This window comes from Pseudomonas sp. JV241A, assembly GCF_900275665.1.
GTDB lineage: Bacteria > Pseudomonadota > Gammaproteobacteria > Pseudomonadales > Pseudomonadaceae > Aquipseudomonas > Aquipseudomonas wadenswilerensis.
Genome location: NZ_OPYO01000007.1, coordinates 1 through 55,376, shown reverse-complemented (window position 1 = coordinate 55,376; position 55,376 = coordinate 1). Strand labels below are relative to the sequence as shown.

Below are 55,376 nucleotides of genomic sequence, written 5' to 3'. Positions count from 1 at the left end.
GGCTTTCCCAAGGGCGAGCTCGGTGGCCTGCTGGCGCTGATGCACGAGGTCGATCACAACGGCCTGAGCGACCTGCTGGTACCCCTGCGCAAGAAGCACCCGCGCCCGCGCAACTGATCAGGCCTTGGCCGGCTGCACCGCCAGCTCCACCCCTTCGCCGCGCTTGAGCACTGCATAAACCAGCGCCGTCAGCAGGCTACCGGCGACGATTGCCAGTAAGTACAGCAAGGCATGGTTGATCGCATTGGGGATCAGCATGACGAACAGGCCGCCATGGGGCGCCATCAGCTTGCAACCAAAATACATCGACAAGGCGCCGGTCAGCGCGCCACCGACGACACTGGCCGGGATCACTCGCAGCGGGTCCTTGGCGGCAAACGGAATCGCCCCCTCGGAAATGAAGCACAGGCCCAGCACCAGCGCCGCCTTACCGGCTTCGCGCTCGCTCTGGGCGAACTTGCGCCGGGCAATGAAGCTGGCGATGCCCAGGCCAATCGGCGGCACCATGCCCGCAGCCATGGTCGCGGCCATCGGTGCATAACTCTGCGAAGCCAACAGCCCGACCGAGAACGCATAGGCCGCCTTGTTGATCGGCCCGCCCAGGTCGACGCACATCATCCCGCCCAGCAACACCCCAAGCAGAATCGCGTTGGTGGTGCCCATGCTGTCGAGAAAATGGGTCAGGCCTTCGAGCATGCCGGCCACCGGTTTGCCGACCACGTAAATCATCACCAGACCAGTGAACAGGCTGGCCAGCAGCGGGATGATCAGGATCGGCTTGAGTGCTTCAAGGCTGCTGGGCAGGCGTGCCCAGCGGCTGATGGCCTTGGCGCTGTAACCGGCGAGAAAGCCTGCGACGATCCCGCCGATAAAACCCGCGCCCAGGGTGCTGGCCAGCAAGCCGCCAATCATCCCCGGCGCCAGCCCTGGGCGGTCGGCAATCGAATAGGCGATGTAACCGGCCAGCAGCGGCACCATCAGTTTGAAGGCCGCGTCACCGCCAATCTGCATCAAGGCGGCAGGCAGTGTGCCGGGCTCCTTGTAGGCTTCGATACCGAAGACGAACGACAGCGCGATCAGCAAGCCACCGGCCACCACCATCGGCAGCATGAACGACACGCCGGTGAGCAGGTGCTTGTACACGCCAGTTTTTTCGCTGCGGGCCGGGGCTGCGCTGTCGCCTTGCACGGCAGCTTCTTCGCGGCCTTCGGCCAGGGCTTTCTTCAGCGTGGCCTGGGCCTGCTTGAGGGCCACGCCGGTGCCGCAGCGGTAGATGCGCTTACCGGCAAACCGCGCAGTGGGCACCTCGATATCGGCGGCCAGCAACACCACATCGGCTTCGGCAATGGCCGCTGCCGACAAGGGGTTACGCGCGCCTACCGAGCCCTGGGTCTCGACGCTGAGCTGGTAGCCCAGTTGCTGCGCCGCCTGCTGCAGGGCTTCGGCGGCCATGAAGGTATGGGCGACGCCAGTCGGGCAGGCGGTGACCGCGACGACTTTGGCGCTGCGCTCGACAGGGGCTGCAACCTGCTCGGCTTCGGGCTGATAGACCACAGCCTTGTCGGCCGCTTCACGCAGAAAATTCTCCACCTCCGTCAGGGCTTGCGCCGGGGTGCTCTGGTACAGGCGCTTGCCGGCGAAACGGCGCAGGTCCAGTGGGCCGGTGTTGATCACCAGCACCCAGTCGGCGGCGGCAATCGCGGCTTCGGATAATTGGCGTTCGGGTTGCTGCGGGTCGTGCACTTCGACGCTGGTGCTCCAGCCCTGGCGCTGGGCTGCCGCTGCCAGCAGGCGCGCGCTGAGCACGCTGGACACCTGGCCATTGGGGCAGGCGGTGACGATGGCAATGTTCATCTGCAACCCTCTTGTTGTTCTTCTGTCAGCTGCACCTGGCTTTCCAGCTGCGCCAGTTGCGCCCGGTCATTGATGCCGAAGCCGATCTGGGTCACCGCCTGGGCGGCAATCGCCGTGGCCCGGCGCAGGGTTTGCGCAGGGCTATCGGCGCTCAGCAAGCCATGGACCATGCCCGCCAGCAGCGAGTCACCGGCACCGACGGTACTGGCTACCTTGACTTTGGGCGGCACGGCGCCGAGGGCGCTGCCCTGGCGGAACCAGTTGACGCCCTGCTCGCCCTGGGACACCACCACATGCTCGACGCCCTGGCCGATCAGGCGGGTCGCCGCTTGTTGCTGCTGGGCAAAGTCATGCACAGCACTGCCGAGCACTTCGCCCAGCTCGTCGATGTTCGGCTTGACCAGCCACGGTGCGCAGGCAAGCCCGGCACGCAAGGCTTCGCCGCTGCTGTCCAGGGCCACTTTCAGGCCCATGGCCTTGAGCCGGGCCAGCAGCATCTGCAGCCACTGCGGGCTGATGCCACGCGGCAAGCTGCCGGCGACCACCACCGCAGCGTGGCCGGGGGCGATCTGCTCAAGGCGGGTCAGCAGTTCCAGGCGCGCTTGCTCATCGACCTGCGGGCCGGGGCCGTTGATATCGGTGACCTGGCCGTCGGCTTCGACCAGCTTGATGTTGCAACGGGTCTCGCCCGCTACCCGCACGAAGCAATCGGCAAAGCCACGGCGGGCGATCAGGGCCTCGAACGGCGCCAGGTTGTCGCGGCCGAGAAAGCCGCCCACGGTCACACTATGGCCGAGGTCGGCCAGCACCTGGGCAACGTTCAGGCCCTTGCCGGCGGCGTGGCTGTGCTGCGCCTGGCTGCGGTTGACCTGACCTGCCTGCAGGCTGTCGAGGCTGACGGTGAGGTCCAGCGCCGGGTTCAGGGTCAGGGTCAGTATCTTGGCCATCAACGGGTCTCCACCAGTGCCCGCACTGCGCCGGCACTGCCCTGCAGCAACGCGTGGCGCGCCAGCTGCCGGGCATGTTCAAAATTCAGTTCACGTACTTCGGCTTTCACCTCGGCAATGCTCCTTGCCGCAACGCTCAGCTCATCGACGCCAAGGCCGAGCAACAGCGCCACCGCCTGCGGATCGGCCGCCAGCTCGCCGCACACCCCGACCCACTTGCCATGGGCATGGGCGGCGCGCACGGTGATGTCGATCAGCTGCAGCACCGCCGGGTGCAGGCCGTCGGCTTGCGCCGAGAGGCTCGGGTGGCCGCGGTCGATGGCCAGGGTGTACTGGGTCAGGTCGTTGGTACCGATGCTGAAGAAGTCCACTTCCTGGGCGAGTACCGGCGCTAGCAAGGCGGCCGACGGCACCTCGATCATGATCCCCAGCTGCAGGTCGCTGACGGCGATTTCCTCGCGCAGGCGCTCGACCATGGCCCGGGCCTGGCGCCACTCTTCGAGCTGGCCGACCATCGGGAACATGATCCGCAGCGGCCGGTCGCCGGCGGCGCGCAGCAGGGCACGCAGCTGGCTTTCCATCACGTGCGGGCGTTGCAGGGTCAGGCGAATGCCGCGCACGCCGAGGAAAGGGTTTTCTTCCTTGGCGATCGGCCAGTAGGGCAACGGCTTGTCGCCACCGACATCGAGGGTGCGCACCACCAGCGGCCGACCGGCGAGGCCATCGAGCACGCGGCGATATTCGGCCTCTTGCACGGCTTCGTCGGGGGCTTGCTGGTGGGCCATGAAAATCAGTTCGGTGCGCAGCAGGCCGACGCCTTCGGCGCCTTGATCAACCACCGCTTCGATCCCGGCGCTTTCACCGATATTGGCGAACACCTCGATGGCATGGCCGTCGCGGGTGATCGCCGGCTCCAGACGCCGGGCCTTGGCGGCTTGCAGGCGTTGCTCGCGACGGTCACGTTCGGCCAGGGCACGTTCGAGTTCGTCAGCGGCTGGCGCCACGGTCAGGCGACCGCGTTGGCCGTCGAGCAGCAGCGGCGTGCCCGGGGCAATCAGCAGCACGGCATCGCCAGCGCCAACGACAGCAGGGATACCCAGGGCGCGGGCGACGATGGCGCTGTGGGCGGTGGCGCCGCCACGGGCGGTAAGAATCCCGGCCACCCGTTGCGGGTCGAGTCGCGCCACATCCGACGGGCCGACCTCCTCCATCACCAGCACATAAGGCTGCTCCGGCGCCGGCACGTCGGCTTCGCCACACAGTTGGGCCAATACCCGCCGACCGATATCGCGCAGGTCGGCGGCGCGCTCGGCGAGCAGCGCATCATGCAAGGCTTCCTGTTGGCGCGCGGCGGCATCGATCACCGCCATCCACGCCGCCGCCGCGCTTTCGCCCTGGCGCAGGCGCTGGTCGACTTCGTCGGTGAGGTCCGGGTCGGCGAGCATCTCCTGGTGGGTGACGAAAATCTCGCGGATGGCCTTGGCCGGGCTGCGCTGGGTCAGCGCTTCGATTTCGTGGTTCACATTGGTCAACGCTTGCTGCAGGCGTTGCCGCTCGATGGGCAGCGACTCACCGCGCAACGGGTAGTCGAACTCGCGCAATACCTGGATATGCGCCGGGCCACTGGCAATGCCCGGTGCGGCGGCAACGCCCTGGATCAGCGCACCGGCTACGGGCGCGACAAGTTCAGGCTCAGCCATCACCTCGATGACCGCCTCGACGACGGGCGCCAGCGCCTCGACCTCTTCGCCCAGGCCCGCTTCAATCGCGGCCAGCAGCGCAGGCAAGGCATCGTTGGCAATGCTGGGTTCAGCGATGATTTCCAGAATCTGCCCACGCCGTGCGCCGAGGCTGAGCAGCTTGCTCAGGCTCTTGGCCGACACTGCGGGCTGGGCGCTGTCGACCAGGCGCAGGCGAATCTCGCCTGCAAAATTTTTCGCCAGTTGCGCCAGCTCCTTGGCCGGGCGCGCATGCAGGCCGTGGGCGTTGGCCAGGCCGATACGCGCGCTCGGCCAGTCGGCGGGCAACTCGCCGCCCAGCACTTCCAGTACGGTGCGGCTGTTGGTGGCGCGGCACAGCTCCTGGCCGCGGCCTTCGATCAACAGCGTGCACAGGCGCTCAAGCAAGGCTTGATGCGCAGCGCCGAGGCTGGCCAGGCAGAACAGGCCATGCACCGGCTGGCCGTTGTGGCGCAGCGGCTGTTGCGGGGTGACGAAGGCCAGGCCCGGCTGGCGCACCGCCTGCTCGCTGTGCAGCCACCACAGGCCCTCGCCCAGCGGCAGCGGATCAACCTGCTGCAACACCCCGGCAAAGCCGCCGCCAACGCATTCTGCGCGGGTCAGCAGGCGCGCGGCGCGCCACACCAGCTCGTCAAAGTCTTCGGCGGGCACACCCAGGCCGATCATCTGCGCATCCAGGGCCAGCTCTTGCGGCGCGCCTTGCAGCAACTTGAGCAAGGCTTCGGCGGAACTGGCGCGACGCAGGGCTTCGGCCAGGTCGGTCTCGCCCAGGGCGCGGGTCAGCAGTTGCAGCAGGCGCAGGTGCTCATCGGAGCGCGCGGCGATGCCGATGGCCAGGTAGACGATCTGGCCATCGCCCCAGTCCACGCCTTCGGGAAACTGCAGCAGGCGCACGCCGGTGGCATGTACCAGCTCGCGGGTTTCGGGGGTGCCGTGGGGGATGGCAATACCTTGGCCGAGGAAGGTCGAGCCTTGCGCTTCGCGGGCTTGCAGGCCGGCCAGATAGCCGTCGGCAACCAGGCCATCGCTGACCAGGCGCTCGGCCAACAGGTGCAGCGCCGCCGACTTATCCACAGCCGATTGGCCCATGGATATCTGCTCCACGGTGAGCTCGAGCATGACCTTCTCCTTTGCAGCACCAGGTGGGTGCTGAGGTATTGTTGTGAATTGTTCAGCGTAGGGCCAGTTGCAATGGCCCTGTCCAGGCGAATGGATCGGCAGAAAATCGCCTGCTGAAACGTTTAATCTAGATTCACGAGCACGTTACTCGATAATGTGCGATCAATGAAGCCCTGCTTGTCGTATTGCTGGAGCTGCACCGCTCCCACAGGTACTGCGCTAACTCTGTGGGAGCTGGCTTTGCCGGCGATCGAGCGCGAAGCGGTCGTAACCCAAGCGCCACCTACTTTGTTGGCTGCACTGGCCTCATCGCTGGCAAGCCAGCTCCCACAGGTACTGCGCCAACTCTGTGGGAGCTGGCCTTGCCGGCGATCGAGCGCGAAGCGGTCGCAACCCAAGCGCCACCTACTTTATTGGCTGCACTGGCCTCATCGCTGGCAAGCCAGCTCCCACAGGTACTGCGCCAACTCTGTGGGAGCTGGACTTGCCGGCGATCGAGCGCGAAGCGGTCGTAACCCAAGCGCCACCTACTTTATTGGCTGCACTGGCCTCATCGCTGGCAAGCCAGCTCCCACAGGTACTGCGCCAACTCTGTGGGAGCTGGCCTTGCCGGCGATCGAGCGCGAAGCGGTCGCAACCCAAGCGCCACCTACGTTGTTGGCTGCACTGGCCTCATCGCTGGCAAGCCAGCTCCCACAGGTACTGCGCCAACTCTGTGGGAGCTGGCCTTGCCGGCGATCGAGCGCGAAGCGGTCGTAACCCAAGCGCCACCTACTTTATTGGCTGCACTGGCCTCATCGCTGGCAAACCAGTTCCCACAGGTACTGCGCCAACTCTGTCGGAGCTGGCCTTGCCGGCGATCGAGCGCGAAGCGGTCGTAACCCAGGCACCGCCTGATATGCTGGCTACCTGCCAATGACAGTTGCTCACACCGATGTGAACAACATTGCCCATATTGTCGGACAATTGCGACAATGGTCGTCTGCGCCGCCCTCACAGGATCGGCGACAATACCCGGTCAGGCTCTGCAGCCAGTCTCGGTAATAACAAGGAAAATGCGGTGAAACTCAGCGATATCGCGCGTCTGGCCGGTGTGTCCGTCACCACCGCCAGCTACGTCATCAATGGCAAGGCCGAACAGCAACGCATCAGCAACAGCACTGTCGAGCGGGTGCGGGCGGTGGTCGAAGCCCATGGCTTTACCCCCAACCCCCAGGCTGCAGGTTTGCGCAGCCGGCACACGCGTACCCTGGGGTTCATCCTCCCCGACCTGGAAAACCCCAGCTACGCACGCATCGCCAAGCAACTGGAGCAACGCGCCCGGGCCCAGGGCTACCAACTGCTGATCGCCAGCAGCGACGACCAGCCCGAGAGCGAGCGCCAGCTCCAGCAACTGTTCCGCGCCCGCCGTTGCGACGCGCTGTTCGTCGCCAGCTGCCTGCCGCCGGAAGACGACAGCTACCGCGAACTGCAAGCCAAGGGCCTGCCGATCATCGCCATCGACCGTAGCCTGGACCCGGCACACTTCTGCTCGATCGTCAGCGACGACCGCAACGCCAGCCAGCAACTGACCCGCAGCCTGCTGGCCACCAAACCCGCGCACATCGCCCTGATCGGCGCCCGCCCGGAGCTCAGCGTCAGCCAGGCCCGCGCCGGCGGCTTCGACCAGGCCCTGGAAGGCTTCAACGGCAAGATCAGCCGGCTGCAAGGCGAAGCCTTCAGCCGCGAGTGCGGCCAGCGCCTGATGAACCAACTGATCGAAGAACTCGGCCGCCTGCCCGACGCCCTGGTGACCACCTCCTACGTGCTGCTGCAAGGCGTGTTCGACGTACTGCAAGCACGCCCGGCCGACTCGCGCAGCCTGCAGTTGGGCACCTTCGGCGACAACCAGTTGCTGGACTTCTTGCCGCTGCCGGTCAACGCCATGGCCCAGCAACACGGCCTGATCGCCGAAACCGCGCTCAAACTGGCCCTCGCCGCTGTTGAACAAAAGCAATACGAACCGGGCGTGCACGCCATCGGTCGAACCTTCAAACAGCGAATCTTCACGGCCTGACCATGCGCCTGATCGACACCCACACCCATCTGGATTTTCCAGACTTCGACCCCGACCGCCCGGCCCTGCTGGCCAATGCCCGGGCCGGCGGGGTCGAGCGCATGGTGGTGCTGGGGGTGTATCAAAGCAATTGGCAGCGGGTCTGGGACCTGGTGCGCAGCGACCCGCAGCTGTACGCGGCGTTCGGCCTGCACCCGGTGTACCTCGACCAGCACCGCCCCGAACACCTGGTCGCACTGGGCGACTGGCTGACCCGCCTGCAGGGTGAGCGCCAGCTGTGCGCCGTCGGCGAGTTCGGCCTGGATTACTACCTGCCCGAACTCGACCGCGAGCGCCAGCAGGCGCTGTTCGAAGCCCAGCTGCAACTGGCCGTTGACTGCATCCTGCCCGCCCTGCTGCACGTGCGCCGCAGCCATGCCGTGGTGATCGCCACGCTCAAGCGCTACAAGCTCAAGCGCGGCGGCATCATCCACGCCTTTGCCGGCAGCGTTGAAGAGGCGCGCGAGTATCACAAGCTCGGCTTCAAGCTCGGCCTCGGTGGCGCCGCGACCTGGCCGCAGGCGCTGCGCTTGCACAAGGTGCTGCCGCAGTTGCCGCTGGACAGCGTGGTGCTGGAAACCGACGCGCCGGACATGGCGCCGGTGATGTTCCCGGGCGTGCGCAACAGCCCGGAGCATCTGCCGCAGATTGCCCAGGCGCTGGCTGGGATCATGGGGATTGAGGTTGAGCGGTTGGCTGAGGTGAGTACGGGCAATGCCTGTGAGTTGTTTGGCTGGGCATAACCCTGCCGCACGCCTCACCCTTCCTTGCTGAAATACCGACTCGGCGCCGCCCCCAAGGCTTTACGAAAAACACTGGTAAACGCACTGGGGCTGCTGTAGCCCAGGTCCATCGCCACCCGGGTAACCGACTCGCCATTGCCCAGGCGTGCCACCGCCGCCAACAGGCACGCCTGCTGGCGCCATTCGACAAAGCTGATACCGGTCTGCTGGCGAAACAGCCTAGTGAAGGTGCGCCGGCTCCTGCCCACCTGCCCGGCCATGTCATCGATGCTCACCTCAAGCGACGGTTGCTGCAACAGCCGCTGGCACGCCTGGGCCAAGCGCGGATCATCCGGCAACGGCGCATTCAGCGACAGCGGCGCCATGCTGGCGATTTCGTGCAGCAGCAACGCCATCAAATGACCGTCGCGCTCTTCTTGCGCATACAGCGCCGGCACCTGCGCCGCCTGGATCATCAACTGACGCAAAAATGCCGAAACATCGAACACCTGACACAGCCCCGGCAGCCCCAGGCGTGCCGTCGCCGCGTTGCTGATGTAGGTGTTGAGCATGGTCACCGGCCCGCTCATGACCATCTCATGGGGCACCTGCGCCGGCACCCAGATGGCCCGTTGCGGCGGCACCACCCAGTTGCCCTGGCGCGTGAACACGGTGATCACCCCGCAGGCCGCATAGGCGAACTGCCCGCGCTGGTGGGTATGCAGCGCGAAGTGATGGCCATCGGCATAGTCAACGGCGGTCACCACCGCATCGCGGGGAATGTGTTCATACGGGTCAATTTCAATCATGGCCCGAATCTAACGACCTACGACCCGATAGCGCAAGCGGGCCAGCAGCCGCATTGCGCATAGTTGCACCCTGCCCGCCTGTGGATAACAACACCATGCAACGAAAACACCTGCTGCTCGCCGTGTTGGTGACAGCCGTCTGGGGCCTGAACTTCCCCATCAGCAAACTGGCCCTGGCCGAGATCGACCCGCTGTTGCTCACCGCCCTGCGCTTTAGCCTCGCCGCCCTGCCCTGGGTGTTCCTGATCAAACGCCCGCCCGTGGCCCTGGGTTGGCTGGCCGCCTACGGCTTGATCTTCGGCGTGGCGATGTGGGCACTGATCAACCTGGGGATCAGCCTGGGCGTGCCACCCGGCACCGCTGCCCTGCTGATCCAGTTCAGTGCCTTCTTCACCTTGGGGTGGGGCGTGCTGCTGTTTCGCGAAGGCATGAGCCTTGGCCAGTGCGTTGGCGTGGTACTCGCCGCCCTGGGCTTGATCTGCATTATCGCCAACAGCCCCGGCCAGGCGACGACCGCGGGGTACAGCGTATTGCTGGTCAGCGCCTTCAGTTGGAGCCTGGGCAACGTCATCATCAAACGCTCGAAAGTGCGTGAGATGTTTGCCTTTGTGGTGTGGGCCAGCCTGTTCCCGCCGATCCCCTTGCTGCTGCTCACCTGGCTCAGCCAGGGCAGCGCGCCGTTCACCGCCCTGGCCAGCCACATCGAGGGCGTCGCAGTGTTATCGCTGTTGTTCCAGGTCTACGCGGCGACGCACTTCTGTTACTGGGGCTGGAACCTGTTGCTGCGCGAGTACCCGGTTTCAACCGTTGCGCCGCTGTCGTTGCTGATCCCGATATTCGGCATCGCCGGCTCCATCGTCATGCTCGGCCACCATATCGACCGAAACGAAGGCATCGCCATTGCCGTGATCCTTGCGGCCCTCGCAGCGGGCCTGATCAAGACCCGCCCGCTGCTGCGCCGAACGGTCTAAAACCAACCGCGATCATCTTCCAGCTCTTGGCGACAGGCCTTGAGCTGGGCACCGTAGAGCCGCGACTGCGCCTCCACCTTGCGCGCCACCTGCATCAGCCACGGCTTGCTGCGATAGGTCCCACGACTAAAACCGCCGCGCCCTTCGTGATAGGCCAGGTACTGGTTGTAGGTATCCCACTTGGAAATCCCCAACTGCCGCTGGGTGCCGGCGGTGTACCAGCCAATGAACATGACCGCGTCATCGAAGTTGTCGCGCGAGCCGCCATTGCCGGTACCGGTCTTGTACTCACCCCAGACCGGGTCCTGGGCCTGTGCATAACCATAGGCCGAACTCACCCGCCCCCACGGAATTACCCACAGCAAGTAATCGCGGGGCGGCAGCGCATCGGAGACGAAACTGCTTTCCTGCTTCATGATCGCCATCGCCACATGTTGCGGCGTGCCGAACTGCTGCTGCATCTTCAGCGAATCTTCGTACCAGTCCGGGTACTGGCGGTAGATATTGCACAGATTGTTCTGATCCCTCGGCGGCGCCGTGGCGCAGCCCGACAAGACCGCAACCATCAACATCAGCGCCCACACTCGCCCTTGTTTCATCCATCGCCCCAGCAGAAAAAGAGGGCTCTAGTTGCCCTTCATATATAACGCAGCGCCTGGCCGGGCCAGGTTGCGGTGACCTCCTATGATGGCGTGGGTGATGGCAGGGTCACCAGTGTGGTGTTGTGGATTTGTAACGAATAGTCGCGAGAACGGTACTTTAGCGGCGGAAATCTTCAGAATTTCCTGATTCCATGTAGTCCATTTCCCAATCATACTTTTGCCGCTTTCAAAGCATTGCAGTGGTCCCGGTAGGACTCTAGTCTCGGCCGGTCGTTGGCAATTCAACGACCGGTTTTGACAGGCCGACTACACCGTGGACATGTGCAAGCCTTTATGGCGATTGTACGTGGGGCACCTTCGTGTGCGCCGAGTTCTCCGGTGTTCGGTCTGTCAACCCGCGTACAGTTGCCACCCATTTGTTTGACAGCAGATTCGTGGCGGCTCCATTCACCGGGGAGACACCATGTTAAAAATCGTCCCAGATCCTCCGCATCATCCCAATCAATCCCTTGAAGACCTTCTCGTCCAGACTTCCGGATACTTGGTCCGTGCGCTGACTATTGCTCAGCAGACAGTGCTGCTCCATCCCAGGCCGCCTGAGCAAGTACTGACCTTGGCAACCATGCATGAGATTGAACACGCCCGAAGCTTGATTGAAGTGGCTTTGAGCAAGGTTCAGTTGAAGCACTGAGGCTTTTTTCAGGCGAGCGCCAGTGTTGCTTAGGCAAGGCTGGCTGCCTGCTTTGGGAGGTAGGATGAACGATGATCATGCTTCAGTTCTGAAAACGATAGGCGTCGGCACATTCGGCGAAGGCCCGAGCGGGAAGACCACTGAACGGCTGTTTCGGGTTGAGCCAGGGCATAGTGCGGAATTTGTTCTGGAGCAAGCGGCTTTGCTATTGGGGTGTGTGAGCAAGCTGACTCATCAAGTGATGATTGAAGAGGATGAGGCGATGGCTTGTGCGGCTCATTTTCTGAGTGGGATGGCGAAGGCGTTGGTTGAGGATTTGGCTACGGCGAATGAATCGCCTGGTCTCGTAGAAACCTCTTTGCCTTAACATGGTCTGCTAACCTGCTGCGCCGTGGCTTGCGTAAATCTGAAACCCACAGAATGAAGTCCAATGAGTATGAATAAATCACCTCTTCTGTTTTCTTTGGCGCTGCTGCTGGCCGTGGGCGTGATGCCCGCACACGCCAAACAGCGAGCCGCACTGAAAACGCCAGTGTCGGGCGTGCTCTGCGACCGTTACGTGTGCGCCAATGACAAAGGCATCTCCCGCGCGCTGACGGAAAAGTATCTAGGCAAGAAGGCAGCTGCGACCGACGTCTTCACAGCGAGTGATGTCGACCTGACCGAGTTCACCTTCGTTAACGGGATATTCTGCGACGTGAAAGAGCGGCTATGTCGCGAAGACCGCTACTACGGCGCGAACGGGGAGCGATCCGGGGCCATCTCCAAAAAATACACCAAGGCGCTGTTTGGCGAATGACCAAAAAGTGGCGGGCGAGGTTGAGCGAGTCTAGTTATCCTCGCCAACACCGCCTCCCTGTTGTACTCAGCCCTCCGCTGTTCCCTTTCTCAAGCAAGCCCCGGCCTTCCCGAGTTCGAAAAATCTTCTCAAATTATCAAGAACATCGTACTCGGTTACTTTCTCGTCCTGAACCATGATGGCCTTTTGTTTAGTCAGCCATAGATGGCCTTCCTTATTTTTATTAGGCACTACAGAAATTTCGAAGCTCATCTTTGAGCTCCCCGGCACGGCGCCGGGCACCTTGGCGTGAGTGAAGCTGAACGTGAGTTCATTGTCTTTGCTTGGCGAGGCGTTTTGCACGCTAGTAATGGGCATTTCGGCTTTTGCAACTGATGGGAGCTTGGCTGAGTACGACACGCTCCCGTTGTCTACTTTCTTGGTTATTTCCAAAAAATAATTCTCGCTATCTTCCGCACTTGCCGGGATCGTGCAGTCTTCACCTTCAGTTATGAAGTATGTGCCCTCGAATTCATACGAGGGTGATTTCTCACAGGCTGCGAGGGACAGCGACACTACGCCAACTAAAGCTAATTTCCATTTCTTCACACTGACACTCCATGACTCCATGACTCCATGACTCCATGACTCCATGACTCCATGACTCCATGGTTTCCATTATCCGCAATACTCATCGAAGGTACCACCTTAACTCCCCCAATTTAGTCCTTGGACCACCAAATAGAAAACAAGACTTCAGGAGAAGCCAAAAACAATAAAGGTCTAGATAGCTAGAAATCAGCAATTTGCTGCGGAGACAGACGGACGGTTGTTGGTCGTGAGCGCCCGATTTTCGCGGGGATGGAATTTGGTTGATTTTTTGATGTACCTCATAGGGTATCTATAAACAGATCAGCTAGTTATGGCTTTTAGTGGAATCGAATCGGGAATTGCGGATGTCCAGTGAGAGAGCTACGCCCACCCACTTCAAATGCTACGTGAGGAACGGCGAAAACGACCCATTGCGGCCATTCGCAGATGTCTGCTATCGGCCAAAAGGAGACCTTCGAAGAAATCGAGAAAATTAGGGGCAATTCACAATCGCCCGAACAGAAGACAGCCATTTCATCTGTTCTTCAAAACAAGGTCGGTCTGCTTCATCAAAAAGACCGAGGCGACACCGGCAAGGTGGTTCACCGTCTGCGCCAGTTCAGGAGGATGAGCCACATAGCCATCATTCTTACCATGTGCGGTTTCATTACGTAGAGTGCCTATTCCGTGAAACATCGTGCCTACGCCCTGTAGCATTTCCGAAGAGGCCTGGCCAATGATGGATGAGGCTCGAAGAACACCTAGCAATCGCCTCAACAATTTCTCGACTGGGTAGTTATCGTAACCTTCCTCCCCCAGTATTTTTAGGCAACCTTTGAGCACGGTTTCAATGTGCGTGCAGCTGAGAGAAATCGATTGATCAGGATCTGGGAGAACCAATTTTCGAGCCTTCAACCACGAATCCAACAACATGGAATTACCACTGAATAGACCATCGAGATCTGCATCAATCTCAGCTTTCTCGACAGTAACGAATTGAGCCAGGGACTGAACTACAGAGGCGGTTTTCAAAAACTCCCTATCGAGGTTCTGGAGCAAATCAGCTACCAGCGAACTCAATACCTTGGGATCACTGACTCGTCTCTGCATATCGGTGCCAGCTTCTTCCAACGAACAAAGAGTCCAGTAGTCATATTCACTGGGGCGTGGCACCTCTTTCCATCCAATCTTCAGCTCCCGACCAGTGAATGCGAGATAGCAGGCTGTGTGCCCAATCGGCCCTTCTTCTTGGTCAAGAATCTCATCAAAAACGATGCTCTCACTATTGCCAGAACAACCAAGACCTTCGACCAAATCCAAAAGCTTTTGCTCGAAGGCTCTTAATCCATGCAGTAACTGCAGATTCTCATTTTTTACCCTTGCTGATCTAATAGCCAGCTCTGCAAATTCATCGTCACTCATATTCTGATCCATCCGTTCTCTCAGTTTTTCTAGGATGTAGATCGCGACCGCACTAGCAAGATTATTTGAGAGATGTCCCTCATCAGCATTGGCGGTTCGTCACCACCATGCACTGTACCTACTGGAACTGTATACAACCACCCCGACCTAACCCTCAGCGTCCTTGCGACTCTCGAGTGATTGAACCTAGGTCAGCATTTCGCGATACTACCTTTCAATGTCCTCAGACACTAATTCGGTCAAGACCTCAGGCGCCCCATCTATCAAAAAGACATTTATTGTACGCCAAGTTGCCAAGGAGCTCCCTATGCAGGACAGCTACACGATTATTGAGCATCGCCATCGTTTCGCAATTTGGGCAGCTGGCAGAGCCTACTCCAGGCAAGGCCCTGGACACACAATGGCCGTGGCGACAAAACTCATCAATGAGTCAGGCGTGGGGAAGATTTCAACCCTAGACGACCTGCCACCCCTTGAAGAAATGGATGCATTTCTCGATGGGTATTTTCAGAAGGTCGTCAAAATCGCCACAGGTATGACCTACACGCGCAGGTGGGAAGACAAGCAGACGAAAGCAAAAATGTCAGAAGTCCTCCCGCTTGAGTGTTCATATGGTCGAGCTCAAAAGCTCGTAAATGTATATCTGAAATCGAAACTAGTTTGCACAAGCTCAGGTGATCAAGTCAGCATCGCAGCACTACACCCTCCTCTTGATAGACAACTCATCGAAGCGATTCGGCGCTACCTCAGGAGGGTTCCATACAAGGGTTCCAAGACTCAGGAGGACTTCATCACCGCTCTGGCGCTGGGTGACAGTTGGACGACCTTCGACAAGGCAGCCTACGACGCTCACATCAAGGTAGTGAAGGCCATCCAAGGCCGACGACCACTGTGGGGTATCGAATGGCTGTGGAAGCCGACAGAGTAGATAAAGGACAGATTTAGTTTAAGCAACTCGTTCGCTTCTGGCCGTTTTTTGCCTGTCACCACCATCTTCTCTGGGTCGTTAGCTGCCGGTCGTGGATGGCTGCTATTCCCCCAAAGCCATACGAAAGACCGGTCAGATCGAATTCAAGTGACTGATCACGCGAGTGTATATACACATGTTCGATCGAGCCTAGTTAGCTCAATGTTAATGTGTTGCCGCCTCGATGAAGCCAGCGTCCATCAAGTCTGCGCGCATTTCACCCAAGCAGCTGTGGGGGACGGCAAGCCAAAAGAGGTTTTTCGCTCTTGTCAGTGCCACGTAACCGATCCGCCCGTCTTCCGTACCCGTGCCGGACAGCAATGCTGTGATGTTGGCCTTAGTCGCCACGTAGAGCACGGCGTCGATGGATTCGCCTTTTACCTGGTGAACAGTTTCAACTCTTAAGCCATTAGCTTCCTGGTCATCAGCTTTGGCACCGCTGAGCGCAACGTCCTCCAAGCGCTTCTTGGCCATCTTATTTCCGAACGTAGCGACTGTTTTCAGCCCGAATAGTTGATCCATTTGGGTAAGCAAGGCGCGCAGATTTACGACAAGCTTCGGATGCCACTCTGCTTTGGCTTGGAGCGAAGAAGGCGGGAGCCCCGTCTCTGCATTGCGTGTAAACGCCCATAGCAACCGCCTTAGTTTCATCATCCAGACTTCATGAGGCGAACCCTGCAGCGCCGAGCTGAGTCCAGGCGGTGCTTCATCGATAAGCTCCACAACCGCCTTGCATACCAGACGGAAAGCCTCCTGATAGCGGTGCTGCTGATCGCGGGCCAATGCAGCCCCTGCAAAAATGCTCACAACTCCCTGTCCTGGGGCGGCTGTTGTACCTGCAAGCTTGGCGGCGCGATCCGTGTTCCTGCTGAGAATGACTGCGCCTGCTGCCGGTATGCCAAGTTCGCCAAGACGAACTTTGAAAGAGCTGATCAGCTTAAGGTGCTCGGCGTCCTTGTACCCTACGAAAAATGCTCCACCCTGCCCGGGCTGCCGGTCTGGCTCATCGGTTCGGCCGCACAGGCGGTTCGCTATATCGATGATGGGCGGGAGGGAGCGGTAGTTGCGGGTGAGCTTGTAGTCTTTCACTCCCGGGCGGTCGGCGTAGGTTTTCAAAAACATACCATCAGCGCCGGCGAAGGCGAAGATGCCTTGGTTAACGTCACCGATCAGCGAAACCTGCACACCCGCCTTGATGAGTATTTCCAAGGTGACTTTGTGCATCGTGCCCAGATCCTGCGATTCGTCGACCAGAACATGCGGATAGCGAGTGGCCAACGCCTTAAGAATGGCAGGTTGATGAAGCAGCGTTCGAATTACCCAATAGCGCCCTAGCTCATGGGTATATGCGCCAGTACGCCCCAGCTTCTCGATGACCTCCTTGGCCTTTCCGTGATCAAGCTGTTCCACTCCCCCTGTAGTGGTCAACTAATCCCGGACACTGCGTTAAGTTTTTCTTCGGCAACAGCGGGCGCCAGACCGCTGTTGAACTGATGCGGTCGCTGCCAGTTGTAGCGCTGCATCAGAAACCGACCAATATCCTGCTGTGCCAGCGAAGCACTCATATAACCCACGGTCGGTACCCATTCCGTTTTCAGGCTGCGAAACAACCGTTCCATCGGTGCATTATCGTGGCAGTTTCCACGCCGACTCATGCTCTGCTTGAAGCGATAACGCCACAGCCGCTGACGGAAGCTTCGGCTGCTGTATTGGCTTCCTTGGTCGCTGTGAAACAGTACATTCTGAGGCCGGCCACGCTGTTCATAGGCCATGTCCAAGGCCTTGATCACCAGGTCGGCATCTGGCTTCGATGAAAACGCCCAGGAGGTGAAGTAGGCGAGCCAACTGGCTATTGCGACTTGGACGCAGCCCTTGAGCGGCGTCACGAAGAGGTTGCAGATAGACGCCGCGCAGATTTTCCATCATGTCCGAGGTGAGCGGGATGTCTTGGTGATTCCCGCACCATCGTTTCACCCGGAAGCGGCCGGTCTGATCGGCATCGGTGTACCTTACGTGGATGTGCGCTTCCATGGTGTTGTCAGCACTGGGCTGCAGAGCCGCGATGAAATCGGCTTCGTCGTCGTGACTGAGACCCTTGAAGATGAAGTGGAAGCTGATGTCACCTTCTTGTTCGCCCGCTTTAGGTCTATGGCGGTCAGCGACATCGAGACGTGGATACGGCTCCTCATGCCCGGCCAAGAGAGTCCGAAGCGCGTCTACAGCGGCGCTTTTGCCCACGTTGTTGGGACCGACGAGAACATTCAGTCCAGGCTGAAATTTCAGCTTGACGTCACGCAGCTTGCGGAAATTTTTTATGGTGAGTTCAGCCAGGTACATGAGGGTCTCCATCCTTGATCTGTGGATGGAACCCTATTCCGGTTGAGCTACGCAATAGCAACGGAAAATGGGGGTAGCGGGAGGTCAGGAGCAAGTGCAGCGTGCAAATTGGGAAATGACCCTGCACCTCCCCCAGTGATTCTCATTGATGCGGACCAGTCATATGCATTAGATATGACCAGTCGCTCGCACGGCTGGAGGGACGAAGGCACTAATTCACGACTGACCGCTAACGATCATAGCGGACGTTCAAAAAGGGCAGCTAACGGCCAAAAGCAGTCACTCAAGGGTATCTAAGAAAGCTGGGAAAAATTCCCACACGTTACCTGCCAGCCCTTCTAGTGATTCCGACACGGAAGCCTTCCCCTTGTCAAGTACCCTGCCTGAGAGCTAATGTATAATCCATCCACCATGCTGATAAAAGGTTGTCAGGTTGGTGCACAATTCCAGTATGTATGCAGATAGCGTAATCTAGAGCCATCGCGGCAGCTGGCAAGGGAATGTTACCCACCAGTTACTGTCTATTTATATTTCATTTCGAAGTGAAATCCAGAGGCTAAATTGAGACCAAAGACGAACCCCAAAAACCTCTTGGATGTCACCTCATACGCGCCAAGCACCTACGGATTTATCTATTTAGCCAATATATTGATATTCAGCCTGATCTACATATTTATATTCGCCGGCGACTTTAAAGGCGATGCAATAAATTATGTGCAAGCATTGTATTTCAGTGTAGTCACAGTCACTACATTAGGCTTTGGTGATCTGACCCCAAGGCTTGATGCGGCACCACTTCTTCTCACAGTGATCACCCAGGTTATTCTGGGAGTGATTACTATTGGTTTATTTTTGAACTCCATATCTCACAAGCTTAGCGAACGAAAAGATTCCGCCCAAAAAGAACTTGAAGAAAAAGCTGAAAGTGACGCTCTAAAAAAGCTACTAACAATTTTGAAGCCAGCGATTGTCAGCTACACTGAAGTTATTTCGGAGACTTATAAAGTCACAACAACCAGAGCGACAGGCGACTTCGTCAAATTTACTCCCGAAAACTTATTTACTCAGGAGTATTATGATCAAATCTCTCGCCAAGACTTCTTCTCTAATGAGACCAGATATGGTGAAGGCGTGATGACCTGGGGAGATTTTATTGAACAGGAAAATAATAATCTCATAGCAAGCATAGACGACTTCCTGAATAAATTCTCCACATCACTGCCCATTAACTTAATTGAATTACTTGCCAGCTTAAAAAGCCATCCCTTTCTACATCATTACAAGCAAGCAAAGCAAGTAACCCAGCTCGAGAGAACCCTAGGAGTCAAGATACCTCGCATAAATTTGTTAAGCATCGAACATAGTAGTGTTGAAGCGCCTAACAAGCCAAACTCAATTAGCGACTTTCACGATAAACTTCTAAATCTAATCACTCAACTAGACGAGAACACATCAGGGGAGAGAATTATTATAAATATTGATCTAAGGAAGGGGGTTACCGCTCCCTCCATTGGGTCGGCCATTGCCGACATTGTTAAGTTCGGCCCATTTGAGTCGCAAGACAGTTAAAAACCGCATCAATTATTAAGCTTGCAAGCTCGCGACTATTACGCGACTGTTGGCCGGCGCGTATGAGCATATACGAAATTTTCATTATCAATACTAAGAAAGTGTTCCCCCCTTAGCGCAGCTCATCCCAATATCGAAGTTAGGCATGATAGCTTACAGGCTCACCCGCGATTGAATGCGCCATGACTATTTGGCAAGGCGGTGACGTTGTCGCCTACAGGATGAGCAAACTCATGCGTAGTGACATGGCCCGACCTGTTGGCATCGATGTAGTTACTTCACCACGCCATGATCAACCGACGCTGCTCCAGAAGTTGGTCCTTGTGGATATACGCAGGCGCACGCGGTTGCGCTCCTGATGGCTCATCTGCGGTTCAATCACATCGTCCGTCCACAGCCCCGATTCGAGCAAGGCACTACAAGCCATGGTCCGGAAACCATGCCCGCACACGTCCTTGGTGGTGTCGTACCCCATATTGCGCAGCACCTGGTTAATCGTGTTCTCCGACAAGGGCTTCCAGTACCTGTGATCACCGGGCAACACGAGTTCAGAGAAGCGATTCAAGCTGCGCAGCCGTTCAAGGATCTCGATGATTTGAGGCGACAGCGGCACTATTTGAATGTCCCCACTCATCTTGGTCCTGCGAGTGGAATAGCGGACGCCTTCAATCGGCTTACGGGTGTCGGGGATCTCCCACATCGCAAGTTGCAAATCGAATTCTGGAAACAAAAAAACCGGCCAGAAGGCCGGTTTAGAGGGTTTCCAAAGCATTCAGTGGAATGCAGTGGAGCTGGATGTGGTGCCGGAGACAGGAATCGAACCTGCGACCTTCGCGTTACGAGTGCGCTGCTCTACCGACTGAGCTACACCGGCGTGGCGATAACGCTACCACTGCCGGGTCGCTTTCGCAAATCACTGTTTATTAACAGCAATTGCGTCGGTTTCAGAGGGCTTTGCAGCCTGCCGGGGCGAGGTCTTCGCTGAGGGTGCTGGTGCAGGCCCAGCCGGTCGCGGCGCGGGTCAAGGTTATGGTTTTGTCGGTGGCGATGGCCGGGGCGTCGATCAGAGTGCAGACGATGCTGCCCACGCCCGTGGCCGCGGTGCCGCTGGCGGCAATGGCGCAGTGGGCGGTGCGCTCCTGGCCACCCAGGGCGGCGACGTTGGCGATGTCCTTGCCTTCGTTCAGGCGCAGGTCAAAGGCGGTCTTCAGGGCAGAAATTTCTACCAGGGCCGCCGTGGCTTTGGTGCGTACCTGGCTGTTGGTGTAAATCGGCAAGGCGATGGTCGCCAGAATGCCGATGATCGCCACCACGATCATCAGTTCGATCAAGGTAATACCGCGTTGCCCTTTCATGGACACTCTCCCTCACAAAATCAGTTCATGCCGGCCGCAGTGGTGCGGCGCCAGCAGGCGCGCCAGTAGGCCCGAACAGACACCTTTTGTCACCCCGTGGCGGTCATTCGGTCGCTCTGGCTCGACTACTCTAGTGGGCGGCGGGCAACCCGGCCCACCACTCGGGGCCTGGAGCTGTTACCAGGCTTGTGCAAGGCAGCGCAACAAGGATGTGGCGATGACCGAAAGCAACCGGATGTACAGCTGGCAAGGCACTAACGCCCAGGGCGCCTTGATCAGCGGCCAAAGTGCAGCGCGCAGCCCAGCGTTGATCAGGGCGCAGTTGCGCCAGCGCGGGATTCGCCCGGGGCGTATCGCCAGTGTGCGCCCGCCACTGTGGCAATGGCGGCGGCCACTGGATGGCAAGGCGCTGAGCCAGTTCAGCCGCCAGCTGGCCACCCTGCTCAAGGCCGGGGTGGCGCTGCTGCAAGCGCTGGATGTGGTCGCCCAGAGCAGCGCCAACCCGGCGATGGCCAGCCTGCTGGGGGCGATCAAGGCCGATATCGCCGCCGGCAGCAGCCTGGCCACGGCGCTGCGCCGACACCCGCATTACTTCGATCGGCTGTACTGCAACCTGGTGGACGCCGGTGAGCAGTCCGGCAGCCTGGAGGTGGTGTTGGCCCAGGTGGCGGCGCTGCAGGAGCAACGCCAGGCCCTGCGCGCGCGGCTTAAAAAGGCCATGACTTATCCACTGCTGGTGCTGCTGGTGGGCTTCGGGGTGTCGGCGCTGTTGCTGCTGGAGGTGGTGCCGCGCTTTCAGTCGTTGTTCGGCGGCTTTGGTGCCGAGCTGCCGGCCTTTACCCAACAGGTGATCGGCTTGTCACAGTGGTTGGGGGCGCACTTCTGGTGGCTGTTGATAACTTTTGGCGGCGCTTGTGCCGCGGGGGTTTGGGGTTATCGACACAAGCCTGCGTTGCGTTTGTGGCTGGTGCGCGTGGCCCTGCGTTTGCCGGTGCTTGGCAGCCTGCTCCGGCATGCCGCCCTCGCCCGCTTTGCCCGCACCTTGTCGACGTCGTTCGGCGCCGGGGTGCCGTTGGTGGAGGCGCTGGGGACGGTTGCCGGGGCGTGTGGCAATCCGGTGTATGAACAGGCGCTGCACAAGGTGCGCGAGGACCTGGCCAGTGGTCTAGCCTTGAACGTGGCATTGCGCGCCAGCGGCTTGTTCCCGGCGCTGGTGGTGCAGATGTGCGCCATTGGCGAGACAGCCGGCACGCTGGACGATATGCTCGCCAGGATCGCCAGCCACTATGAACAGGCCATCGACCACCTGCTCGACACCCTCACGGCCCTGATTGAGCCGTTGATCGTGCTGATCCTGGGGTTGCTGGTGGGCAGCCTGGTGATCGCCATGTACCTGCCAATCTTCCAGCTGGGCAATGTGATCTGACCATGAACCTGTTGAACTCCCTGGCCAGCCAGCCACTGATGTACCTGAGCATCGCCCTGTTGCTCGGGCTGATCGTCGGCAGCTTTCTCAATGTGCTGGTGCATCGCCTGCCGATCATGCTCGAACGCCAATGGCAGGCCGAGGCCCGCGAGGTGCTGGAGTTGCCTAACGAGGCACAAGCGCCGCGCTTCGACCTGTTGTTGCCGCCGTCGCAGTGCCCGCATTGCGCCCATCGTATTCGCCCCTGGGAAAACATACCGGTCATTAGTTACCTGGCCTTGCGCGGGCGCTGTTCCAGTTGCCAGGCGCGCATCAGCCCGCGCTACCCGCTGGTGGAACTCGCCTGCGGGGCGCTGACCCTGTTTGTCGCCTGGCGCTTCGGCGTCACCGGCACCGCCCTGGCCCTGCTGGTGCTGAGCTGGGGCCTGCTGGCCATGAGCATGATCGACATCGAACACCATCTGCTGCCCGATGCCCTGGTGTTGCCGCTGTTGTGGCTGGGGTTGATCGTCAATGCCTTCGAAATGTTCGTGCCGCTGGAGGATGCCCTATGGGGCACGGTGGCCGGTTACCTGAGCCTGTGGTCGGTGTTCTGGGTGTTCAAGATGGTTACCGGCAAGGAAGGCATGGGCTATGGCGACTTCAAGTTGCTGGCGATGCTGGGCGCCTGGGGTGGCTGGCAGATCCTGCCACTGACGCTGCTGCTGTCGTCCTTATTGGGGGCGTTGATCGGGCTGATTATGCTGCGCCTGCAGCGCAAGCAGGCCAGCACGCCGATCCCCTTTGGTCCCTATCTGGCCATCGCGGGCTGGATCGCGCTGCTCTGGGGTGGTCAAATAACCACTTCCTATCTGAAATACTCCGGATTCTGATGACCACCGCTGCTTTCACCCCCTGGATTCTCGGCCTTACCGGCGGCATCGGCAGTGGCAAGAGCGCCGCTGCGCAGCGCTTTGTCGAGCTGGGTGTGCACCTGGTCGACGCCGACCAGGCCGCGCGCTGGGTGGTCGAGCCGGGCCGCCCGGCGCTGGCCCGTATCGTCGAGCGTTTCGGCCCGGAGGTGCTGCTCGAAGACGGCCAGCTCAACCGCGCCGCCCTGCGCGAGCTGATCTTTGCCGACCCGCAGCAGCGCCTGTGGCTCGAAGCGCTGCTGCATCCGTTGATCGGCCAGGAGATTTTCAGCTACCTGGCTAAGGCCGAGTCGCCCTATGCGGTGTTCGTTTCGCCGTTGATGGTGGAGTCCGGCCAGTACACGCGCACCGACCGCCTGCTGGTGATCGATGCACCGCAGGCGCTGCAAGTGCAGCGCACCCTGCTGCGCGACCAGACCAGCGCCGAACAGGTGCAGGCCATTCTCAAGGCCCAGGCCAGCCGCGAAGAACGCCTGCGCCACGCCCACGACGTGCTGGTCAATGACCGCGATCTGGACTGGCTGCGCTCGGAGGTCGACCGCCTGCACCACTTTTACCTGACTTTGCGAGGAGGCCAAGCATGAGCCAACCAACAACCGTAGATTGCCCGACCTGTGGCGCCCCCGTGGAATGGAACGCGGCTAGCCCGTTCCGACCGTTCTGTTCCGACCGCTGCAAGCTGATCGACCTGGGTGCCTGGGCCTCGGAAGAACACAAGATCCCGGTCGCACCGGATGCCGAAGACGAGTTGTTCTCCGGCGACCTCGACCCGCGCCACTGAGCCGTCAGCGCTCGGGGTCGTCATCCTTCCACGGGGCCTGCAGGTAGCGGGTCCGGTTGAAGGTCTCCAGCCACTCCGGGCAGAACACCACCAGGGCGCTGACCACCATGCCGTTGATGAAGGCTTCGGGGAAGATGATCAGCCACAGGTAGCCGATAAAGTCCTCGATCCACTCCGGCATGACGAAACGCCCGTCCATCCACAGTAAACCCAGCCCACCGAGCAGGCACAACAGTGCCGACAGCGCCGCGGCAAAGAACCCCGAACAGAAGATATAAACGAACAGGTTGCGCGGCTGTGCCCGCTCCACCAGCATCGCGCACACTTCGGTAACCAGCACCGGCAGGCCGATCAGCAACAGGCCATTGACCCCCATCGCCGCCAGGTCCTGGCGCCCCAGCGCCAGCAGGCCGAGCTGCGCCAGCAAGCCCCCGACAATCGCCAGCGGCCAGTCCAGCAGCAGGGTCACGGCGGTCATGCCGATGAAGTGATACGACACCCCGGTGTCGAAGTCACGCCGCACCAGCCACAGGGCAAACAAGGCGAATACCGTGCCGAACAGCAAGTGCTGGCGACGGCTGTCAGCGAACAGTTCGAGCCAGCGGGTACGCGCCACCGCCCAGATCAGCACAGGCACGTAGGCGACCCAGGCGATGGTCAGGGTCTGGCTGGAAAGCACGGCGGCACTGATCACGGCAAATAACCCTTGTTCGAGTGAGGCAATAGGCGTGGGGGCAGTCTACACCTCGGGGCGGGCTTGATCAGCCTCGGTGGTTGAGGAAAATGCAGGCGTGGCGCGGCGCAGCGCACCTGACGCAACCAGCAGCACAATGGCTGGGACTATCACCATGCTGGCGCCGAGCATGGCGCCCCGCAGGCCGATCACCTCAAGCGCCCCACCGCCGATGATCACCCCCAGGCCGATTGCGCCATTGAGCACTGCCGTATGCAGGGCCGTGGCCGGAACGGTATGGGCGCCGGCGATGCTCAACACCCAGGTCTGCAGGCCGGTGAACAGCGCCGAGATGGCAACGCCCCAGACCATCAGCAAGGTCGCCACGGCCAGCAGATTCAACTCGGGCCCGAGCAGGCCCAGGGTCAGCAGCGCCCCTGCCATGGCGATCAGGGCCAGGAGGATGAAGAGCTTGAGGTCGCGGTCGATGAAGATCGCACTCAACAGATTGCCGATAAAGCCCGCGGCACCGAAGGCAAAAAGCAGTGCTGCGATCAGCACAGGCGTGATGTCACGCACCTGACTGATAAAGGGCTCGACAAAGGTATAGGCGGCAAAATGTGCGGCCGCCGTCAGCGCGGTTATGGCGAAGGTGATCAGTAGGTCCCGGCGCCTTAGCACCGCCGCATAACCCGTGCCTGGTGCTGCGGCAACCAGGCCAAGATCAGGGACGACCAGGGCGATTGCCCCGGCACTGGCGACACAGAGCAACGCCAGGCAAGCAAAGGCGGTTCGCCAGCCGTCGTACTGGCCTACCAGGTTGACCAGTGGCACGACCATGACCGTGGCGAGGGTGATGCCGCCGAGCACGATCGAGGTGGCCAGGCCCATCTGCCGGGCGGGCGCGATCAGGGCGGCGGTGGCGGCCACGGTGGCCCAGAACACGCCATGGGCCAACGCCCCCACTGCCCTGGCCCCCAGCAGTGCAGAAAACTCCGGGGCGATTGCCGAGAGCGCATTCGATGCCGCCAGTATCAACATCAGGGCGATCATCAGCGGCTTGCGGCCAATCCAGCCGCTCAGGCTGTTGGCGAGCAAGCCGCTCAGCGCGCCGATCCAGGCATACAAGGTCACGCTGAGCCCGACCGTGGCGGGCTCCTGCGCCAGGTCGGCGGAGATCTGTGACAACAAACCGATCGGGGCAAACTCGGAGGTCACCATCGCAAAGGAGGCGATGCACAGCACCGTCACCGCGCTCCATATCCGCCAGACTGACACAGCCATACGCACGTCCGTCCCTGTAATGAGCTGCACTACACCTCGGGGGTGGCCTGATCAGCCTCGGCGGGCGCCTTAGGTGCCTCGAACAGGCGGAACACGGCGCCTTCAACCAGCCAGTCCGGCGGTTGGCAACTGGGGTTGCGCTGCTGCCCAATGACACTGATGGTGGTCGCCGACACCTGCACATCGGCCCAGGCGCCGTAGCAGCCGAACTCGTTCAGGGTCAGGCGCACGCGGTAGTCGCCGGGCATGACGCTGAGCACCTTGGGGTTGAACTCGGCGTAGCTGCGGACGATTTCATCTTCGGCGCCGCGATGGTCGATGAGCTTGACGCTGTAGGGCGCTGAATCGCCCTCCTTGAGCACTACATAGCGGCCATCCGGGGTGTCGTAAGGCACGGTAGGCGTCCAGAACAAAAAGCCCACGCCATATACCAACAGGCCGCACAGCACCGTACCGGAGCCAAATACACCGCCCATCTTTACTACGCTCATGTTTCTTCCCTGATATTCGAGCCCACAACGGGTGCGCAGTCTAGGCGCTAGCTTACCGGCGCAGCAATGGCTTGCAGACATTTCCTGCAAAGCTCAATTGAACGCTAAGCTTGTGCCCATGGACGACTCAGACTACTTGCGCCTGCTCACCATTCAGGCCGAACAAGCCAATGCGTTTCTATCCAATGCCCGTAAATGGGAACGTGAGCGTTGGGTCTGCCAGCGCCTGCTGCAAGGCCTGAATATTCCCTACCGCAGCGAAGACTTTGCTGCCGCCGGGCAAGAGCCGCCTGACGTGCTGTTTCGCGATGCCGCCTTCGAGGTGTTCTTTGTGCTGGATGAAGGCCGGCGCCTGAACGACGAATGGCGCGAAGAACTGCAGCGCCGGCGCAGTGCCTTTTCATTGAGCCAGCTGGTGCGCCGCGAAGCCCGGCCACGGCGGATCAGCGCCCAGGAATTGCTGCAGCGCCTGGCGCCGACTCTGCGTAAAAAATCGCACAACTATCAGGAGCGCGGCCTCGACCTGAGCGAACTGGACATCATTGCCTTCGCCAGCCTCAAGCGCGAAGTGCTCGACCTCAACAGCCACTTTCCGCCGCCCACCGAATACCTGCGCCAGGGCTGGCGCTCGTTGTCACTGGTGGGCCCGACCTTTGCCCGGGTGCTGTTTGCCCACCCGGATGCGCCGGATTTCCTGCGCGGCAACCTGGGGCGCAGCATCGTTTTTGATGTCGGCATAAGCCTCTGAGCTGGCCCCCTGCCAACGCCCGATGGCATAAATTCTGCGCCGGTGATACAAAGCGCAATCATTCGTTATAAAGACAGCCAAGTGACTGAAAGATGGGCGACCTTCGAGCTACTACAGTGAACACTGTAGCTTTCCCACAGTCACATGCGTCTATCTGACGAGGCCCTCATGACCAGCCGCCTGAATCCCGAAGACCAGCGTCGCGTCGATGAATACCTGCGAGCCCCCCAGCACCAAGTCGAGCGCAAGCCGTTCCGGCCCTGGCTGCTCCTTCTGCTGGTGGTGGTCGTGACCGTTGCACTCGGCTTGTTGAGCCGCCTCTTGAGTCATCTGGTGCTATGAGCTGCCTTGCGCTCGCCCACAACGCCCGCCCCGTGCGGCCTACCACTCAAGACCCGAATTCCGTAAACCTTATGAGATATCTCCATGACTCACCGTATTGTGATTGTCGGCGGCGGCGCCGGCGGCCTGGAACTGGCGACCCGCCTGGGTAAGACCCTGGGCAAAAAAGGTAGCGCCAGCATCACCCTGGTCGACGCCAACCTGACGCACATCTGGAAGCCGCTGCTGCACGAAGTGGCGGCAGGCTCGCTCAACTCTTCCGAAGACGAACTGAACTACGTGGCCCAGGCCAAGTGGAATCACTTCCAGTTCCAGCTCGGGCGCATGAGTGGCCTGGACCGCGAAACCAAGCAGATCCAGCTGGCCGCCACCCTTGATGAGGACGGCCGCGAGCTGCTGCCTGCGCGTACCTTGGGCTATGACACCCTGGTGATCGCGGTGGGTAGCAACACCAACGATTTCGGCACCTTGGGCGCGGCGCAGCATTGCCTGTTCCTCGACACCCGCAAGCAGGCCGAGCGTTTCCACCAGCAGTTGCTCAATCATTACCTGCGCGCCCACGCCGGCGATCAGGCCAATGAGCAAATCAGCGTGGCTATCGTCGGTGCCGGTGCCACCGGTGTCGAGCTTGCGGCCGAGCTGCATCACGCAGCCCATGAGCTGGCGGCTTACGGCCTGGATCGTATCCAGCCCAAAGACATGCACATCACCCTGATCGAAGCCGGCCCGCGGGTGCTGCCAGCACTGCCGGAGCGCATCAGCGTGCCGGTGCACAAGACCCTGGAAAAACTCGGGGTGACGGTGATGACCAACGCGGCGGTCAGTGAAGTGACTGCCGATGAGTTGCGTACCAGCAATGGTGACGTGATTCAGGCCAGTCTGAAGGTCTGGGCGGCGGGTATTCGTGCGCCGGGTTTCCTCAAGGATATCGACGGCCTGGAAACCAACCGGATCAACCAGCTGGTGGTGCGTCCTACCCTGCAGACCACCCTGGACGACAACATCTTCGCCTTCGGCGACTGCGCCGCCTGCCCGCAACCGGGCAGCGACCGCAACGTGCCGCCACGGGCGCAGGCTGCGCACCAGCAGGCGTCGTTGCTGGCCAAGGGCTTGAAGGCTCGCCTGGAAGGCAAGCCGTTGCCGACGTATGCGTACCGGGATTATGGCTCGCTGGTGTCGCTGTCGCGCTTTTCGGCGGTGGGTAACCTGATGGGTAACCTGACCGGTAGCGTGATGCTGGAGGGCTGGTTGGCGCGGATGTTCTATGTGTCGCTGTACCGCATGCACCAGATGGCGCTGTACGGGACCTTCCGCACGCTGATGCTGATGCTGGGTAGCCGGATCGGGCGCGGGACTGAGCCGCGGTTGAAGCTGCACTGATGCTGGATTGGCTTTGAGGGCCTCATCGCGGGGCAAGCCCGCTCCCACAGGTATGGCGGTGTTTCTGTAGGAGCGGGCTTGACCCGCGATGGCGTCGGTACAGTCGATGCAGAGACGTCGCGAGGCCCGCCGAGTGCATTCAAGCCCTGGCAAACACTCAATTAACGCTCAACAACTTGGCGGGGCGTAACAATGTCGATTCTGACATCTGAATCCGCCATTTCAGCGACTACTGAAGACAGCTCCACAATAGGCACCACCGCTTCGACCGTTTGCCCGGACACCGAAAGACTTCCCTGAATCAATTCTCCGCCATGAGAAGCTAGTTGTTGCTCGATTTCACTCTCCCAATCAAGCAATGCCGAGCGCCACTTGTCTCTGGTAAAGCCAACCGCAGATCGTCTGCACTGGGCAGTTACACGCACAGCCTCAACACCTGCGGAGGTGTGCTCCGTCAAACCCAATTGGCGTAGTTTTTCAATTTCTCTAGTCTCGACCATTGCGATACACCACTCGGTCCCGTGATCACTACTCAGGACAATAGCACCTATCCCACCTAACTTAACTTGACCCGACCAACGCCCACAACGTTCACCGGCAGCCCCATTGATACGGTCGCATCCAGTATCGCCTTGCGCAAGGCTGCCACGTTCACGCTCAAATGTTGGTTGCGGCGTTGCTGCAGCAGCAATGCTGCAACCCCCGCGACTATAGGAGTAGCCATAGAAGTACCACTGGCCCGGCCAAACAGGTCAGCACGCAGCGGGCTTGGTTCGAGGCTACCGTTTGTTTGCCGTGGTGCCGGCGTGGTAGACATAATGTTGATACCTGGGGCGCACAATTCAGGCTTTTCTGTACCGTACGCGGAAGGACCGCGGCTGGTGAACTCTGCGGGCAAAAAGGTTCTCTTCGAGATTGCGCCTACCGTGATTGCGCCTTTTGCCTGCCCCGGGCAACCCAGCTCGGTGTCCAGAAGGTGGCCATACCCCATCCGGCGCAATGCATCGGCGCGAGAGTGCTCGTTACCGGCTGCCACACACACTAGTGCCCCGAAGGTACTGGCGTTATCGACGGCAGTACACAAGGGGCAGCGCCCGTCAGGGCACGCCCAGCCATGTCCACCATCTGACCAGGACGGCAGATGATTGAAGCCAAGGCTCATTGAAATGATATCTGCTCGCAAGTCGAGGGCCGCATCTATCCCCTGCACGATTGAGGTATGTCGACCACTACCATCATGACGCAACACCTTGATGTTCAGAAGATCAACATCTGGCGCAACACCTCTGTAGATGGAGTCTCTTGAAGCGATGCTCCCGGCACAATGCGTACCGTGAAATCCAGGAATGAGAAAATCCTCACCGCAGGTCGAGACTGAATCCTTAACGTGAAGAAACGGATGCTCTACATCGATTCCGGAATCGAGCACAGCGACCCTCACTCCCGACCCCGTCAGTTGACCAAACTGGTTTCGGTAACCATCCAACCCAATATCGATGCAAGCATCATCCATCAATGTGGGGTTCACCACAGGGTCGAGCTCAACCAGCGCTATTTCGCCAAGGTGGGCCATTCCCTCGACTTGCTCTGGGCGAAAAGTACCAGCTATGGCCCCAGCCAGATAGAGATGCCTGGCCTTTCCACCGCTCAAGGCCTCATTGACCGACGAGACCTCATGGGCAAAACGTTCCTTGTATTCAATCCAGTCTTCACCACTTCGTGGACGTTTGGTATTCAACTTCACGACCAGGGGTAGCTTGTCCGGGGATTCGCCACTACCTATGTGAGCGGATAGTGACATTAGCGTCTGGCTCTGTAGCTCGGCAGATGGGTTATCAAGCCGATTCAAGACATTGCGAAGAAGAGGTCCGATCTTTGTCATGACGAGCATCCTGAAGAAATAGCATTCGGGATGCCGAGACCGCGCGGGCTCCCACAGAGAGCATCCTTATTCGAGCAAGCAAAGACTAGCGGATCGCTTTTAGCAAGCGCGCATGGCTATCCCCGGTCACAGGGCGAATGAAGCCAATGCCAAACGGGCAAACCATTTCCCGGTACGCTATTTCACTACCCGATAGGTACTCTGCACAAACCCGCTCTCAAAGGTGGTGCTGCGCATATGCTGCAGCGTCACGTCCTTCGCCAGGGCCCCGAACAGCGGGATGCCGCTGCCCAGCAACACCGGTATGCGGGTGATGGTCAGTTCATCCAGCCGGCCTTCGCGCAAGAAACTCTGAATCACCTGCCCGCCATCAAGGTACAGGCCCTTGGCGCCTGTTTCATTCAGGTGCTCGACCAGGTCGGCGACCGGCCCCGGGTGCACTTCGACGCCGTGCTGCATATCGGCCTGCTGCAAGGTGCTGCTCAGCACCACCACACGCTTGTGCGGATACGGCCACTCGCCAAAGGTCAGGACCTTCTCGAAGGTGTTGCGGCCCATGACCAGGGTGTCGATGGTGGCCATGTACGCCGCATAGCCGTGATCGTCACTGGAGCTGGTGGCGACCATCAGCCAGTCCAGTTCGCCGCTTTCACGGGCGATGAAGCCATCGAGGCTGGTGGCGATGTAGACGGAAGTTTTCAGGGGCATGGCGCGGCGTCCTTGCAGGAAATAGCCGGATAGTATCAGGCAGGCCGCAAAAACGAAAAAAGGGCACCTTTTGCAAGGTGCCCTTCTTTCTGAAGATGGTCGGGGTAAGGGGATTCGAACTCCTGACATCCTGCTCCCAAAGCAGGCGCGCTACCGGACTGCGCTATACCCCGGTAAAAAAAAGGCACCGATTAAGGCGCCTTTTTTATGGCTGGCTGCTAATGGCAAACCAACCTTTTAAGATTTGAACCCAGCGTACCGGCTTCAAAAATGGTGGGTCGTGTAGGATTCGAACCTACGACCAATTGGTTAAAAGCCAACTGCTCTACCAACTGAGCTAACGACCCAAAAATGGTCGGGGTAAGGGGATTCGAACTCCTGACATCCTGCTCCCAAAGCAGGCGCGCTACCGGACTGCGCTATACCCCGGCTTGAAATTTGGCTCCGCGACCAGGACTCGAACCTGGGACCCAATGATTAACAGTCATTTGCTCTACCGACTGAGCTATCGCGGAACTATCAATTTCAATTACAACAGTGCTGCAATTTCGAGTGCTGTATCACTACCGCTTCGAACTCTTCGACCTTGAGCATCGCTGCGTTCATGTCTCTGAGGCGCGCTATTCTACAACCTTCAAAACCCTTGTCAACCCCTAATTTGCATTCAACTTACTGATTTGCAACTTTTTTTCAGATTCCCAATTTTGCCGGGAAACTGCGGGGTGACATACAGCGGGGCGCACTTTACAAGCACTCGAGAAAAAATGCAAAGAAAAAAGGCCTCGAAATTCGAGGCCTTAGCGTAACCCGCCGAAAACTCAGGCGAAGACGATCTCTTCGCCCTCTACCTTCGCCGTAATGGCGCTGCCTGGCAGGAACTGGCCCGACAGGATCAACTGCGCCAACGGGTTCTCGATCCAGCGCTGGATCGCCCGCTTCAGCGGCCGTGCGCCATAGACCGGGTCGTAACCGACGGCGATCAGTTTATCCAGCGCCTCGGGGCTGAGCTCCAGGCTCAGGTCGCGTTCGGCCAGACGGCTGCGCAAGCGGCCGAGCTGGATCTGGGTGATGCCGGCAATCTGCTCGCGACCCAGCGGTTCGAACACCACCACTTCGTCGATCCGGTTGATGAACTCCGGACGGAAGTGCGAACCCACGGCGTCCATTACCGCCGCACGCTGTGCTTCACGATCGCCCACCAGTTCCTGGATCTGCGAGGAGCCCAGGTTGGAGGTCATGACAATCACGGTATTGCGGAAATCCACCGTCCGCCCGTGGCTGTCGGTCAGGCGACCGTCTTCAAGCACCTGCAGCAACACGTTGAACACATCCGGGTGAGCCTTCTCGACCTCGTCGAGCAGCACTACGGCATAAGGTTTGCGCCGCACGGCTTCGGTCAGGTAGCCACCCTCTTCGTATCCCACATAGCCTGGTGGTGCACCGATCAGGCGAGCCACGGAATGTTTCTCCATGAACTCGGACATATCGATACGCACCATGGCCTCTTCAGTATCGAAGAGGAATTCGGCCAACGCCTTGCACAGCTCGGTTTTACCGACACCGGTCGGGCCGAGGAACAGGAACGAGCCGCTTGGGCGGTTCGGGTCCGACAGGCCGGCACGCGAACGACGCACAGCGTTGGACACCGCGACGACCGCTTCTTCCTGGCCGATCACCCGCTCGTGCAGCAGGCTTTCCATCTTCAGCAGTTTTTCCCGCTCGCCTTCGAGCATCTTCGACACCGGGATGCCGGTCCACTTGGAGACGACTTCGGCAATCTCTTCTTCGGTGACCTTGTTACGCAGCAGCTGGTTTTCTGCCTTGCCGTGCTGGTCGACCATCTGCAGGCTGCGCTCCAGGTCCGGGATCACCCCGTACTGCAGCTCGGCCATGCGGCTGAGGTCGCCCTTGCGGCGGGCAGCTTCAAGCTCCTGACGCGACTGCTCGATCTTCTGCTGGATCTGCGCCGAGCCCTGCACTTCGGCTTTTTCCGAGGTCCAGATCTCTTCCAGGTCAGCGTACTCGCGCTCCAGCCGGACGATCTCTTCGGTGAGTTTCTCCAGACGCTTGAGCGCGGCTTCGTCGTCTTCTTTCTTCAGCGCCTGGGATTCAACCTTCAGCTGAATCAGGCGGCGCTCCAGGCGGTCGAGCACTTCCGGCTTGGAGTCGATCTCCATGCGGATGCGGCTGGCCGCTTCATCGATCAGGTCGATGGCCTTGTCCGGCAGTTGCCGATCGGTGATGTAGCGGTGGCTGAGCTTGGCCGCGGCGATGATCGCGCCGTCGGTGATCGCTACCTTGTGGTGCACCTCGTAACGTTCTTTGAGGCCACGCAGGATGGCGATGGTGTCTTCTTCGCTCGGCTCTTCTACCAGTACTTTCTGGAAACGCCGCTCAAGCGCCGCATCCTTTTCAATGTACTGGCGGTACTCGTTCAGCGTGGTGGCGCCAACGCAGTGCAGCTCGCCACGGGCCAGGGCCGGCTTGAGCATGTTGCCAGCATCCATCGAGCCTTCGCCTTTACCGGCGCCGACCATGGTGTGCAGTTCATCGATGAACAGGATGATCTGTCCTTCCTGCTTGGACAACTCGTTGAGCAGGCCTTTGAGGCGCTCTTCGAACTCGCCGCGGAACTTGGCACCGGCGATCAGTGCGCCCATGTCCAGCGACAGCAGGCGCTTGCCTTTGAGGCCATCCGGCACTTCGCCATTGATGATGCGCTGGGCCAGGCCTTCGGCGATGGCGGTTTTACCCACGCCAGGCTCACCGATCAGCACCGGGTTGTTCTTGGTACGGCGTTGCAACACCTGGATGGTGCGGCGAATTTCGTCGTCACGGCCGATCACCGGGTCAAGCTTGCCGTCTTCGGCGCGCTTGGTCAGGTCGACGGTGTATTTATCCAGGGCCTGGCGCGATTCTTCGGCGTTGGGGTCATTGACCGCCTCGCCGCCACGCAGGTTGCTGATGGCGTTTTCCAGGGCTTTTTTGGTCACGCCCTGGCCGAGCAGCAACTTGCCGAGCTTGCTGTTCTCGTCCATGGCCGCCAGCAGCACAAGCTCGCTGGAGATGAACTGGTCGCCCTTCTGCTGGGCCAGGCGGTCAGCCTGGTTGAGCAGGCGCGCCAGGTCCTGGGACATGTTGACGTCGCCGGTGGGGTTCTGGATTTTCGGCAGTTGGTCGAGCTCTTTGCTCAACGCCTTGCGCAGGCTGTTGACGTCAAAGCCGACCTGCATCAGCAGCGGCTTGATCGAACCGCCCTGCTGATCGATCAGGGCCTGCACCAGGTGCGCAGGCTCGATGGCCGGATGGTCCATGCCCACGGCCAGGGATTGGGAATCGGATAACGCTAATTGCAGCTTGCTGGTCAAACGGTCTATTCGCATGGGTTACCTTCCTTTATGGGCAGGTCGGAGCGATGGACACACCTGATGAAGAAAAACCTGCCTGAGATACCACTGTAGATGAGGGTGATTCTGGAGGTTTCAAGCTTGACGGGCTTGATCCAGGTCAGCGCGGTGCCAGCCAGACCAGGGAAGCGAAGCGGCCACCCTGCGGGGTGCGCCGATAAGAATAGAAGCGCGGGTCGCTGACGGTGCACAAGCCACCACCATAGACGGCATCGACGCCGCGCGCTGCAAGGCGCAAGCGGGCCAGTTGGTAGATATCGGCCATCAGCTTGCCGGGCTGGGCACCGGGCACGAAGGCCCGGGCCGTTTCCGGATGAACGGTCGTGAACGCGTCGCGTACTTCCAGGCCGACTTCGAAGGTTTGCGGGCCAATGGCCGGGCCGAGCCACACCAGCACCTCGTCGGGCGGCAGCCCCAGGCGGTCCAGGGTGGCTTCGAGCACACCGTTGGCCAGCCCGCGCCAGCCGGCGTGGGCGGCGGCTACCCGGGTGCCGGCGCGGTCGCAGAACAGCACCGGTAAACAGTCGGCGGTCATCACCGTGCAGGCAATGCCCGGGGTCGCGCTGTAGCTGGCATCGGCTTCGGCGATAACACTGGGGTCGGCATCGGCCACCACCACGCCATGCACCTGCTTGAGCCAGGCCGGCTGGATGCCGAACTCGGCGGTCAGGCGCCGGCGGTTCTCGGCCACCGCGGCTGGCGCATCGCCAACATGGTCACCGAGGTTGAAGCTTTCATAGGGCGGCAGGCTGACCCCGCCGCTGCGCGTGGTGACGCAGGCGCGAACCGCGGCTGGCGCAGGCCAGTCGGGGATCAACAACGCTTGCGTCAACTCGCTCATCCGACGAACGCCTCGCGGTCCTGCTTGAGCAGCGACAGCAGCCAGACGAAGTCGTCCGGCAGCGCCGATTCCCAGCCCATGCGCTCGCCGGTCACCGGGTGATCCAGCTCCAGGAAGCGTGCATGCAGGGCCTGGCGCGGGAAGGTCTTGAGCGCGTCGACCATGGTCAGGCTGGCCGCTGGCGGAATACGGAAACGCCCGCCATAGACCGGATCGCCGACCAACGGGAAGTTGACGTGAGCCATGTGCACGCGGATCTGGTGGGTACGCCCGGTCTCGAGCTTGACCCGCACGTGGGTGTGCGAGCGGAAGCGCTCCAGTACGCGGTAGTGGCTGACCGCCGGCTTGCCGCCTTCGGTCACCGCCATGCGCTGGCGCTGCCCGCCATGGCGCCCAATCGGCGCGTTGATCTTGCCGCCGGCCGTTACCACGCCAATCACGATGCATTCATAGATGCGGCTGACGCTGCGGCTTTGCAACTGGGCGACCAGCTGGGTCTGCGCCTGGATGGTCTTGGCCACCACCATCAGACCGGTGGTGTCCTTGTCCAGGCGGTGGACGATACCGGCGCGCGGCACATTGATGATGTCCGGCACATGGTGCAGCAGGGCATTGAGCAGGGTGCCATCGGCGTGGCCCGCAGCCGGGTGGACCACAAGCCCGGCAGGCTTGTTGATCACCAGGATGTGGTCGTCTTCGTAGACGATATCCAGCTCGATGTCCTGGGCCACCCACTCGCCCTGGGCTTCCTGCTCGGCATCGAGCGCCAGCAGCGCACCGCCGTGGACGATATCGCGTGGACGCAGGACAGCGCCATCGACCGTCAGGCGCCCCTCCTTGATCCAGGTGGACAGGCGCGAGCGCGAGTGCTCAGCGAACAATTGGGCGGCGACTTGGTCGAGGCGTTGCCCGCCCAATTCGGACGGCACCTCTGCGCGAAGTTGAATGATCTCGGACATGCTCGAATCAGCGGGCGGCACAGCCTTTGGTTTCGACTGCGCGCTTGTGGTTAAATACGACGTCTTTTGCCCCGAGGGTTGCATCGGGGTGCTCATCATAACAGGACGGCCACGCCCAAGACAGCGGCCGTCATAGGGACGCAAGCCGCCATGCAAGTGAAACACCTGCTGCTGATCGCCATCCTCGGACTGACCGCTGCTTGTTCTTCGAAGGAAGTCGTCGACGAAAACCTGAGCGAAGCCGAGCTGTACCAGCAGGCGCAGGCCGACCTGGACAACCACAGCTATACCAGCGCCACAAGCAAGCTGAAGGCTCTGGAATCGCGCTATCCGTTCGGCCGCTACGCCGACCAGGCCCAGCTCGAGCTGATCTACGCGAACTACAAGAACGCCGAGCCAGAGGCTGCCAAGTCTGCTGCCGAGCGTTTCATTCGCTTGCATCCGCAGCATCCGAACGTCGACTACGCCTACTACCTCAAGGGTCTGACCTCTTTCGACCAGGACCGCGGCCTGCTGGCGCGCTTCCTGCCGCTGGACATGACCAAGCGTGACCCGGGTGCTGCCCGCGACTCGTACAACGAGTTCGCCCAGCTGACCAGCCGCTTCCCCAACAGCCACTATTCGCCAGACGCCAAGCAGCGCATGATCTACCTGCGCAACCTGCTGGCCTCCTACGAAATCCACGTGGCCGACTACTACCTGACCCGTCAGGCCTATGTCGCTGCCGCCAACCGTGGCCGCTACGTGGTCGAGAACTTCCAGGAAACCCCATCGGTCGGCGACGGCCTGGCGGTGATGACCGAAGCCTACATGCGCCTGCACCTGGACGAACTGGCCGCTACCAGCCTGGAAACCCTCAAGCTCAACTACCCGGATCACCCGAGCCTGGTCGATGGCCAGTTCGTGCCGCAGCAGAACGAGGCCGACAACCGCTCGTGGCTGTCCAAGGCCACCCTGGGCCTGATCGATACCGCCACGCCGCTGCCGCCGGGCGAAACCCGCGCCAACCAGGACGTGATCAAGCAGTACCAGGACGCCAAAGATGCGATCCCGCAAGAGCTGCAGCCTAAAGATGCCAACGGTGACGTCATCGAAGAAGAGAACCACGAAGCGGAAGGCAACAACGAAGACCGCTCCTGGTTCAGCTACATGACCTTCGGTGTGTTCGACTGAGCCATCGTGTAAAAGATAAAGGGAGGCCAAGGCCTCCCTTTTTTCATGCCTGAGCCCTAGACTGAAGGCTCTTCACTGACAAAGCTGGACACCATGGTTCGCCTACTTTTCTGGATTGCCCTGATTGCTGCCGCCTTCTGGCTGTGGCGCAAGTTCAAGGCCAGCAATGCTGCTGGGCAAAGCAACAGCCTCGAAGACCCGCTGAAGATGGTCCGCTGCGCCCATTGCGGCGTGCATTTGCCCAGTGACCGGGCGCTGCATCGCGGGGCGCAGTGGTATTGCAGCCAGGCGCACCTGGAGCAGGGGCCCGGGGCGCAGCGCTGATTGCGCGGCGCGGCCATCGCTGGCAAGCCAGCTCCCACAGATACGGCAGGGGTCTGAAGATATCTGCTTTCCTGTGGGAGCCGGCCTTGCCGGCGATAGGGCCCTAGAGAGCAGCCAAGCGCCCAGCCGGCGCATACGGCGCCGGGTCAATGATCGGCTCACGACCCAGCAACAAATCCGCAAACAACTGGCAGGACGCCGGCGCCAGCACCAGGCCATTGCGGTAATGCCCGCAGTTCAGCCACAGCCCGGCATAGCCCGGCACCTCGCCGATGTACGGAACGCCCTCCGGCGAACCCGGCCGCAACCCTGCCCAATGGGCTACCGGGGTGGCATCGGCCAGCGCCGGCAGCAACTCCACCGCCGACGCCTTCAGGCTTTCCAGCGCCTCCCCGGTCGGGGTCTTGTCGTAACCGGCATGCTCCAGGGTGCTGCCCACCAGAATATGCCCGTCACGCCGCGGGATCGCATAGCGCCCCTTGGCCAGCACCATGCTCGGCAGGAAGTCTTCGGCGCACTTGTACAGAATCATCTGCCCTTTCACCGGCTCGACCGGCAGCTCCAGGCCCAATGGCCGCAGCAAGTCGCCGCTCCAGGCGCCAGCCGTCAGCACCACGCGATCGGCCTGGATCGCGCCGTTCGCAGTTTCGACACCGGTGACGCGCTCGCCCTCACGGCTAAAGCCGGTGATTTCGCAGTGCTCGCGAATGCTCACGTTCGGCAGCGCCAGCAAGGCGGCCTTGAGTGATTTGACCAGACGCGGGTTACGTACGTTGGCAACCCCGGCCATATAGATGGCGCGACGGAAACCGCCGCCAAGCACCGGCACCGCGTCATAGGCCGCAGAGATATCCACAGCGCTCAACGGCCGCCCTTCGCGCTCGGCCCAGGCCAGGGCTTCGGCTTCGTCGTCCAGGTCCAGCCAGTACAGGCCGGTGGTGTGCACTTCAGGGTCTACCCCGGTGCTGGCGAACAGGCGCTCGCCCAGCTGTGGATAAAAATCCTGCGACCAGTGCGCCAGGGCCGTTACCGCCGCGCTATAGCGCCACGGGTACAGCGGCGAGACGATGCCGCCACCGGCCCAGGAAGACTCCTGGCCGAGCGCGCCACGATCACACAGCACCACCTGCTCGACGTCGGCCGCCAGGTTGAACGCTGTCAGCAGGCCGATCACCCCGCCGCCGACAATCACTACTTGCTTGGTCATGTATTGATCCAACTTCTGAAGTAAACCTCAGCCACCCCAACAGCCACGACCGGCCTCGACGGCGCCGGGATTGCTGCGCACACCGGCCTGGTCGAGTTCGAAATCGGCGCAGCGGTCACTGGTCATCAAGCCACCCGGAATACGCCGGGCGGTAAGGATGAATGACGTCGAATGACGAACGGCTTGTAGCCGGTAGTGCTCGGTCCCGGGCGCCAATGGGGTGACCAGGGCTTCGCTGTCGGCATACTGGCCGGTGCGTGAATAGTGACGCTCCAGTATCTGCGCGCTCTCGAACAGCAACCCGGCAATTTCCGTGCGTGCGGCCTTGCGGACCTGTTCGCTGTAGCTGGGGTAGGCAATGCCCGCCAGAATGCCGACCACGGCGACGACAAGCAACAGTTCAATCAGGCTCAAACCTTTCTGCAGGGTGGACATAAATCGAACTCCTAGTGAATCTGCCGCCAGAGGATGCGCCTGGGTTGATGGGCGCCCTCTTCTACAGCCTGTGCATAAACGCTCTCCAGCACGCTGCGGCCTGCCCCGCCATGGCTGACTGCGGTGATCCGGTAAAGCGTGACGGCCAGATTGGCAGGCAGGTGTGCAGCGTGGGTGCTCTGGCCAAGGTTCTGCACCAGGTAGAAGCCGCTGGCGCCGCGTTGCCAGCTCAGGCCGGACGTTGGCCCCTCGCCGCGGTATACACCTGCAGCCCTCACCCGCCCGGCTTCAGGGGGTGGCAAACAGTACGTGCATGGCAGCACACCCGACACGCCCGATTCCCCCAGCAGCAAGGTCTGCTCCGCATGCTCGAAGCTTTGCAGGACCGCCAGCAGGTTGCCGGCCATGCGCTCCTGCAGGGTGGCACTGACCATGGCCGAGATGCCGAGCAAACCCAACAGCCCCAGCAACACCAGGCTGATCAGCAGGATCACGCCGCGCTGGTTGCCGGGCCTAGCCATTGCGCAGCGCTACCGTCAGTTGATACTGCTGCGGCCTGACCCGTGACTGCGGGTCAATCAAGGTCAGGCTCAGACGTAGCCCGGCGATGCCGTTGGTGTTTCGCCTGACGATGTCGACGCGCAGTTCGCCGAGGTTGTCGATCAGCGGTGCATAGCTGGCGCCGCTACCGAGCATCAGGCTTGCGCCATCAACGCGATAGGTCTGGCGCCGTATCGGTATCGCGTACTGGCCGGCAGGCGCAGCCTGCCCCTCGGGATAGACCCTGGCCTGGGCAATGCAGTCGGTGACCAACGTCCAGTTCGGCCGTCCACCTGCACCAGCCACTTCGGCGCTGATCAGACTCAGTTGCTGCAGTTGCCCATCCGCTGCCCGGGTTATTTCCAGCGGTTGGGCAAACGCCTGGGCCGACGACGAATGCACATGGTGGATTGCATCCGCGCGCAAGCAGCCGAACATTCCGCTCATGCGAATGTCCTGGGCCATGCGCTGCAACGTCAGGCGCGCGTCTTCCTGCAACTGGGCCGCGACGCCTTGAGCCTGCCAGTTCTGACTGGCCGCCAGGAACAAGCGGCTGGCAGCGAGTATCAGCAATAACCCGAGGCTGAGGGCCAGCAACACCTCGACCAGGCCGACGCCGCCTTGCCGGCTCATCGGCTTGGCCCTTGCAGCGCGCCGTTGATCCGCGCCTGTTCGAGCACGCCATGCTGCAGATACGCCGCCTGGGTACTCTGCAAGGCACTGTCGGTAGCCTGCAACGCCCGCACTTGCGCAGCCGCAGCAGCAAACAGACCCAGCCCCAGCACCAGCATGGCCAGCAGCACCTCGATCAGGCTCATTCCTTGTTGCCGTCCGCCATCCATGGCGCCTTCCCCCCTGCGACTTTTCCACAGCCCTTTGCCAACCCGGCCGACTGGACGTTCCTGTCCGCCGGCCTGACTCTATAGAAGCACTTCCAGGGAGGAATGCACGGTGAAGCAACAGGGCGTAACACTGATACAAATGATGTTCGCGTTAGCGCTGGTGGGGGTGCTGACGCACATCAGCGCGCCGACCTACAGCACCATGAGCAGCGGGCTACACCAGCAAGCTGCCGCCAAAGATCTGGCCCAGGCTTTGCGCACCGCGCGCAGCGAGGCCTTGCTGCGTAACCAGGTGGTCCGCCTGCAGGCGCTGGAGGATAACTGGGGCAACGGCTGGCGCATGGTCGTGGAGCAGGACGGCCCACAGCTGCTGTACCAACAGCGGCTTGAGCGGGTGAGCATCGTAGGCAATCAACCGGTGGCCCGGCAGGTACGCTTCAGCGGGCTGGGGGTGCCCTTGCACGAGGGGGGAGCGTTTCAGGCCGGGACGCTGTTCGTCTGCCAGCGCCCCGATCCCTTCAGCCACTACCGGGTGGTACTGGCACACACAGGCCGGGTCAGCCTGCGCGAGGAGCCCGGCGAGCAGCCGCTGTGCGCGGCTGCCGGGTCAGATCAATGAACGCACGCGCAGCTCTTTGGGCATCGAGAAGGTGATGTTCTCCTCGCGGCCATCGAGCTCTTCGGCGCCGGTGGCACCCCAGGCCCGCAACTGCTCGATCACGCCACGCACCAGCACTTCGGGCGCCGAAGCACCGGCAGTGATACCAATGCGTTCGACGCCATCGAACCAGCTTTTTTGCAGGTCTTCAGCGCCGTCGATCAGGTAGGCCGGGGTCGACATGCGCTCGGCCAGCTCACGCAGGCGGTTGGAGTTGGAGCTGTTCGGGCTGCCGACCACCAACACCACGTCGCATTCGTTGGCCAGTTGCTTGACCGCGTCCTGACGGTTCTGGGTGGCGTAGCAGATGTCGTCCTTGCGCGGCCCGCCGATATTGGGGAAGCGCGCGCGCAGGGCATCGATCACCCGGCTGGTGTCGTCCATCGACAGCGTGGTCTGGGTGACGAAGGCCAGTTTGTTCGGGTCGTTGACCTGCAGGCTGGCAACATCGTCCTCGTCTTCGACCAGGTAGATGGCGCCACCATTGCTGGTGTCGTACTGACCCATGGTGCCTTCGACTTCCGGGTGGCCTTCGTGGCCGATCAGGATGCACTCACGGCCGTCGCGGCTGTAGCGCGCCACCTCGATATGCACCTTGGTCACCAGCGGGCAGGTCGCGTCGAACACCTTCAGGCCGCGCCCCGCCGCTTCCTGGCGCACGGCCTGGGAAACACCGTGGGCGCTGAAGATGACGATGACGTCATCTGGTACCTGGTCCAGCTCTTCGACAAAAACGGCCCCGCGCGCACGCAGGTCCTCGACCACGAACTTGTTGTGCACCACTTCATGGCGCACGTAGATCGGCGGACCGAAGACTTCCAGCGCGCGGTTGACGATTTCGATCGCCCGGTCCACACCGGCACAAAAGCCACGGGGGTTGGCGAGTTTGATTTGCATGGATGACTCCTGGCTCAAAGGGCCTTGACCCCGAGGATTTCCACCTCGAAGTTCAAGGTTTTGCCGGCCAGCGGGTGATTGAAGTCGATGGTCACTTGCGCGTCATCGAATGCTTTCACCACGCCGGGCAACTCCGCATTGGCTGCGTCGTTGAAAATCACCAGCAGGCCTTCGGACAGTTCCATGTCGTTGAACTGCGAGCGGGGAATGATCTGCACGTTCTGCGGGTTCGGCTGGCCGAAGGCGTTCTCCGGGGTGACGGTCACGGTGCGCTTGTCACCGGCCTTGAAGCCGAAGATGGCTGCTTCGAAACCTGGCAGCAGGTTGCCGTCGCCGACCTTGAACACCGCCGGCGCCTTTTCAAAGGTACTGTCGACGGTGTCGCCGTTTTCCAGGTGCAGCGCGAAGTGCAGGGTCACTTCGGTGTTCTGGCCGATACGGGTCTCAGTCATGGACGGGCTCTCCGGACTTTTTGCTCTTGAACATGTCCAGCGCCAGCATCACCGCACCGACGGTAATGGCGCTGTCGGCCAGGTTGAAGGCCGGGAAGTACCAGCGGTTCTGCCAGTGCACGAGGATGAAGTCGACCACGTGGCCAAGCACGATGCGGTCGTACAGGTTGCCCAGCGCGCCGCCGAGCACCAGCGCCAGCGCGACGGCCAGCCAGGTCTCGCTGCGCCCCAGGCGCTTGAGCCAGACCACCAGCACGGCGCTGACCACCACGGCGATCAGGGCGAACAGCCAGCGCTGCCAGCCGGAGCTGTCAGCCAGGAAGCTGAAGGCAGCACCGGTGTTGTAGGCCAGGGTCCAGCTGAAGTAGTCAGGGATGACCACGATCTGCTGGTACAGGCTCAGCGCGCCCTCGAAGTAGAACTTGCTGGCCTGGTCGAGGACCAGGACCAGCACGCTCAGCCACAGCCAGCTGAGGCGCCCGAAGCGCCCCACACCAGGGTTAGGCATAGTGGCGCACCTCGCCTTTGCCGCCGATGTTGTCGGCGCAACGGGCGCAGATTTCCGGGTGCTCGGGGTTCGAGCCCACGTCTGCGCGGAAGTGCCAGCAACGGCCGCACTTGGCATGGCCGGACTTGACCACTTTCAGCTTGAGGCCAGGCACTTCGGTCTCGACCGCATCGGCTGGAGCCTGGGCGAACGGCGCAACGCTGGCCGCCGAGGTGATCAGCACGAAGCGCAGCTCGTCGCCCAGCTTGTTCAGGTCGGCGCTCAGGGCGTCGTCGGCGAACAGGGTGACTTCGGCTTGCAGGTTGCCACCAATGGCCTTGGCCGCACGCTGGTTTTCCAGTTCCTTGTTGACCGCAGTCTTGGCGGCCATCACGCGGTCCCAGTAGGCGCGACCCAGTTCGAAGCCTTCCGGCAACTCGCTCAGGCCTTCGTACCAGGTGTTGAGCATGACCGATTCGTTGCGCTCGCCCGGCAGGTACTGCCACAGCTCGTCGGCGGTGAACGCCAGGATCGGCGCGATCCAGCGCACCAGCGCTTCGCTGATGTGGTACAGCGCGGTCTGGCAGGAACGACGGGCAACACTGTTGGCACCCGTGGTGTACTGACGGTCCTTGATGATGTCCAGGTAGAAGCCGCCCAGCTCCTGCACGCAGAAGTTGTGGATCTTCGAGTAGACGTTCCAGAAGCGGTATTCGCCGTAGTGCTCTTCCAGCTCGCGCTGCAGCAGCAGGGTACGGTCGACCGCCCAGCGGTCCAGCGCCAGCATGTCTTCGGCCGGCAGCAGGTCGCGGGCCGGGTCGAAGCCGGACAGGTTGGAGAGCAGGAAGCGCGCGGTGTTGCGGATACGCCGGTAGGCGTCGGCGCTGCGCTGCAGGATCTGCTCGGAAACCGCCATTTCGCCGGAGTAGTCGGTGGCCGAAACCCACAGGCGCAGGATGTCGGCACCCAGGGTGTCGTTGACCTTCTGCGGCTCGATGGTGTTACCCAGCGACTTGGACATCTTGCGGCCGTTTTCGTCGACGGTGAAGCCGTGAGTCAGCAGCTCGCGGTATGGCGCGTGGTTGTCGATGGCGCAGCCGGTCAGCAGCGAGGAATGGAACCAGCCGCGGTGCTGGTCGGAACCTTCCAGGTACAGGTCGGCGCGCGGGCCGGTTTCGTGGCCGATGCTGTGCGAGCCACGCAGCACGTGCCAGTGGGTGGTGCCGGAGTCGAACCAGACGTCGAGGGTGTCGGCGATCTTGTCGTACTGGCCGGCCTCGTCACCGAGCAGCTCGGCAGCGTCGAGCTTGAACCAGGCTTCGATGCCTTCTTTCTCGACGCGCTTGGCCACTTCTTCCATCAGCTCGACGGTGCGCGGGTGCAGCTCGCCGGTTTGCTTGTCGAGGAAGAACGGGATCGGTACACCCCAGTTACGCTGACGCGAGATGCACCAGTCCGGGCGGTTGGCGATCATCGAGTGCAGGCGCGCCTGGCCCCAGGCCGGGACGAACTTGGTCTCTTCGATGGCCTTGACCGCACGCTCGCGCAGGGTCTCGCCGTTGTCGGGCTGCTTGTCCATGCCGACGAACCATTGCGCAGTGGCGCGATAGATCAACGGGGTCTTGTGGCGCCAGCAGTGCATGTAGCTGTGGCTGATGGTTTCGGTGTGCATCAGCGCACCGACTTCCGAAAGTTTTTCGACGATGGCCGGGTTGGCTTTCCAGATGAACTGGCCGCCGAAGAATTCCAGCGACGGCACGTACACACCGTTGCTCTGCACCGGGGTGAGGATGTCGTCGTTGACCATGCCGTAGCGCTTGCAGGTGACGAAGTCGTCTTCACCATAGGCTGGCGAGGAGTGAACCACACCGGTACCGGCGCCCAGCTCGACGTAGTCGGCCAAGTACACCGGCGACAGACGATCGTAGAACGGGTGACGGAAGTTGATCAGCTCCAGGGCCGAGCCTGGCGCGGTGGCGATTACCGAACCTTCCAGCGAATAACGCTTCAGGCACGATTCGACCAGTTCTTCAGCCAGCACCAGCAGCTTGTCGCCGGTATCGACCAGGGCGTAGTTGAACTCCGGGTGGACGTTCAGCGCCTGGTTGGCCGGGATGGTCCACGGCGTGGTGGTCCAGATCACGATCGAGGCAGGTTTTGCCAGCGACGCCAGGCCGAAAGCGGCGGCCAGCTTGGCGTCATCGACCACCGGGAAGGCGACGTCGATGGTCTGCGATTTCTTGTCGGCGTACTCGACCTCGGCTTCGGCCAGGGCCGAACCGCAATCGAAACACCAGTTGACCGGCTTGAGGCCCTTGAACACGAAGCCGTGCTTGACCATTTCAGCCAGCGCGCGGATTTCACCGGCTTCGTTGGCGAAGTTCATGGTCTTGTACGGGTTGTCCCAGTCGCCCAGCACGCCCAGGCGGATGAACTCGGTCTTCTGCCCTTCGATCTGCTCGGCGGCATAGGCACGGCACAGCTCGCGGGTCTGGTCGGCGCTCAGGTGCTTGCCATGGGTCACTTCAACCTTGTGCTCGATCGGCAGGCCGTGGCAGTCCCAGCCCGGGACGTACGGGGCGTCGAAACCGGACAGGGTCTTGGAGCGGACAATCATGTCCTTGAGAATCTTGTTCAGCGCATGACCGATGTGGATCTTGCCGTTGGCGTAGGGCGGGCCGTCGTGCAGCACGAACTTCGGACGATCCTTGCCAATTTCGCGCAGCTTCTGGTACAGGCCAATGCTGTCCCAACGCTGCAGGATCTGCGGTTCGCGCTGTGGCAGGCCGGCCTTCATCGGGAAGGCGGTGTCCGGAAGGTTTAGCGTGGCTTTATAGTCGGTCATTTCAGGCTCTTCGTTAGCGGTTGACCGTGCCAATGGGCACGTGCGGCGGCGATATCCGCATCGATCGCCGACTTCAGCGCCTCCAGGGAGGCGAATCGCTGCTCTTCACGCAGCTTGTGGTGGAATTCCACCGTCAGACGCCGGCCATAGAGATCGCCGGCAAAATCCAGAAGATGTACTTCCAGGTGGGCTTTGCCATCACCTGAAACGGTTGGCCGTACGCCGATGTTGGCGACACCCGGCCAGTTCTTGCCATCGACTTCGACGCTGACCAGGTAGACACCGGTGAGCGGTACGCGATGGCGCTTGAGCTGGATGTTGGCCGTCGGGGTACCCAGCTGGCGCGCCAGCTTCTGCCCGTGCAGCACGCGCCCGCGGATGCGGAACGGCCGGCCCAGCAGGCGCTCGGCCAGGGCGAAGTCGGCACTGGCCAGGGCATCGCGCACTTGCGTGCTGCTGACCCGCAGGCCGTCGAGCTCGACGGTTTGCGCTTCCTCGACGGTAAAGCCCTGGAGGATGCCGGCTTGCTCGAGGAAGTCGAAATCACCGACCCGGTCGCAGCCGAAGCGGAAATCGTCGCCCACTTCCAGGTGCTTGACGCCCAGGCCGTCGACCAGGATGGTGTCGACGAACTCGGCGGCGCTGAGCTTGCTCAGGCGCTGGTTGAACGCCAGGCACAGCACCCGGTCGACGCCTGCGGCGGCCAGCAGGGCGACCTTGTCGCGCAGGCGGGCCAGGCGCGCGGGCGCGGTGTCGGGGGCAAAGTACTCACGCGGCTGTGGCTCGAAAATCACCACGCAGCTGGGCACGCCCAACTCGTCCGCTCGCTCACGCAGGCGCGCCAGGATTGCCTGGTGGCCGCGGTGAACACCGTCGAAGTTGCCAATAGTGGCGACACAGCCCCGGTGCTGGGGGCGCAGGTTGTGGAGGCCTCGAACCAGCTGCATAACGCGCTTCTTGCTCATAAAGTGGTCGATTATAACCACACCCGGGCGTTGACGACAGGCAGCAGCGTCACCCCGTGGCGTGGAATGTGTAAAACCGACGTCTGACCGTCGTCAGGCCTTAATGCAACGCCTTGCGGGCGAAGTCACGCGGGCGAAAACCAAACAGCACCAGACAGCCGAAATAGGTCACGACCCCGGCCAGGATCAGCGCACCCAGGCGCAGGAAGCGCTCGAGCATCTGCCCTTCGGCCCAGGCCGGCATGTAGTGCATGCCCACCAGCAATACCGCCGACATCAGCAATACCGCCACCACCAGCTTGGCGAGGAACTTGGCCCAGCCCGGTTGTGGCTGGAACAACTGCTGCTGACGCAGCTTCCAGTACAAAAGGCCAGCATTCAGGCAGGCGCCCAGACTGATGGCCAGGGCCAGGCCGGCGTGCTGCAGGTGGGTAATGAAGACCAGGTTGAACAACTGGGTACAGACCAGGGTGAAGATGGCGATCTTCACCGGGGTACGGATGTTCTGTTGGGCATAGAAGCCCGGTGCCAGCACCTTGACCAGAATAATTGCCAGCAGGCCGACCGAGTAAGCGATCAGGGCACGCTGGGTCATCGCCGCATCAAAAGCGCTGAATTTACCGTACTGGAACAACGCCACGGTCAGCGGCTCGGCGAGGATGGCCATGGCCAGGGTGCACGGCAGCACCAGCAAGAAGCACAGGCGCAGGCCCCAGTCGAGGATTCGCGAATACTCGTGGCGGTCACGGTTGGCGTAAGTCTTGGCCAGGGTGGGCAGCAGGATGGTGCCCAGGGCCACGCCAAGCACACCGGACGGCAGTTCCATCAGGCGATCGGCGTAGTACATCCACGACACCGAGCCCGCCACCAGGAACGAGGCGAAAATGGTGTTGATGATCAGCGAGATCTGGCTGACCGACACCCCGAGGATCGCCGGCAGCATCTGCTTGAGCACCCGCCACACGCCGGTATCGCGCAGGTTAAGGCGCGGCAGCACAAGCATGCCGATCTTCTTCAGGTGTGGCAGCTGGTACAGCAATTGCGCCAGGCCACCGGCCAGCACGCCCCAGGCCAGGGCCATGATCGGCGGATCGAAGTACGGCGTGAGGAACAGGGTAAAGCCGATCATCGCCACGTTGAGCAGGGTTGGCACGAAGGCCGGCACCGAAAAACGGTTCCAGGTATTGAGGATGGCCCCGGCCAGCGAGGACAGCGAGATCAGCAATATATAAGGAAAGGTCACCCGCAGCAGGTCGGTGGTCAGCTGGTATTTCTCGGCGCTGTCGACAAAGCCCGGCGCCGTTACCCACACCACCCAGGGTGCGGCGAGGATGCCCAGGGCAGTCACCAGGGCCAGCACCAGGGTCAGCAGGCCGCTGACGTAGGCGATGAAGGTACGGGTCGCCTCCTCGCCTTGCTGGGTCTTGTATTCGGCCAGGATCGGCACGAACGCCTGGGAAAACGCGCCTTCGGCAAAGATGCGCCGCAGCAGGTTGGGCAGTTTGAAGGCAATGAAGAAGGCGTCGGTGGCCACGCCTGCGCCGAACACCCGTGCCAGGATGGTGTCACGGACAAAGCCCAGCACCCGCGAGATCATGGTGATGGAGCTGACCGCGGCCAGGGATTTAAGAAGATTCATCGAAAGTTTTTCACGCCTGAGGATAAAGGGCTGTGCCGCAACGCGCCCAGTTGTGCGATACTCCGCGCCGCAACGCAAGCAGAGCAAAAGCTCCCGAGTTTACAGGTCGTGCCGCAGAAGGGAATCACTCCCTTGTACAGAACGACCACTCAGCGGAACCATGCAAGTGCCCTTGACAACCGATCAACTCATCGGCATGATTCGCGGCCTATTTTGTTTGCTATTTACCAAGTCTTTCGAGGAGCTCGACGGTGGCCAACTCACCTTCCGCCAAAAAACGTGCAAAACAGGCTGAGAAGCGTCGCAGCCACAACGCCAGCCTGCGTTCCATGGTTCGTACCTACATCAAGAATGTAGTTAAAGCCATCGACGCAAAAGACGCCGAAAAAGCGCAAGCTGCTTACACTCTGGCTGTTCCAGTTATCGACCGTATGGCCGATAAAGGTATCATCCACAAGAACAAGGCTGCTCGCCATAAAGGCCGTCTGAATGGCCACATCAAGGCGCTGAAAGAAGCTGCAGCTGCCTAAGCGACATGCTTGTTGAAAAACCGACCCTAGGGTCGGTTTTTTATTGCCTGTGATTCCTGAGATTGACCTTTAACCCTGTGGGAGCTGGCTTGCCAGCGATCGACCGCAAAGCGGTCGCAGCCCAGGCAACACCAGATGGGTAGCCTGGACCGGCCTCATCGCTGGCAAGCCAGCTCCCACAATGGGCTGCAATGCAGCCCGGGGTGTTTGCTACTTACCAATCTGAATCTTCGGTGCCCACTGCAGCCATTCATCCTCGGCCTTGTCGAACAGGGCAAAGGTCTGCTGCGGACGGGCCGGGTTACCGATCTTCTCGCCGTCCGGCGTTGCGAAGGCAATACCGCCCTCGATCAGGGTCTCCAGCGACTCGGTTCGTACCGTAGCGCCCTTGAACAGGCCGATGTCGAAGCCAAAGCCGCTGCTGTTCCAGAAACGGCTTCCACTACGTACCAGCGCTGCGTACCTGGGCTCGATGAGGATGTGGATCAACACCCGATCCGCCGTCTGCCCCAACTCGAAACCGGTAACCTTGCCCACCGGAATCTCGCGGTAGGTCACTGGCACGCCCGGCTTGATCGAACCCCGCCGCGCAGCACTGAGCACCAGCGACAAGCCGGCTTCGCGCTCGGAGAAGTCCGGCGCCTGTGGCAATGCATTGAAGTTGAGCTGTGGCCCTGCGCTTCTCACGGCCGGCTGCACTTCCAGGTACTGACCGGTGACCAGGGTTTCCAGGTTGGCAGTCTTGACGATGCCCAGGGCAGGCTTGACCACCCAGAACTGTGTACCTTCGCGGGCAATGCGCTCCGGCACCTCGGTGATCCGCGCCTTGAGCAGCACCGCCTGCAAATCCTTGGTCAGGTCGACCTGCTCGACCTTGCCGACATCCAGGCCCTTGAAGCGAACCGGCGTGCCCACCTTGAGGCCGTCTGCGCGATCGACACGGATGGTCACCGTGGTTCCGCTGCGGTTGGCTGCCTCCTGGTCTTCATGCAGGAGGAAGAACGGAATACGACGCTTGAGCTTCACATTCGGGATCGGTGTGTCGAAGGCAATACCGCCGGCCATCAGGCTTTGCAGCGATTCACTCTTGATCTGGATGCCCGACAGGCCACCGCTCAGGGTAATGCCGCTGGCATTCCAGAAGCGCGTCGAACCGTTGACCAGGCCGGCGTACTCTTTCTCGATATGCACGCCGATCAGCAGGCGTTTGCTCTTCTTCGAGAACTGGTAGCTCTGCACCGTACCGACCTTGACCTGACGGTAGAGGATCGGGCTGCCGACTTCCAGCGAACCGAGGTTGTCGCTGTACAGCACCAGATGCAGCCCCGGTGCCTTGAGGTCCAGTGGCGGCGCCTTGGCCCGCGCCTCGAACTCACGCTGCGGTGTCGCGCCCTTGTCGCCCGGGCGGATGGCGATGTAGTTACCTTTGACCAGCGCCTCCAGGCCGGTAATACCGGCCAGGGAGATCGACGGTTTGACCACCCAGAACTGCGTGCCGTCGACCAGGTAGTCTTCGGCCAGCGGATCGAGGGTCAGCTCGGCCATGGCGCTAGCCAGGTCGGCATCGACCTTGAGGGTCTTCAGCGAGCCGACCTGGATACCTTTGTACATTACCGGAGTACGCCCGGCCTGCAGGCCCTCGAAGTCGCTTAGCTTGACCTTGACGCGAATACCGGCCTGGGCCGCATCAAAGTCTTCGTACAGGCGGAACGGCAGGTTCGGGTCGGTTGGCGGGCTGTCCTTGCGGTGCTCGGGCGTGGCGAAGGCGATGCCGCCGGCGACAATACTGGCCAGCGATTCACTACGGACCTTCACTCCGGAAAGGTCGGCATCGATGCTGACGCCGCTGGCGTTCCAGAACCGCGTATGTTTGCGCACAAGGGCGGCATAGGCCGGCTCGATGAACACCTTGATCTCGACCGTACCCTGGTCTTCGGCCAGGCGATAGCTCTTCACCCGGCCGACCTGGATCTGCTTGTAGAACACCGGGCTGTCGCGGTTGAGCGAGCCCAGGCGGTCAGCCTTGAGGGTCAGGTGCAGGCCCGGCTCGCTGTCGGACAACGGCGGCGCCTCATCCAGCGCCTTGAAGCGCTTGGTCGGCTCGCCCTGCCCCGGGCTCACGGCAATGTAGTTGCCTGAGACCAGGGTTTCCAGGCCGGTGATCCCGGCCAGGCTGACGCTCGGCTTGACCAGCCAGAAGCGCGTCCCGGTGTTCAGGTGCGGCTCGGCTTCCTTGTTCATCTCAATGGTGGCGATGACCCCGGTATTGCTGCCCTTGGCATCCAGTACCAGCTCTTTCACCTTACCGACCGACATACCCTTGAAGACCACTTCGGTCTTGTTGGCGACGATACCTTCACCGCTTTCAAAGCGGACCTGGATGTTCACCCCTGACTCGCGATAGGCCTGCCAGCCAAGCCAGCCACCGATCACCAGGGCGATCAGGGGCAATATCCATATGGCCGACCAGTTCGAAGCTGGGCGGGTTTTAGCCGTAGGCAAATCACTCATGGTCGTCATCCGACTCCGTGTTATCCCAAATCAGTCGGGGATCGAAGGTTACTGCAGCGAGCATCGTCAGAATCACCACACTGGCGAAGGCGACGGCGCCCAGATTGGCTTCGACACTGGCGATCCTGCCGAAATTCACCACCGCCACCAAAATGGCGATCACGAAAATATCCAGCATCGACCAGCGTCCGATGAATTCGATGAAGCGGTACATCAGAATCCGTTGCCGCGCCGACAACGGTTGGTGGCGCTGCACCGAATAAAGCAGCAGGGCAATGCCCACCAGCTTGAAGGTCGGCACCAGGATACTGGCGATGAACACCACCGCAGCGATCGGCAGCATGCCGTGCTTCATCAGGGTGATGACGCCGGACATGATGGTGTCCGGGCTGCCCTGCCCCAAGGCGCTGACGGTCATGATCGGCAGCACATTGGCCGGGATGTACAAGATTGCCGAGGTCATCAGCAACGCCCAGGTTCGCACCAGGCTGTTTGGCCGCCGTGCGTGCACCACTGCGCCACAGCGGGTGCAGGTTTGCGCGTCACTGTCCGGCCCCTGGCGATTCAGCTCGTGGCATTCACCACAAACCAGAATGCCAGCATCAATCGCACGCATGCAGGTCTTCCCCCGATAAAGCGCTCCATATCTGGTGGGGCGACATCACCACCTCCAGCCACACCTGCACCAACAACAAACTGATAAAGCAGGCCAGGCCCAGGCCCAGGCTCAGCTCCGCCAGGTCGACCAGCTTGACCATCGCCACCAGCACACCCATGAAATAGACCTCGAGCATGCCCCAATCGCGTAGATGGTGATAAATCCGATAGAGCAACAAACCGTAACTGCGGCCGATGTTCAGGCGAATGCTCAACAGCACAGCCAGCTGGCACAGCAGTTTGAGCAAGGGAATGGCCATGCTGCAAAGAAACACCACCACTGCCACGCCGCGCATACCGGTGTTGTACAACCCGACCACGCCACTCCAGACGGTGTCGTCGGAGCTTTGGCCGAGCAGGTGCAATTGCATGATCGGCAAGAAGTTGGCCGGTACATAGAGCAGCAAGGCTGCCAGCACCAGGGCCAGGCTGCGCTGGACCACATTGTGCCGATGGGCGTAGAGCTCGTAGCCACAGCGCGGGCAGTGGGCCTTTTCGTCCTGCTTGAGCACAGGCTTGCGCATCAGCAGGTCGCATTCGTGACAGGCCACCAGGTCATTGAGGGGCAAGTCGGCGAGCTGATGGGGGTCGGCAGGTTCTGACATAGTGAACTTCTGAGTCAACGCGAGGGCGCTATTCTAACCGATGTAGGAGCGGGCTTGCCCCGCGATACCCTTCTGTCAGCCACATCGCATCGCGGGGCAAGTCGAGGCGTCGCACCGCCACTCCCACAGGGACAGTGCGCACAGAGGAAAATGCCAGAAAGACAAAACCCCTACCTGCATACGCAGATAGGGGTTTCGGAATTTAATCTTGACGATGACCTACTCTCACATGGGGAAACCCCACACTACCATCGGCGATGCATCGTTTCACTGCTGAGTTCGGGATGGGATCAGGTGGTTCCAATGCTCTATGGTCGTCAAGAAATTCTGTTGCCAGAAGGTCTTGTTAGACACTCCAGCGAATCGGGTATGTGATGATTGTGAGTTACAAATTCTCGGCTTTGCAGTCTTCACAACACCGCAATCTGGTCATTCGACGCAAATTGCTTGGGTGTTATATGGTCAAGCCTCACGGGCAATTAGTATTGGTTAGCTCAACGCCTCACAGCGCTTACACACCCAACCTATCAACGTCGTAGTCTTCGACGGCCCTTCAGGGAGCTCAAGGCTCCAGTGAGATCTCATCTTGAGGCAAGTTTCCCGCTTAGATGCTTTCAGCGGTTATCTCTTCCGAACATAGCTACCCGGCAATGCCACTGGCGTGACAACCGGAACACCAGAGGTTCGTCCACTCCGGTCCTCTCGTACTAGGAGCAGCCCCTCTCAAATCTCAAACGTCCACGGCAGATAGGGACCGAACTGTCTCACGACGTTCTAAACCCAGCTCGCGTACCACTTTAAATGGCGAACAGCCATACCCTTGGGACCGGCTTCAGCCCCAGGATGTGATGAGCCGACATCGAGGTGCCAAACACCGCCGTCGATATGAACTCTTGGGCGGTATCAGCCTGTTATCCCCGGAGTACCTTTTATCCGTTGAGCGATGGCCCTTCCATACAGAACCACCGGATCACTAAGACCTACTTTCGTACCTGCTCGACGTGTCTGTCTCGCAGTCAAGCGCGCTTTTGCCTTTATACTCTACGACCGATTTCCGACCGGTCTGAGCGCACCTTCGTACTCCTCCGTTACTCTTTAGGAGGAGACCGCCCCAGTCAAACTACCCACCATACACTGTCCTCGATCCGGATAACGGACCTGAGTTAGAACCTCAAAGTTGCCAGGGTGGTATTTCAAGGATGGCTCCACGCGAACTGGCGTCCACGCTTCAAAGCCTCCCACCTATCCTACACAAGCAAATTCAAAGTCCAGTGCAAAGCTATAGTAAAGGTTCACGGGGTCTTTCCGTCTAGCCGCGGATACACTGCATCTTCACAGCGATTTCAATTTCACTGAGTCTCGGGTGGAGACAGCGCCGCCATCGTTACGCCATTCGTGCAGGTCGGAACTTACCCGACAAGGAATTTCGCTACCTTAGGACCGTTATAGTTACGGCCGCCGTTTACCGGGGCTTCGATCAAGAGCTTCGCGTTAGCTAACCCCATCAATTAACCTTCCGGCACCGGGCAGGCGTCACACCCTATACGTCCACTTTCGTGTTTGCAGAGTGCTGTGTTTTTAATAAACAGTCGCAGCGGCCTGGTATCTTCGACCGGCATGGGCTTACGGAGCAAGTCCTTCACCCTCACCGGCGCACCTTCTCCCGAAGTTACGGTGCCATTTTGCCTAGTTCCTTCACCCGAGTTCTCTCAAGCGCCTTGGTATTCTCTACCCAACCACCTGTGTCGGTTTGGGGTACGGTTCCTAGTTATCTGAAGCTTAGAAGCTTTTCTTGGAAGCATGGCATCAACCACTTCGTCGCCTAAAGGCAACTCGTCATCAGCTCTCGGCCTTAAGATCCCGGATTTACCTAAGATCTCAGCCTACCACCTTAAACTTGGACAACCAACGCCAAGCTGGCCTAGCCTTCTCCGTCCCTCCATCGCAATAACTAGAAGTACAGGAATATTAACCTGTTTTCCATCGACTACGCTTTTCAGCCTCGCCTTAGGGACCGACTAACCCTGCGTCGATTAACGTTGCGCAGGAAACCTTGGTCTTTCGGCGTGGGAGTTTTTCACTCCCATTGTCGTTACTCATGTCAGCATTCGCACTTCTGATACCTCCAGCAAGCTTCTCAACTCACCTTCACAGGCTTACAGAACGCTCCTCTACCGCGTCACCTAAGTGACACCCGTAGCTTCGGTG

53 protein-coding genes, 5 tRNA genes, 2 rRNA genes and 2 pseudogenes (1 of these 62 running past the window's edge) are annotated in these 55,376 nt (G+C 60.7%); 20 read left to right on the top strand and 42 right to left on the bottom strand.

What is annotated here, in order from left to right; all coding sequences use genetic code 11:
• Window positions 1-117 carry the 3' portion of a DUF3820 family protein gene (locus JV241A_RS03670; protein WP_115085340.1) on the top strand. It extends 114 nt beyond the left edge of the window, so the window shows 117 of its 231 coding nt (coding positions 115-231); the start codon falls outside the window, past its left edge; it ends in the stop codon at window positions 115-117.
• Here the strand turns inward: JV241A_RS03670 and JV241A_RS03665 are convergent, their stop codons facing one another.
• From JV241A_RS03665 to ptsP, 3 genes are read right to left on the bottom strand one after another with little or no spacing between them, the layout of a single operon-like run.
• The gene (locus JV241A_RS03665; RefSeq protein WP_134061383.1) at window positions 118-1,854 is read right to left on the bottom strand and encodes a PTS fructose-like transporter subunit IIB; all 1,737 of its coding nucleotides are present in this window, start codon (window positions 1,852-1,854) and stop codon (window positions 118-120) included.
• Window positions 1,851-2,801, bottom strand: coding sequence for a 1-phosphofructokinase (gene pfkB / locus JV241A_RS03660; protein WP_134061382.1), 951 nt, complete (start codon window positions 2,799-2,801; stop codon window positions 1,851-1,853). Before pfkB ends, JV241A_RS03665 begins: the two co-directional genes overlap by 4 nt.
• Entirely contained in the window at window positions 2,801-5,659 is a 2,859-nt protein-coding gene (gene ptsP / locus JV241A_RS03655) for a phosphoenolpyruvate--protein phosphotransferase (RefSeq protein WP_134061381.1), read from the bottom strand. The genes pfkB and ptsP overlap by 1 nt, the downstream gene beginning before the upstream one ends.
• A gap of 1,060 nt (window positions 5,660-6,719) precedes the next feature.
• On the opposite strand from ptsP, the gene cra reads away from it, so the two are divergent.
• Together cra and JV241A_RS03645 are read left to right on the top strand one after the other, a co-directional pair.
• On the top strand, window positions 6,720-7,715 hold the full coding sequence (gene cra / locus JV241A_RS03650; protein ID WP_010220638.1) for a catabolite repressor/activator: 996 nt from the start codon (window positions 6,720-6,722) through the stop codon (window positions 7,713-7,715).
• A gap of 2 nt (window positions 7,716-7,717) precedes the next feature.
• Window positions 7,718-8,497 (top strand): TatD family hydrolase, encoded by a 780-nt coding sequence (locus JV241A_RS03645; RefSeq protein ID WP_134061380.1) that lies wholly within the window; start codon window positions 7,718-7,720, stop codon window positions 8,495-8,497.
• Between the two features lie 14 nt (window positions 8,498-8,511).
• Here the strand turns inward: JV241A_RS03645 and JV241A_RS03640 are convergent, their stop codons facing one another.
• Complete coding sequence (locus JV241A_RS03640) at window positions 8,512-9,285, bottom strand: helix-turn-helix transcriptional regulator (protein ID WP_134061379.1); 774 nt, start codon at window positions 9,283-9,285, stop codon at window positions 8,512-8,514.
• A gap of 95 nt (window positions 9,286-9,380) precedes the next feature.
• Here JV241A_RS03640 and JV241A_RS03635 point away from each other — a divergent pair, with 95 nt between their 5' ends.
• Complete coding sequence (locus JV241A_RS03635) at window positions 9,381-10,256, top strand: EamA family transporter (protein ID WP_134061378.1); 876 nt, start codon at window positions 9,381-9,383, stop codon at window positions 10,254-10,256.
• Here JV241A_RS03635 and JV241A_RS03630 read toward each other — a convergent pair.
• Entirely contained in the window at window positions 10,253-10,855 is a 603-nt protein-coding gene (locus JV241A_RS03630) for a hypothetical protein (protein WP_134061377.1), read from the bottom strand. The two genes, JV241A_RS03635 and JV241A_RS03630, sit on opposite strands and share 4 nt — an antisense overlap.
• A gap of 466 nt (window positions 10,856-11,321) precedes the next feature.
• Here JV241A_RS03630 and JV241A_RS03625 point away from each other — a divergent pair, with 466 nt between their 5' ends.
• The 3 genes from JV241A_RS03625 to JV241A_RS03615 all read left to right on the top strand — a co-directional run bounded on the left by JV241A_RS03625 (window position 11,322) and on the right by JV241A_RS03615 (window position 12,348).
• Entirely contained in the window at window positions 11,322-11,549 is a 228-nt protein-coding gene (locus JV241A_RS03625) for a hypothetical protein (RefSeq protein WP_045197124.1), read from the top strand.
• A gap of 64 nt (window positions 11,550-11,613) precedes the next feature.
• Entirely contained in the window at window positions 11,614-11,916 is a 303-nt protein-coding gene (locus JV241A_RS03620; RefSeq protein WP_134061376.1) for a DUF3077 domain-containing protein, read from the top strand.
• 63 nt (window positions 11,917-11,979) lie between these two features.
• Window positions 11,980-12,348 carry a YcgJ family protein gene (locus JV241A_RS03615; protein WP_240047830.1) on the top strand — a complete coding sequence of 123 codons (369 nt, stop codon included), beginning with the start codon at window positions 11,980-11,982 and terminating at the stop codon, window positions 12,346-12,348.
• 66 nt (window positions 12,349-12,414) lie between these two features.
• On the opposite strand, the gene JV241A_RS03610 is transcribed toward JV241A_RS03615, so the two are convergent.
• Complete coding sequence (locus tag JV241A_RS03610) at window positions 12,415-12,936, bottom strand: hypothetical protein (RefSeq protein ID WP_134061375.1); 522 nt, start codon at window positions 12,934-12,936, stop codon at window positions 12,415-12,417.
• Between the two features lie 516 nt (window positions 12,937-13,452).
• A complete protein-coding gene (locus JV241A_RS03605) occupies window positions 13,453-14,340 on the bottom strand; it encodes an abortive infection family protein (RefSeq protein ID WP_134061374.1) in 888 nt (295 codons plus the stop codon).
• A 307-nt stretch (window positions 14,341-14,647) separates the two neighbouring features.
• Between JV241A_RS03605 and JV241A_RS03600 the strand changes: the two genes are divergently transcribed.
• Complete coding sequence (locus tag JV241A_RS03600) at window positions 14,648-15,268, top strand: hypothetical protein (protein WP_134061373.1); 621 nt, start codon at window positions 14,648-14,650, stop codon at window positions 15,266-15,268.
• Window positions 15,269-15,472: 204 nt separating this feature from the next.
• Here the strand turns inward: JV241A_RS03600 and JV241A_RS03595 are convergent, their stop codons facing one another.
• The 3 genes and pseudogenes from JV241A_RS03595 to JV241A_RS03585 form a co-directional block, all read right to left on the bottom strand.
• Entirely contained in the window at window positions 15,473-16,717 is a 1,245-nt protein-coding gene (locus JV241A_RS03595) for a UvrD-helicase domain-containing protein (RefSeq protein ID WP_240047829.1), read from the bottom strand.
• 14 nt (window positions 16,718-16,731) lie between these two features.
• Window positions 16,732-17,130: pseudogene (locus JV241A_RS03590) on the bottom strand (DDE-type integrase/transposase/recombinase); the annotation flags it as partial.
• Window positions 17,069-17,644: an AAA family ATPase gene (locus JV241A_RS03585; protein ID WP_240047828.1), complete on the bottom strand. Its 576-nt coding sequence runs from the start codon at window positions 17,642-17,644 to the stop codon at window positions 17,069-17,071. The pseudogene JV241A_RS03590 and the gene JV241A_RS03585, both read right to left, overlap by 62 nt.
• A gap of 561 nt (window positions 17,645-18,205) precedes the next feature.
• Here JV241A_RS03585 and JV241A_RS03580 point away from each other — a divergent pair.
• A complete protein-coding gene (locus tag JV241A_RS03580; protein ID WP_134061372.1) occupies window positions 18,206-19,213 on the top strand; it encodes a potassium channel family protein in 1,008 nt (335 codons plus the stop codon).
• Between the two features lie 161 nt (window positions 19,214-19,374).
• On the opposite strand, the pseudogene JV241A_RS03575 reads toward JV241A_RS03580, so the two are convergent.
• From JV241A_RS03575 to JV241A_RS03565, 3 genes and pseudogenes are all read right to left on the bottom strand, one after another.
• Window positions 19,375-19,934, bottom strand: a pseudogene (locus JV241A_RS03575) (tyrosine-type recombinase/integrase); the annotation flags it as partial.
• A gap of 77 nt (window positions 19,935-20,011) precedes the next feature.
• A tRNA-Thr gene (locus JV241A_RS03570) sits at window positions 20,012-20,087 on the bottom strand.
• Window positions 20,088-20,157: 70 nt separating this feature from the next.
• The gene (locus tag JV241A_RS03565) at window positions 20,158-20,568 is read right to left on the bottom strand and encodes a pilin (protein WP_134061371.1); all 411 of its coding nucleotides are present in this window, start codon (window positions 20,566-20,568) and stop codon (window positions 20,158-20,160) included.
• Between the two features lie 217 nt (window positions 20,569-20,785).
• Between JV241A_RS03565 and JV241A_RS03560 the strand changes: the two genes are divergently transcribed.
• From JV241A_RS03560 to yacG, 4 genes are read left to right on the top strand one after another with little or no spacing between them, the layout of a single operon-like run.
• Window positions 20,786-21,994: a type II secretion system F family protein gene (locus JV241A_RS03560; RefSeq protein ID WP_134061370.1), complete on the top strand. Its 1,209-nt coding sequence runs from the start codon at window positions 20,786-20,788 to the stop codon at window positions 21,992-21,994.
• A 2-nt stretch (window positions 21,995-21,996) separates the two neighbouring features.
• Complete coding sequence (locus JV241A_RS03555) at window positions 21,997-22,866, top strand: A24 family peptidase (RefSeq protein ID WP_134061369.1); 870 nt, start codon at window positions 21,997-21,999, stop codon at window positions 22,864-22,866.
• Entirely contained in the window at window positions 22,866-23,489 is a 624-nt protein-coding gene (gene coaE, locus JV241A_RS03550; RefSeq protein ID WP_134061368.1) for a dephospho-CoA kinase, read from the top strand. Before JV241A_RS03555 ends, coaE begins: the two co-directional genes overlap by 1 nt.
• The gene (gene yacG / locus JV241A_RS03545; RefSeq protein ID WP_115085296.1) at window positions 23,486-23,686 is read left to right on the top strand and encodes a DNA gyrase inhibitor YacG; all 201 of its coding nucleotides are present in this window, start codon (window positions 23,486-23,488) and stop codon (window positions 23,684-23,686) included. Before coaE ends, yacG begins: the two co-directional genes overlap by 4 nt.
• A 4-nt stretch (window positions 23,687-23,690) precedes the next feature.
• Here the strand turns inward: yacG and JV241A_RS03540 are convergent, their stop codons facing one another.
• From JV241A_RS03540 to JV241A_RS03530, 3 genes are read right to left on the bottom strand one after another with little or no spacing between them, the layout of a single operon-like run.
• Window positions 23,691-24,380 (bottom strand): energy-coupling factor ABC transporter permease, encoded by a 690-nt coding sequence (locus JV241A_RS03540; RefSeq protein WP_115085295.1) that lies wholly within the window; start codon window positions 24,378-24,380, stop codon window positions 23,691-23,693.
• Between the two features lie 45 nt (window positions 24,381-24,425).
• Window positions 24,426-25,643 (bottom strand): MFS transporter, encoded by a 1,218-nt coding sequence (locus JV241A_RS03535; protein WP_134061367.1) that lies wholly within the window; start codon window positions 25,641-25,643, stop codon window positions 24,426-24,428.
• Window positions 25,644-25,672: 29 nt separating this feature from the next.
• The gene (locus JV241A_RS03530; RefSeq protein WP_134061366.1) at window positions 25,673-26,134 is read right to left on the bottom strand and encodes a hypothetical protein; all 462 of its coding nucleotides are present in this window, start codon (window positions 26,132-26,134) and stop codon (window positions 25,673-25,675) included.
• Window positions 26,135-26,252: 118 nt separating this feature from the next.
• On the opposite strand from JV241A_RS03530, the gene JV241A_RS03525 reads away from it, so the two are divergent.
• The 3 genes from JV241A_RS03525 (at window position 26,253) to JV241A_RS03515 (ending at window position 28,604) form a co-directional block, all read left to right on the top strand.
• A complete protein-coding gene (locus tag JV241A_RS03525) occupies window positions 26,253-26,882 on the top strand; it encodes a DUF1780 domain-containing protein (RefSeq protein WP_010220617.1) in 630 nt (209 codons plus the stop codon).
• Between the two features lie 168 nt (window positions 26,883-27,050).
• The gene (locus JV241A_RS03520) at window positions 27,051-27,224 is read left to right on the top strand and encodes a DUF3094 family protein (RefSeq protein WP_081492759.1); all 174 of its coding nucleotides are present in this window, start codon (window positions 27,051-27,053) and stop codon (window positions 27,222-27,224) included.
• Window positions 27,225-27,308: 84 nt separating this feature from the next.
• Window positions 27,309-28,604 carry an NAD(P)/FAD-dependent oxidoreductase gene (locus JV241A_RS03515; protein ID WP_010220616.1) on the top strand — a complete coding sequence of 432 codons (1,296 nt, stop codon included), beginning with the start codon at window positions 27,309-27,311 and terminating at the stop codon, window positions 28,602-28,604.
• Between the two features lie 161 nt (window positions 28,605-28,765).
• Here the strand turns inward: JV241A_RS03515 and JV241A_RS03510 are convergent, their stop codons facing one another.
• From JV241A_RS03510 to rluD, 10 genes are all read right to left on the bottom strand, one after another.
• Window positions 28,766-29,104: a hypothetical protein gene (locus JV241A_RS03510; RefSeq protein ID WP_134061365.1), complete on the bottom strand. Its 339-nt coding sequence runs from the start codon at window positions 29,102-29,104 to the stop codon at window positions 28,766-28,768.
• A gap of 56 nt (window positions 29,105-29,160) precedes the next feature.
• Window positions 29,161-30,486 carry a S8 family serine peptidase gene (locus JV241A_RS03505; RefSeq protein WP_166675640.1) on the bottom strand — a complete coding sequence of 442 codons (1,326 nt, stop codon included), beginning with the start codon at window positions 30,484-30,486 and terminating at the stop codon, window positions 29,161-29,163.
• A gap of 177 nt (window positions 30,487-30,663) precedes the next feature.
• Window positions 30,664-31,194: a dihydrofolate reductase family protein gene (locus tag JV241A_RS03500; RefSeq protein WP_134061363.1), complete on the bottom strand. Its 531-nt coding sequence runs from the start codon at window positions 31,192-31,194 to the stop codon at window positions 30,664-30,666.
• Window positions 31,195-31,290: 96 nt separating this feature from the next.
• A tRNA-Pro gene (locus tag JV241A_RS03495) sits at window positions 31,291-31,367 on the bottom strand.
• 98 nt (window positions 31,368-31,465) lie between these two features.
• Window positions 31,466-31,541, bottom strand: a tRNA-Lys gene (locus JV241A_RS03490).
• Window positions 31,542-31,546: 5 nt separating this feature from the next.
• A tRNA-Pro gene (locus JV241A_RS03485) sits at window positions 31,547-31,623 on the bottom strand.
• A 10-nt stretch (window positions 31,624-31,633) separates the two neighbouring features.
• Window positions 31,634-31,709, bottom strand: a tRNA-Asn gene (locus JV241A_RS03480).
• 303 nt (window positions 31,710-32,012) lie between these two features.
• Window positions 32,013-34,577: an ATP-dependent chaperone ClpB gene (gene clpB, locus JV241A_RS03475; RefSeq protein WP_115085291.1), complete on the bottom strand. Its 2,565-nt coding sequence runs from the start codon at window positions 34,575-34,577 to the stop codon at window positions 32,013-32,015.
• A 124-nt stretch (window positions 34,578-34,701) separates the two neighbouring features.
• On the bottom strand, window positions 34,702-35,442 hold the full coding sequence (pgeF, locus tag JV241A_RS03470) for a peptidoglycan editing factor PgeF (RefSeq protein WP_134061362.1): 741 nt from the start codon (window positions 35,440-35,442) through the stop codon (window positions 34,702-34,704).
• The gene (gene rluD / locus JV241A_RS03465) at window positions 35,439-36,401 is read right to left on the bottom strand and encodes a 23S rRNA pseudouridine(1911/1915/1917) synthase RluD (RefSeq protein WP_038998723.1); all 963 of its coding nucleotides are present in this window, start codon (window positions 36,399-36,401) and stop codon (window positions 35,439-35,441) included. The genes pgeF and rluD overlap by 4 nt, the downstream gene beginning before the upstream one ends.
• A 150-nt stretch (window positions 36,402-36,551) precedes the next feature.
• On the opposite strand from rluD, the gene JV241A_RS03460 reads away from it, so the two are divergent.
• Together JV241A_RS03460 and JV241A_RS03455 are read left to right on the top strand one after the other, a co-directional pair.
• A complete protein-coding gene (locus tag JV241A_RS03460; protein WP_134061361.1) occupies window positions 36,552-37,574 on the top strand; it encodes an outer membrane protein assembly factor BamD in 1,023 nt (340 codons plus the stop codon).
• A 93-nt stretch (window positions 37,575-37,667) separates the two neighbouring features.
• Entirely contained in the window at window positions 37,668-37,898 is a 231-nt protein-coding gene (locus tag JV241A_RS03455) for a PP0621 family protein (protein ID WP_115085288.1), read from the top strand.
• 103 nt (window positions 37,899-38,001) lie between these two features.
• Here the strand turns inward: JV241A_RS03455 and thiO are convergent, their stop codons facing one another.
• From thiO to JV241A_RS03430, 5 genes are read right to left on the bottom strand one after another with little or no spacing between them, the layout of a single operon-like run.
• On the bottom strand, window positions 38,002-39,105 hold the full coding sequence (gene thiO / locus JV241A_RS03450; RefSeq protein WP_134061360.1) for a glycine oxidase ThiO: 1,104 nt from the start codon (window positions 39,103-39,105) through the stop codon (window positions 38,002-38,004).
• A gap of 27 nt (window positions 39,106-39,132) precedes the next feature.
• A complete protein-coding gene (locus JV241A_RS03445) occupies window positions 39,133-39,531 on the bottom strand; it encodes a type IV pilin protein (protein ID WP_115085689.1) in 399 nt (132 codons plus the stop codon).
• Window positions 39,532-39,551: 20 nt separating this feature from the next.
• Entirely contained in the window at window positions 39,552-40,061 is a 510-nt protein-coding gene (locus tag JV241A_RS03440; RefSeq protein ID WP_134061359.1) for a pilus assembly protein PilX, read from the bottom strand.
• Complete coding sequence (locus JV241A_RS03435; RefSeq protein ID WP_134061358.1) at window positions 40,054-40,713, bottom strand: hypothetical protein; 660 nt, start codon at window positions 40,711-40,713, stop codon at window positions 40,054-40,056. The genes JV241A_RS03440 and JV241A_RS03435 overlap by 8 nt, the downstream gene beginning before the upstream one ends.
• Window positions 40,710-40,922, bottom strand: a complete 213-nt coding sequence (locus JV241A_RS03430; protein WP_244211877.1) for a prepilin-type N-terminal cleavage/methylation domain-containing protein — start codon at window positions 40,920-40,922, stop codon at window positions 40,710-40,712. The genes JV241A_RS03435 and JV241A_RS03430 overlap by 4 nt, the downstream gene beginning before the upstream one ends.
• 142 nt (window positions 40,923-41,064) lie before the next feature.
• Between JV241A_RS03430 and JV241A_RS03425 the strand changes: the two genes are divergently transcribed.
• Window positions 41,065-41,541 carry a GspH/FimT family protein gene (locus tag JV241A_RS03425; RefSeq protein WP_240047826.1) on the top strand — a complete coding sequence of 159 codons (477 nt, stop codon included), beginning with the start codon at window positions 41,065-41,067 and terminating at the stop codon, window positions 41,539-41,541.
• Here JV241A_RS03425 and ispH read toward each other — a convergent pair.
• The 6 genes from ispH to murJ all read right to left on the bottom strand — a co-directional run bounded on the left by ispH (window position 41,530) and on the right by murJ (window position 48,865).
• A complete protein-coding gene (ispH, locus tag JV241A_RS03420) occupies window positions 41,530-42,477 on the bottom strand; it encodes a 4-hydroxy-3-methylbut-2-enyl diphosphate reductase (protein ID WP_115085282.1) in 948 nt (315 codons plus the stop codon). The two genes, JV241A_RS03425 and ispH, sit on opposite strands and share 12 nt — an antisense overlap.
• Before the next feature lie 14 nt (window positions 42,478-42,491).
• Window positions 42,492-42,929, bottom strand: a complete 438-nt coding sequence (gene fkpB, locus JV241A_RS03415) for an FKBP-type peptidyl-prolyl cis-trans isomerase (protein ID WP_115085281.1) — start codon at window positions 42,927-42,929, stop codon at window positions 42,492-42,494.
• Entirely contained in the window at window positions 42,922-43,437 is a 516-nt protein-coding gene (lspA, locus tag JV241A_RS03410) for a signal peptidase II (protein ID WP_115085280.1), read from the bottom strand. Before lspA ends, fkpB begins: the two co-directional genes overlap by 8 nt.
• A complete protein-coding gene (gene ileS / locus JV241A_RS03405; RefSeq protein WP_134061356.1) occupies window positions 43,430-46,261 on the bottom strand; it encodes an isoleucine--tRNA ligase in 2,832 nt (943 codons plus the stop codon). Before ileS ends, lspA begins: the two co-directional genes overlap by 8 nt.
• The gene (gene ribF / locus JV241A_RS03400; protein WP_115085278.1) at window positions 46,258-47,208 is read right to left on the bottom strand and encodes a bifunctional riboflavin kinase/FAD synthetase; all 951 of its coding nucleotides are present in this window, start codon (window positions 47,206-47,208) and stop codon (window positions 46,258-46,260) included. The genes ileS and ribF overlap by 4 nt, the downstream gene beginning before the upstream one ends.
• A 118-nt stretch (window positions 47,209-47,326) precedes the next feature.
• The gene (murJ, locus tag JV241A_RS03395; RefSeq protein WP_115085277.1) at window positions 47,327-48,865 is read right to left on the bottom strand and encodes a murein biosynthesis integral membrane protein MurJ; all 1,539 of its coding nucleotides are present in this window, start codon (window positions 48,863-48,865) and stop codon (window positions 47,327-47,329) included.
• Window positions 48,866-49,116: 251 nt separating this feature from the next.
• Between murJ and rpsT the strand changes: the two genes are divergently transcribed.
• Window positions 49,117-49,395 (top strand): 30S ribosomal protein S20, encoded by a 279-nt coding sequence (rpsT, locus tag JV241A_RS03385; protein ID WP_010220592.1) that lies wholly within the window; start codon window positions 49,117-49,119, stop codon window positions 49,393-49,395.
• Window positions 49,396-49,605: 210 nt separating this feature from the next.
• Here rpsT and JV241A_RS03380 read toward each other — a convergent pair whose 3' ends face one another.
• The 5 genes from JV241A_RS03380 to JV241A_RS03360 all read right to left on the bottom strand — a co-directional run.
• The gene (locus JV241A_RS03380; RefSeq protein WP_115085276.1) at window positions 49,606-51,906 is read right to left on the bottom strand and encodes an MlaD family protein; all 2,301 of its coding nucleotides are present in this window, start codon (window positions 51,904-51,906) and stop codon (window positions 49,606-49,608) included.
• A complete protein-coding gene (locus tag JV241A_RS03375; protein WP_134061355.1) occupies window positions 51,899-52,522 on the bottom strand; it encodes a paraquat-inducible protein A in 624 nt (207 codons plus the stop codon). Before JV241A_RS03375 ends, JV241A_RS03380 begins: the two co-directional genes overlap by 8 nt.
• A complete protein-coding gene (locus JV241A_RS03370) occupies window positions 52,509-53,168 on the bottom strand; it encodes a paraquat-inducible protein A (RefSeq protein ID WP_115085274.1) in 660 nt (219 codons plus the stop codon). The genes JV241A_RS03375 and JV241A_RS03370 overlap by 14 nt, the downstream gene beginning before the upstream one ends.
• Before the next feature lie 206 nt (window positions 53,169-53,374).
• Window positions 53,375-53,490, bottom strand: a 5S ribosomal RNA gene (rrf, locus tag JV241A_RS03365).
• Window positions 53,491-53,626: 136 nt separating this feature from the next.
• A 23S ribosomal RNA gene (locus tag JV241A_RS03360) occupies window positions 53,627-55,376 on the bottom strand; the annotation flags it as partial.

What these genes read in the sequence shown, in the direction of transcription:
- JV241A_RS03600 (WP_134061373.1), top strand. Translation starts at nt 14,648, where the DNA reads ATGCAGGACAGCTACACGATTATTGAGCATCGCCATCGTTTCGCAATT.
- ispH (WP_115085282.1), bottom strand. Translation starts at nt 42,477, where the DNA reads ATGCAAATCAAACTCGCCAACCCCCGTGGCTTTTGTGCCGGTGTGGAC.
- JV241A_RS03645 (WP_134061380.1), top strand. Translation starts at nt 7,718, where the DNA reads ATGCGCCTGATCGACACCCACACCCATCTGGATTTTCCAGACTTCGAC.
- JV241A_RS03665 (WP_134061383.1), bottom strand. Translation starts at nt 1,854, where the DNA reads ATGAACATTGCCATCGTCACCGCCTGCCCCAATGGCCAGGTGTCCAGC.
- ptsP (WP_134061381.1), bottom strand. Translation starts at nt 5,659, where the DNA reads ATGCTCGAGCTCACCGTGGAGCAGATATCCATGGGCCAATCGGCTGTG.
- JV241A_RS03430 (WP_244211877.1), bottom strand. Translation starts at nt 40,922, where the DNA reads ATGGATGGCGGACGGCAACAAGGAATGAGCCTGATCGAGGTGCTGCTG.
- pfkB (WP_134061382.1), bottom strand. Translation starts at nt 2,801, where the DNA reads ATGGCCAAGATACTGACCCTGACCCTGAACCCGGCGCTGGACCTCACC.
- JV241A_RS03510 (WP_134061365.1), bottom strand. Translation starts at nt 29,104, where the DNA reads ATGGTCGAGACTAGAGAAATTGAAAAACTACGCCAATTGGGTTTGACG.
- JV241A_RS03615 (WP_240047830.1), top strand. Translation starts at nt 11,980, where the DNA reads ATGAGTATGAATAAATCACCTCTTCTGTTTTCTTTGGCGCTGCTGCTG.
- JV241A_RS03640 (WP_134061379.1), bottom strand. Translation starts at nt 9,285, where the DNA reads ATGATTGAAATTGACCCGTATGAACACATTCCCCGCGATGCGGTGGTG.
- clpB (WP_115085291.1), bottom strand. Translation starts at nt 34,577, where the DNA reads ATGCGAATAGACCGTTTGACCAGCAAGCTGCAATTAGCGTTATCCGAT.
- murJ (WP_115085277.1), bottom strand. Translation starts at nt 48,865, where the DNA reads ATGAATCTTCTTAAATCCCTGGCCGCGGTCAGCTCCATCACCATGATC.
- JV241A_RS03565 (WP_134061371.1), bottom strand. Translation starts at nt 20,568, where the DNA reads ATGAAAGGGCAACGCGGTATTACCTTGATCGAACTGATGATCGTGGTG.
- fkpB (WP_115085281.1), bottom strand. Translation starts at nt 42,929, where the DNA reads ATGACTGAGACCCGTATCGGCCAGAACACCGAAGTGACCCTGCACTTC.
- JV241A_RS03500 (WP_134061363.1), bottom strand. Translation starts at nt 31,194, where the DNA reads ATGCCCCTGAAAACTTCCGTCTACATCGCCACCAGCCTCGATGGCTTC.
- yacG (WP_115085296.1), top strand. Translation starts at nt 23,486, where the DNA reads ATGAGCCAACCAACAACCGTAGATTGCCCGACCTGTGGCGCCCCCGTG.
- lspA (WP_115085280.1), bottom strand. Translation starts at nt 43,437, where the DNA reads ATGCCTAACCCTGGTGTGGGGCGCTTCGGGCGCCTCAGCTGGCTGTGG.
- JV241A_RS03530 (WP_134061366.1), bottom strand. Translation starts at nt 26,134, where the DNA reads ATGAGCGTAGTAAAGATGGGCGGTGTATTTGGCTCCGGTACGGTGCTG.
- JV241A_RS03635 (WP_134061378.1), top strand. Translation starts at nt 9,381, where the DNA reads ATGCAACGAAAACACCTGCTGCTCGCCGTGTTGGTGACAGCCGTCTGG.
- JV241A_RS03535 (WP_134061367.1), bottom strand. Translation starts at nt 25,643, where the DNA reads ATGGCTGTGTCAGTCTGGCGGATATGGAGCGCGGTGACGGTGCTGTGC.
- JV241A_RS03620 (WP_134061376.1), top strand. Translation starts at nt 11,614, where the DNA reads ATGAACGATGATCATGCTTCAGTTCTGAAAACGATAGGCGTCGGCACA.
- JV241A_RS03525 (WP_010220617.1), top strand. Translation starts at nt 26,253, where the DNA reads ATGGACGACTCAGACTACTTGCGCCTGCTCACCATTCAGGCCGAACAA.
- JV241A_RS03435 (WP_134061358.1), bottom strand. Translation starts at nt 40,713, where the DNA reads ATGAGCCGGCAAGGCGGCGTCGGCCTGGTCGAGGTGTTGCTGGCCCTC.
- JV241A_RS03520 (WP_081492759.1), top strand. Translation starts at nt 27,051, where the DNA reads ATGACCAGCCGCCTGAATCCCGAAGACCAGCGTCGCGTCGATGAATAC.
- JV241A_RS03380 (WP_115085276.1), bottom strand. Translation starts at nt 51,906, where the DNA reads ATGAGTGATTTGCCTACGGCTAAAACCCGCCCAGCTTCGAACTGGTCG.
- JV241A_RS03455 (WP_115085288.1), top strand. Translation starts at nt 37,668, where the DNA reads ATGGTTCGCCTACTTTTCTGGATTGCCCTGATTGCTGCCGCCTTCTGG.
- JV241A_RS03555 (WP_134061369.1), top strand. Translation starts at nt 21,997, where the DNA reads ATGAACCTGTTGAACTCCCTGGCCAGCCAGCCACTGATGTACCTGAGC.
- thiO (WP_134061360.1), bottom strand. Translation starts at nt 39,105, where the DNA reads ATGACCAAGCAAGTAGTGATTGTCGGCGGCGGGGTGATCGGCCTGCTG.
- JV241A_RS03375 (WP_134061355.1), bottom strand. Translation starts at nt 52,522, where the DNA reads ATGCGTGCGATTGATGCTGGCATTCTGGTTTGTGGTGAATGCCACGAG.
- coaE (WP_134061368.1), top strand. Translation starts at nt 22,866, where the DNA reads ATGACCACCGCTGCTTTCACCCCCTGGATTCTCGGCCTTACCGGCGGC.
- JV241A_RS03425 (WP_240047826.1), top strand. Translation starts at nt 41,065, where the DNA reads ATGTTCGCGTTAGCGCTGGTGGGGGTGCTGACGCACATCAGCGCGCCG.
- rluD (WP_038998723.1), bottom strand. Translation starts at nt 36,401, where the DNA reads ATGTCCGAGATCATTCAACTTCGCGCAGAGGTGCCGTCCGAATTGGGC.
- JV241A_RS03560 (WP_134061370.1), top strand. Translation starts at nt 20,786, where the DNA reads ATGACCGAAAGCAACCGGATGTACAGCTGGCAAGGCACTAACGCCCAG.
- ileS (WP_134061356.1), bottom strand. Translation starts at nt 46,261, where the DNA reads ATGACCGACTATAAAGCCACGCTAAACCTTCCGGACACCGCCTTCCCG.
- JV241A_RS03605 (WP_134061374.1), bottom strand. Translation starts at nt 14,340, where the DNA reads ATGAGTGACGATGAATTTGCAGAGCTGGCTATTAGATCAGCAAGGGTA.
- JV241A_RS03505 (WP_166675640.1), bottom strand. Translation starts at nt 30,486, where the DNA reads ATGACAAAGATCGGACCTCTTCTTCGCAATGTCTTGAATCGGCTTGAT.
- JV241A_RS03585 (WP_240047828.1), bottom strand. Translation starts at nt 17,644, where the DNA reads ATGTACCTGGCTGAACTCACCATAAAAAATTTCCGCAAGCTGCGTGAC.
- JV241A_RS03625 (WP_045197124.1), top strand. Translation starts at nt 11,322, where the DNA reads ATGTTAAAAATCGTCCCAGATCCTCCGCATCATCCCAATCAATCCCTT.
- JV241A_RS03460 (WP_134061361.1), top strand. Translation starts at nt 36,552, where the DNA reads ATGCAAGTGAAACACCTGCTGCTGATCGCCATCCTCGGACTGACCGCT.
- JV241A_RS03515 (WP_010220616.1), top strand. Translation starts at nt 27,309, where the DNA reads ATGACTCACCGTATTGTGATTGTCGGCGGCGGCGCCGGCGGCCTGGAA.
- JV241A_RS03630 (WP_134061377.1), bottom strand. Translation starts at nt 10,855, where the DNA reads ATGAAACAAGGGCGAGTGTGGGCGCTGATGTTGATGGTTGCGGTCTTG.
- JV241A_RS03370 (WP_115085274.1), bottom strand. Translation starts at nt 53,168, where the DNA reads ATGTCAGAACCTGCCGACCCCCATCAGCTCGCCGACTTGCCCCTCAAT.
- pgeF (WP_134061362.1), bottom strand. Translation starts at nt 35,442, where the DNA reads ATGAGCGAGTTGACGCAAGCGTTGTTGATCCCCGACTGGCCTGCGCCA.
- ribF (WP_115085278.1), bottom strand. Translation starts at nt 47,208, where the DNA reads ATGCAGCTGGTTCGAGGCCTCCACAACCTGCGCCCCCAGCACCGGGGC.
- JV241A_RS03440 (WP_134061359.1), bottom strand. Translation starts at nt 40,061, where the DNA reads ATGGCTAGGCCCGGCAACCAGCGCGGCGTGATCCTGCTGATCAGCCTG.